This window comes from Rhodoferax sp., assembly GCF_028714215.1.
In the GTDB taxonomy this organism is placed as follows: domain Bacteria; phylum Pseudomonadota; class Gammaproteobacteria; order Burkholderiales; family Burkholderiaceae_C; genus Rhodoferax.
Window position 1 is genome coordinate 1 of the sequence record NZ_JAQTMS010000020.1, and the last position, 57,671, is coordinate 57,671.

Genomic DNA, 57,671 nt, shown 5'->3' on the forward strand with positions numbered 1-57,671 from the left:
CGTTCACATAGCCCAGTGGCAGCGTGCCGCCGGGGCCACTTTGGACAACCCGGTCGGCGCCGTCGTAGTAGCGGTAGTCGACCTGCACGCCATCGCGCTCGATGCTGCGCAGGCGGTTCAGGCCCCACCCCAGCACCCACAGCTTTAGCGGCTGGCTGAGGTTGTTGGTACTCTTTTATCGAGGTTTTCGAAATTCACGACACTGTTGCGCAGGAACGGATGCGGCGTTGTCATTGCGGGCCTGACCCGCAATCCATGGATGCCGGATCAAGTCCGGCATGACAGCGTGTTTCTTGTGCGTGCCATGATTTATGAAAATCTCAATAGTTGCTATTGGATTTGTAGCCCGCTGCGCATGCAATAACCTGAAACTCGCCCGGTCCGGCATCACTGACCACAGCAAGCCTTTGGTCTTGTCGAAACACAGCCAAGCGGCACAGGCCAGCGATTCTGGCCTGTGCCGCCAGCTTGGGATCAGGAAACAGGGTTGCCCAGCACCGCGTTCCAGAGCGCCAGCACGGCGTCGCGTTGTTCCTGCAAATCGGGCAACAAGACCTGCGTCGGTGCCTCATCGAGGCGCGCCCGGTGCTGCACCCGGCGCAGCTCACGGTAGGCGCCGGCGGCGGCGTGGCCTATGCCCTTGGGCAGCAGGGCGATCACCTCGGAATGCTCCAGCAGGGCGATGGTGCCGGTGTTGTCCATCAACTCGGGGTGCGCCGCCGCGTTCGAGAGCACCAGGTATTGCATGACGAATTCCACGTCCATCATGCCGCCGGCGCTGTGCTTGACGTCGAAGTACTGCTCCTTCACCGGGTGCGCCGCGCGTACCCGGTTGCGCATGCTGACGATCTCGTTTTTCAGCTCCCGGGCGTCGCGCGGTGCCGCAATGACGGCTTTGCGGATCGTATCGAAGCGCTGCCTCAAGGCCTCGTCGCCCAGCACGAAGCGGGCCCGCGTCATGGCCTGGTGCTCCCAGGTCCAGGCGGTGTTGGAGCCGCGCTGCTGCTGGTAGTTGGCGTAGGCGTCGAAGCTGGTGACCAGCAGGCCCGAGTTGCCGTTGGGGCGCAGCGCGGTGTCGATCTCGTACAGATCGCCTTCGCCGGTCTTCACCGTCAACCAGTTGATCAGCTTGCGCACCAGGCTGGGGTAGACCTCGCTGGCTCGTTCGTCCGCGTCCTGATAGACAAACACGATGTCCAGATCGCTGCCGTAGCCAAGCTCCTTGCCGCCCAGTTTGCCGTAGGCGATGATGGCAAGCTGCGGCTGCTCGCGGTGCTTGCTGCCCAGGCGGCTCCAGCACCAGCGGGTGGTCACGCGCAACACCGCGTCGGCCAGCGAACTCAGGTCGTCGGCCACCTGCTCCACCGTCAGGCGGCCTTCCAGGTCGCGCGCCAGGGTGCGAAAGACCTCGGCGTGATGGGCGCGGCGCAGCAGATTGAGCAGCGTCTCGTCGTCCTCGTCCTCGCCGGTGCCCACCAGCGCGGCGCGCCGGTGCTCCAGTTCATGCTCGAAGTCGGCGGCATTGAAGCGCTCATCGAGCATGGCCGCATTGGCCAGCTCGTCGATGACGCCCGGGTGCAACAGCAGGTAGCGCGCCGGCCAGCGCGCGGCGCCCAGCAACCGCAGCAGGCGCTCGTGCACCTTGGGCCGCTCCAGCAGCAAGGCCAGGTAGCTTTCGCGCCGCAGCAGCGGCTCCATCCAGTCGGCCAGCCGGACCGCGGCGGTTTCGCTGACCAGGCCCTCGCCGACCCACTGCGCGGTGCGTGATATCAGCCGCAGCAAGCGGGCGCGCGAGTCCTCGCGCAAGGCCAGCACCCGTGGATGCTCGCGCCAGCTGGCCACGCGGGCGCGAAATTGTTCCGGCAACTGCTTTAGCAATTCGTCGAAGCCGGGTGCGCTGGCGCCACCCTTGCCACCGTTGCAGCCCTTGCATTCCTTGTCCGCGCCGCCCCCCAGCAAGGCATCGAACTCCTGCGCCACCAATTCGCGGTGGCTGTCGAGCTGGTGCAGCAGTGGCGCTGAGCTGGCATAGCCCATGGTGCTGGCAATCCAGTCCAGGTCATGGTCCTGGGTGGGCAGCACATGCGTTTGCTGATCGTCCAGGTACTGGATGCGGTGCTCAACCCGGCGCAGGAATTCATAGGCCTCGGCCAGTGCCTGGGCGCTGGCCGCTGGCATCAGGCCGGCCTTCACCAGACGGGGCAGGGCGCTCAGGGTGGGGCGGGTTCGGAGTTCGGGAAATTGTCCGCCGCGCACCACTTGCAGCAGTTGCACGATGAATTCGATTTCGCGGATGCCGCCGCGCCCCAGCTTGACGTCGTTGGCGCGCTCCGGGTGGCCGCTGCTGCGTTTGCCGGCATGGTCGCGGATTTGCCGGTGCAGCACGCGCAGCGAGTCGAACACGCTGTAGTCCAGGTAGCGCCGGAAGACGAACGGCAGCACTACGCTGCGCAGGCTCTGGGCGGCGCTGCGGTCGGCACTACCCAACTGGGCCACGACGCGGCTTTTCAGCCAGGCAAAGCGCTCCCACTCGCGGCCCTGCACATGAAAATACTCTTCCAGCGCGCCCAGCGACACCGCCGGCGGGCCGGAGTTGCCGTTCGGCCGCAGCGCCAGATCGACCCGAAAGACAAAGCCGTACTCGGTCACATCGCCGATCAGGGCGTACAGGGCGCGCACCGCCTTGGCATAGTATTCCTGGTTCGAGATGCGCCCACGCCCCTGCGCGTCGCCGCTGCTTTCGCCGTCCTGGTCGTACACGTAGATCAGGTCGATGTCGCTGGAGACATTGAGCTCGCGGGCGCCCAGCTTGCCCATGCCGACGACCCACAGCTGCGCCGGCTCGCCGCTGGCGCTGCCGGGCAAGCCATGGTATTGCGCCAGCGTCTGCTGCACCTCGGCGCAGGCGCGTTCCAGGGCAAACTCGGCCAGCTCGGTCATCGCCTGGGTGATTTGCGCCAGGCTGGCCTGCTGCTCGCAGTCCAGACACAGCAGGCGCGCCAGCACCAGTTGCCGGACCACCCGCAAGGCGCTGCCGAGGCCCAGGCCGCTGGCGCCCAGGGCCGCCAGGGCCTGCGCCATGGCGGCCTTGTCGGGCACGCCGGGCGGCAATAAGTGCAGTTGATCGTCAAAGCGGCGCCGCACCCGCTGGTACCAGCGCGAGTGCGAAGACAAAGCGGGGCCGGTCATAATTCCTGTCATGTCCATGGGTTCCAAATGATTGACGCGACGCCTGCCCCTTCATCACGGCTGAAAGTAATGACGACCGTAGCACGTTGGTCGCTCTGGTTGACCGTGACGGCGTGGTTTCTTTGTGGGGCGACCTGGGGCGCGTTGCACTGGTTGATTGTGCCGCGAATCGGCGAGTTTCGCCCGTTGCTGGAAGCGCGGGCCACACATATCCTGCGGGTACCGGTGCGCATTGGGGCCATCGTGGCGCATTCGACCGGCATGATTCCGTCGTTTGAAATCAGCAATGTCCAGTTGTTCGATGCGCAGGGCCGCGAAGCCTTGCTGCTGCCGCGCGTGCTGGCTTCCTTGTCGCCGCGCTCGCTCTGGTACCTGGGTTTCGAGCAGCTCTATGTGGATCGGCCCGAGCTCAATATCCGGCGTGGCCTGGATGGAAAAATAAGCGTCGCCGGGCTCGATTTTTCGAAAGACGGCGGTCCCGACGATGCCGCCGCCGACTGGTTTTTTTCGCAGATCGAGTTTGCCATTCACGACGGCACCATCCGCTGGACCGATGAGTTGCGCGCGGCGCCGACGCTGGAACTCAAGCAGGTCGATCTGGTGCTGCGCAACCGCTTGCGTCGGCACGACCTGCGGCTGGACGCCACGCCGCCGGCCTTGTGGGGCGAGCGCTTCAGCCTGCGCGGCCTGTTCCAGCAGCCTTTGCTGTCGCGCAACAACGGCCGCTGGCAGGATTGGGAAGGCCAGCTGTACGCCGCTTTCAGCCGGGTCGACCTGTCCGAGTTGCGGCGCTATGCCGAACTGGGCATCGATCTGCGCCAGGGTGATGGCGCGCTGACGGCCTGGGTCGACGTCAAAAAGGGACAGGTGCAAGGCGGCGCGGCGGACGTGGCCCTGCGGCAGGTCAGCGTTACCCTGGGGCGGGAGTTGCAGGCGCTGGAGTTGCAATCGGTGCGCGGCCGGCTGGGCGGCAAGTTGCTGGCCTCGGGCTTTGAATTCTCGACCCAGGCGCTGCAATTCGACAGCGCCGACGGCTTGCACTGGCCGGGCGGCAATGTCAGCGTCAGCTACCTGGGTGCCGAGGGCAAGCTGGCGGCGCGCGGCGAGCTCAAGGCCGACAAGCTCGATCTGAGCGCCTTATCGCAGATTGCCAACCGCTTGCCGCTGGACGCCGCCGTGCGCACCGCCCTGCTGGCCTATGCGCCCAAGGGGCTGGTGGAGCGGATACAGGCCAGTTGGCAGGGGCCGCCGGAGGCCTTGAGCAAATATGAGATCAAGGGGCGGGTCAGTCAACTGGAACTCGACAGCGTGGCCGACAGCCCCGGCGTGCGCGGCGCCAGCATCGATTTTGACTTCAACCAGGCGGCCGGCAAGGCCAGCATCAGCCTGGCCAATGGCTCGGTCGCGTTGCCGCAAATATTCGATGAACCGGTGATTGCCGTGACCCAGGCCTCGGGCGAGGCCCGGTGGCAGCTCAGCGGAGAACGCATTGCGGTGCAGGTCGCCAACCTGAAGTTCAGCAACGCCGACGCACAGGGCGAGGCGCAGCTCAAATGGGAAACCAGCGACCCGGGCAAATCCAGCGGCCGCTCGCGCTTCCCCGGCGTGCTTGATCTGCAGGGCACGCTCAGTCGTGCCGACGGTACCCGGGTGCACCGCTATCTGCCCAGCATCATTCACCGGCCGGCGCGTGACTATGTGCGCGACGCGATTCAAGCCGGCAGCGCCAGCGCGGTCCGGTTCAAGGTCCGGGGCGACCTCAACGACATGCCTTTTGCCGACCCGAGGCAGGGCGAGTTCCGGATTGCGGCCGATGTGCAGAATGCCCGCTATGCCTATGTGCCGCGCAACCTGCAGCCGGCCGATGCCCTGCCCTGGCCGGCGCTGCTGCAACTCGGCGGCGAACTGGTGTTCGACCGCACCCAGTTGCAGGTCCGCGGCGCGCGGGCCAGGATCGGCCCCGGCGCCGGTCTGCAGGTCAACAAGGTCGATGCCCTGATCCCCGATTTGCGGCACGCCCAGGTGACTGTCACGGCCGACGTTCGGGGTGCCTTGGCGGACGGCCTGGCGCTGGTCAACGGCTCGCCGCTGGGCGCCATGACCGGGCAGGCCCTGGCCCGCGCCGTGGGCAGTGCCAGTGCCGATTACAAATTGAAATTGACCTTGCCGATTGCCAACCTTGAAAAATCCACGGTCCAGGGCAGCGTCACGCTGTCCGGCAACGACATCCAGATGACGCCCGACACGCCGCGCCTGAGCCGCTCCCGGGGCGTCGTGAATTTTTCCGAAAGCGGTTTTTCCATCGTTGGCGGCCAGGCCCGCATGCTGGGTGGCGAGATGCGGCTGGAGGGCGGCTCGCTGGCGGCCCTTGGTGCCAACGGCAATGCCGCCAGAGTAGCGCCTGCCATTACCTTGCGCGCCAGCGGCACGGCGTCCGCCGAGGGCTTGCGCCAAGCCCGGGAGTTGGGCTTTGTGGCGCGTCTGGCGCAGCAGGCCAGCGGCAGCGCCGCCTACACGGCTGTGCTGTCGTTTCGCCGCGGCGAGCCCGAGTTGCTGGTGTCCAGCAATTTGCAGGGGCTGGGCTTGAGCCTGCCGGCGCCGTTGACCAAGAGCGCCGAGAGCGCCTTGCCGTTTCGGCTGGAGACGGCACTGCTGCGCGAGTCGCTGCTGAGTTCGCCACTGCGGCTGCGCGACCAACTGACGCTGGACCTCGGGAAACTGGCGTCGCTGGTGTATTTCCGCGATTTGTCGGGACCGGAGCCGCGCGTCACGCGGGGCAGCCTGGCGGTTGGTCTGACGCCGGCCGAGTCGGCCCCACTGCCGGAAGAGGGGGTGGTTGCCAACATCAGCCTGAACGCCTTCGACCTGGATGCCTGGGGCGCTGTTTTGTCGCAGGCCACTGGCGCGACTTTGACCGGTGGCGGCGCCGGTGCGGCCGCGCTGGGCTATCTGCCCAGCAGCGTGGCGCTGCGGGCACGGGAACTGACCTTCGGCGGGCGCAAGCTCCACAACGTGGTGGTGGGCGGTTCGCGCGACGGACTGCTGTGGCGCGCCAACGCGGATGCCAGCGAATTCAATGGCTACCTGGAATACCGCCAGTCCTCGGACGCCGGTGCCGGTCGCCTCTATGCGCGGCTGGCCCGCTTGACCATCGCTCAAAGCGCGGCCAGCGAGGTCGAGGCGATCCTGAGCGAGCAGCCGGCCAGCATTCCGGCGCTGGACGTGGTGGTCGATGACTTCGAGCTGCGCGGCAAACGGCTGGGACGGCTGGAGGTGGAAGCGATCAACCGGGCGGCGGCGCGCGACGGCGGCGCGCGCGAATGGCGGCTCAACAAATTCAACGTCGTGACGCCCGAAGCGGTGCTGACCGCCAGCGGCAACTGGGCCAGCATCGCGGCCCAGGGCGGGGCCGCCCCGTCGCCGCGCTATGGGCCCGAGCGCCGCCGTACCGTGCTCAATTTCAAGCTCGAGATGGCAGACGGCGGTGAGTTGCTGGGGCGTTTCGGCATGCGTGACGTGGTGCGCAAGGGGCGCGGCCAGATGGAGGGCCAGATCGCCTGGCTGGGCTCGCCCTTCAACCTCGACTACCCGTCCCTGACGGGCGCCTTCACGGTCAACGTGGAGAGCGGCCAGTTCTTGAAGGCCGACCCCGGCATTGCCAAGTTGCTGGGGGTGCTCAGCCTGCAAGCCTTGCCGCGGCGCCTGACGCTGGACTTCCGGGATGTTTTCAGCGAGGGCTTCGCCTTCGATTTTCTGCGCGGCGATATCGCCATCGAACAAGGCATCGCCAAGACCAACAATCTGCAGATGAAGGGCGTCAATGCCGCCGTGCTGATGGAGGGGCGTGCCGACATCGCCCGGGAAACACAGGACATCAAGGTGGTGGTGGTGCCCGAGATCAATGCCGGTACCGCCTCCTTGATTGCCTCGGTGATCAATCCGGCGGTCGGCCTGGGCACTTTTCTGGCCCAGTTGTTTTTGCGCAAACCGCTGGCCGAGGCGGCGACCCAGGAGTTTCACATCGACGGCAGCTGGGCTGACCCGAAAATCAGCAAGGTGGCGCACAAGTCGGCCGCTGGTGACGGCAAGAGCGACGGCGCCAGCGGCACTTCGGGCGGGCCGGCACGTTGAATCCGGCACCGCTCGAGCAACGCCCGCCGGCAACCCTGCGCCGGAGAACGCTGTGGGTGGCGCTGCTGTTGCTGGTGGCGGCCTTGCTGACCATGCTGGTCTGGCTGGCCGGGGTCTATGAAGCCAGCCAGGTGCAGAGCCGGCTGGAGCGCGACACGGCGCAAGCGGTGGGCGACCTGCAGGCCGCGTTGGGGCGCAATGTGCAGGGCTTGCAGGCCTTGCAGTACAACGATCCGACGCCCAGCTCCTGGGCCATCGAGGCGGCCGGCCTGTTGCGCGAGCACCGCGAACTGGTGCGCGTCGAGTGGCGCGACAACGCCTTGCAGTTGCGCGCGTTTGCCGACACGCCGTTTCGACCTCCGGTGTTCGAACGCATCGGCCGCGACCATGCCCAGTCCGAGGTCGCCTTGGCCTGCGCCAACGCGCGCCGGATCAGTGGTCCGGCCTATGCCAGCAGCAACTTTGTGCCCATGATGGATGGCTTGGGCATGGAGGTGATGGAACTGTGCCTGCCCCTGGAGACCGGCGGCAAGATCGTGGGTTATCTGGTCGCCAGCTACGCCTTGCCGGAAGTGCTGGAAGGCTTGATCGGGCGCCAGAACATGCGCAGCCATGAAATATCCTTCACCGAGGGCGATGGCACGCGTCTGGCGGTGCGCGGACTGGGACACCGGGGCAATCGTGTTTTCACCGCCCAGCAACTGATGGATTTGCCGGGCACCACCCTGGTGTTTCGGGTCGACAGCTGGCGCGCCGCTCCCGATCTGTTTCCCAATGTGCTGACGGCGCTGGTGACGGCCATGTCGATCGCCCTGGTCTCGGTGCTGGCGCTGTTGGCCAAGGACATGAGGCGACGCCTGAAGGCGGAACACGATCTGGCCGATGCCCTGGCGTTTCGCAAGGCGATGGAGGACTCCCTGGTGACCGGCATGCGGGCGCGCGATCTGCAGGGCCGCATCACTTATGTCAACCCGGCTTTTTGCCAGATGGTGGGCTTCTCGGCCGCCGAGTTGTTGGGCCATGGCATGCCGCAGCCCTACTGGCCACCCGAGTTGGTGCAGGAATACCAGCGCACCCAGGTGATACGCCAGGCCGGCACCCTGCCGCCGCGCGAGGGCTTCGAGTCGCTCTTCATGCGCAAGGACGGCAGCCGCTTTCCGGTGCTGGTGATCGAGGCGCCGCTGATCGACGCGCAGGGCGTGCACAGCGGCTGGATGAGTGCCTTGATCGACATCAGCGAGCAGCGCCGGGTCGAGGAACTCTCGCGCACCAGCCAGGAACGGTTGCAGGCCAGCGCCCGGCTGGCGACGCTGGGCGAGATGGCTTCCCTGCTGAGTCACGAACTGAACCAGCCGCTGGCCGCCATTTCGGGCTACGCCGCCGGCTCCATCAACCTGCTGCGCAGATGGCCCGACGGGGCGCCGCAGCATGGCGCCGATCTGGCCACCGCCATGCAGCGCATTGCCGAGCAGGCGGAGCGGGCCGGCAAGGTGATTCGCAGTGTGCACGGCTTTGTGCGGCGGCGCGACCAGGTGCGTGAAGCGGTGACGCCGCAGGCTTTGCTGGACGACATCCTGCCGCTGGTCAATTTGCAGGCGCGCCAGCTTTCGGTGCGGGTCCAGACCGAGGTCGAGCCCGACCTGTCGCCGGTGCTGTGCGACCGGACCATGGTGGAGCAGGTGCTGCTCAACCTGACCCGCAACGCGATGCAGGCGATGGATTTTGCGCACATCGTGGAGCGCCTGCTGCTGTTGCGGGTGCGCCGGGCCAAGGGCGGCGACCGCAAGAAATGGATCGAGTTTGCGGTGGCCGACCTGGGTGAAGGTATCGCGCCCGAAGTGCGCCAGCAATTGTTCAATCCGTTCTTCACCACCAAGGTCGAGGGCATGGGTCTGGGTTTGAGTCTGTGCCGCACGGTGGTGGAACAGCATGGCGGTGCCCTGGCGTTCGAGCCCAACCTGCCGCGCGGCACGATTTTCATATTTACCCTGCCGGCCGACAGCGTGGCTTAACATTGTCTTATGCAGCCCGTGATTGATGCCCTGATTTTTGTCGTCGACGATGACGCCAGCGTGCGCGAGGCCTTTGCCTGGCTGTTGCGCTCACGCGGTTTGACCAGCGAGGTGTTCGACAGCGCCGAGGCGTTTCAGAGCCAGCTGGCCAGTGCCGTGGCGCGGGAGCGGCCCAGTTGCCTGCTGCTCGATGTTCGCATGCCCGGCATGAGCGGTCTGGCGCTGTTCGACTGGCTGATCGAGCGCCAGTTGCACCTGGCCATGCCGGTGATCTTCCTGACCGGTCACGCCGACGTGCCGACGGCGGTCGATGCGGTCAAGCGCGGCGCCTTCGATTTCTGTGAGAAACCGTTTTCCGACAACGCCCTGGTGGACCGGGTCGAGCAGGCGCTGGCGCAATCGCAGGCGTTCCTGCAGGCGCGCCGCGCGGCCGCCCTGGTGCGCCAGCGCCAGGCTGAACTGACCGAGCGCGAACGCGACGTCATGCGGCTGGTGGTGGACGGCCTGCCCAACAAGTTGATTGCCGACCGGCTCGCCATCAGCGTGCGGACGGTGGAAGTGCACCGGGCCCGCGTATTCGACAAAATGGAAGTCAAATCAGCGGTCGAGCTTGCCAATCTGCTGCGCAGCGCCGCCGGATGAAGCGGTGTTGGCGCTCTCGTCCGGCTGTGCCGGGGGCTGCGGCAATTCACCCCGCGGGCGTCCGGCAAACATGGTCCACCAGACAATCAGCAACAGCAGCAGCAAGGCTCCCAGTGCCTCAAGCAACAGCAAACTCATGAACCGACTCCTGTCTACCGTGGTGATGGGCCTGATTGTAGGGATGCTGGCCGCGTGCGGCAGTGCGCCGCGCCAGTTGCCCGCCGGCAGTCCGCCGGCTGCCGGCGTGGCGCCGGAGCGGCGCGACGCCGGCGCCGCCTTGCCGGCCCCCATCTTGCAGAGCAAAAGCCGCTGGACCGCGGTGCGCTGGGCCGAGTTGCCCGGTTTCGAGGAAGACGCCTTGCACGAGGCCTGGAACGCCTGGCTCAAGAGTTGCGAGCGGCCGGGACCGGTGTTTGCGCCCTTGTGTGCCGAGGTGCGGCGCCTGAGCATTGGCGAGCTTGCCGAGCAGCGGGCCTGGCTGATGGCGCGCCTGCAGCCCTACCAGGTGGAGGCCTTGGTGGGCGGCACCGAAGGTTTGCTGACGGCTTATTACGAGCCCTTGCTGGAGGCCTCGCGCAAGGCCACGGCCGAATTCTCCGTGCCCTTGTACCGCCCACCGCCCGGTCTGGCGCAACGCAAACCCTGGTTTACGCGCCAGGAGATCGATACCCTGGCGCCGGTGCAGGCGCTGCTGAAGGGGCGCGAGATCGCGTTTCTAGCGGACCCGGTGGACGCGCTGATTTTGCAGATCCAGGGCTCCGGGCGCTTGCGCATCACCGAGGACGATGGCACGCAGGTGCTGGTGCGGCTGGCCTATGCCGGCTCCAACGAGCAGCCGTACAAAAGCGTCGGTCGCTGGCTGCTCGACCAAGGCCAGGTGCGCGATGCCTCCTGGCCGGCCATCAAGGCCTGGCTGGCACGCAATCCGGGGCGCACCAACGAGTTGCTGTGGAGCAATCCGCGCACCGTGTTTTTCCGGGAAGAGCCGTTGTCGAAGCAGGATGCTGTCTGGGGCCCGAAAGGGGCGCAGGGCGTGGCGCTGACGCCGGGGCGCTCGATTGCGGTGGACCCCGGCAGCATTCCCTACGGCACACCGGTCTGGCTGGCCTCCAGCGGCGCTGCCGCGAACCTGCAAAAACTGGTGCTGGCGCAGGACACCGGCAGCGCCATCACGGGCGGCGTGCGAGCCGATTATTTTGCCGGCTGGGGTGCCTCCGCGGCGGAACTGGCGGCGCATCTGAAACAGCCGTTGCGGCTTTGGGTGCTGTGGCCGCGTCAGGGATTGTGAAGCCGGCCCGGTTACGAGCACGTTACCATTGACACCGGAGAGGCCGCAGGCCTCAAGCAGCATTGAACGGATGAACCCATGAGCACAGACTTGCGTGAAATCGACGAGCGGACCAATCTGGCCGGCAGCAGCATGTTCGAGTTGCTGTTGTTCCGTCTGGGGCAGGCGCCGGGCTCGGACCGGCATGAACTGTTTGGCATCAACGTGTTCAAGGTGCGCGAAATTCTGGTGATGCCCGAGATCACCATGCTGGCCAATGCGCCGCCCAACATCATGGGTGTGGCCAATATCCGGGGGCAAATGATCACGGTGATCAACCTGCCGCGCATCATGGGCTGCCAGCCCAACAAGGGCCCGGGTATTTTGATGGTCACCGAGTTTTCCCGCACGACCCAGGGTTTTGCGGTGGAAGAGGTCAACGAGATCGTGCGGCTGGAGTGGAAGCAGGTGCTGTCCGCCGCCGGCACCGGCGGCAGCCTGGTGACCAGCATTGCCCAGCTCGATGGCGATGTGGAGAACGCCCGTCTGGCGCAGGTGCTGGACGTGGAGCAGATCCTGCGCGATGTGCTGGGACAGGAGCCGCCAGCGGTGCAGGACCCCGAACTCGGCTCCAGGGTTCACTTGCCGCCCGGCACCGTGATTCTGGCGGCGGACGACTCGGCGCTGGCCAGAATGATGATCGAGGACGGACTGAAGGCCATGAATGTGACTTACATCATGACCCAGACCGGCCAGGAAGCCTGGGATCGCTTGCAGCTCATGGCTCAGCAGGCCGAGGCCGAAGGCAAGACCATCAAGGACAAGGTTGCCCTGGTTCTGACCGATCTGGAAATGCCCGAGATGGACGGCTTCACGCTGACGCGCAACATCAAGCAGGACCCGCGTTTCAGGAGCCTTCCGGTGATCATCCATTCGTCCCTGACCGGCACCACCAACGAGGCGCATGTGAAAAGCGTGGGCGCCGATGCCTACGTCGCCAAGTTCGTGGTGGAGGAACTGGCGGCCACCATTTACCGGGTGCTGGCGCGCTAGTACTCAGGAACAGAGGTATCGGAACAAAACACCGTTCCAGCCGAGCTTGCCTGATCTTTCGCAAGTCAAGAACTGAGGCTCAAGCGTGAGTGGCCCGAGGGCGCTGGGGTGAGTGACTCCGCGAATGTCACCCGGCCTGCGGCCTCCTTCTTTATTTGGCAAAACCCCAAGTCCACGCCGCGCCACCCACCCCAGCGCCCTCGGCAACGAGCGTCTGTGGTTCGCGCAGTCCGCACACCACCCTGCTTGAATGATCTGGCTGGCGGGGCGCTCAGCGCAGCGGCATAAAGGAGGAGTCCGAAGGTCGGGGGACAGCTGCGGAGCCGAGTGCCCCACCAGCCTGATCCTCCCACTATGCTGAACTGGGTTTGGCATGTCTTTATTTCGGGAAAAATCCAGTACTTGGAGCATAGGGGTCGATGGGGACCAGGCACGCCGAGCCGGGAAGGCCTACACTTCGCCAGCAAAAATGAGACTGCCGATGCGCTTTGGCGCTGGGCGGCATTATGGAGACTTGATCGATGAACGCACCGCTACCCGAACACCTGCGCCTGGCGCTGGAAACTGTGACGCTGGACGACAAATACGCGCTGGACTATGGACCGGCTTTCATGAGCGGCGTGCAGGCGCTGGTCAAGCTGCCCTTGTTGCAGCGTCTGCGCGATCAGCGCCAGGGCAAGAATACGGCCGGTTTCATCAGCGGCTACCGCGGCTCGCCGCTGGGCGGCTACGACCAGGCGCTGGTCAAGGCCAGCAAATACCTGAAGGCGCAGAACATTGTTTTTCAGCCGGGCGTCAACGAAGAACTGGCCGCCACCGCCTTGTGGGGCACCCAGCAACTGGGGTTTGCACCGCCCGGCAGCAATAAATTCGATGGTGTGTTCGGTATCTGGTACGGCAAGGGGCCGGGGGTGGACCGCTGCGGCGATGTCTTCAAGCACGCCAACATGGCCGGCACCACCCCGTGGGGCGGCGTGATCGCGGTGGCGGGCGACGACCACGTGTCGAAAAGCTCCACCGCGGCGCACCAGAGCGACCACATCTTCAAGGCCTGCGGCACGCCGGTCTTTTTTCCGGCCACGGTGCAGGAGATTCTGGACCTGGGGATTCATGCGTTTGCCATGAGCCGTTTCTCGGGGGTCTGGGCCGGCATGAAGACGATTCAGGAAATTGTCGAATCCAGCGCCAGCGCCATGATCGACCCGGAGCGGGTGCAGATCAAAATCCCGACCGACTTCGAGATGCCACCCGGCGGCGTGCATATTCGCTGGCCCGATCACGCTCTCGATCAGGAAGCCCGGCTGTTCCATTACAAGTGGTACGCCGCGCTGGCCTATGTGCGCGCCAATCGGCTCAACTACAACGTGATCGAAGGCCCGCACGACCGCTTCGGTCTGATGGCCAGCGGCAAGGCCTACAACGACACGCGCCAGGCGCTGCTGGATCTGGGGCTGGACGACGACAGTTGCCGGCAACTGGGCATCCGCCTGCACAAGGTGGGTGTGGTGTGGCCGCTGGAGGCGCAATTGACGCGCGAATTTGCCACCGGCTTGCAGGAAATCCTGGTGGTGGAGGAAAAGCGCCAGGTCATCGAGTACCAGCTCAAGGAGGAGCTCTACAACTGGCGCGCCGACGTGCGCCCCAATGTGCTGGGCAAGTTCGACGATCTGGGTGGTGATCACGCCGGCGGCGAATGGTCCATGTCGAACCCGACCGCCAATACCTTGCTGCGCGCCAATGCCGACCTGTCGCCGGCGATCATTGCGCGCGTCATCGCGCAGCGCCTGAAGAAGCTGGGCGTCGACGCCTCCGTTGCGGCTCGCATGGACGCGCAACTGGCCCTGCTGCAGGCCAAGGAGAACGCCATGCAGGCGATCGAGCTGGGCGCCGGCAAGACGGCGGAGCGCCAGCCCTGGTTCTGCTCCGGCTGCCCGCACAACACCTCGACCAAGGTGCCCGAAGGTTCGCGTGCCATGGCCGGCATCGGCTGTCACTTCATGAGCATCTGGATGGGCCGCGCCACGGTCGGCTTTACCCAGATGGGGGGCGAGGGCGTGCCCTGGGTCGGCCAGCAGCCGTTCAGCACCGACCAGCACATGTTCGCCAATCTGGGCGACGGCACCTACTTCCACAGCGGGCTGCTGGCGATTCGCCAGAGCATTGCGGCCGGCGTCAACATCACCTACAAGATTTTGTACAACGACGCGGTCGCCATGACCGGCGGCCAGCAGGTCGGCGAGCGGCCGGAAGGCCACGCGGTGACGCAAATCGCCCAGAGCATGCGGGCCGAGGGCGCGGTCAAGATCGTGGTCGTCACGGACGAACCCGAGAAGTACCAGGGCGTCAAGCTGGTGGAGGGGGTGGCGGTGCGCCAGCGCGACGAACTGGACCGCATCCAGCGCGAGTTCCGGGAGATCAAAGGCACCACGGTCATCATTTACGACCAGACCTGTGCCACCGAGAAGCGCCGGCGCAGGAAGCGCGGCAGCCTGGTCGACCCGGCCAAACGGGTGTTCATCAACGAGCTGGTGTGCGAAGGCTGTGGCGACTGCGGCGTGCAAAGCAACTGCCTGAGCGTGGAGCCGCTGGAGACCGAGTTCGGCCGCAAACGCAGGATCAACCAGAGCACCTGCAACAAGGACTATTCCTGTCTCAAGGGTTTTTGCCCCAGCTTTGTCACCGTGGAGGGCGGGCAACTGCGCAAGAAAGCCAAGGGCAAGGGGCTGTCGCCGTTCGAGCTGGGCGCTTTGCCGGAGCCGCTGCTGCCGACTGTGGAGGGCGCGAACGCCACGGTCTGGGGCATTGTGGTGGCCGGCGTCGGTGGCACCGGCGTCATCACCATCGGCCAGTTGCTGGGCGTGGCGGCGCACCTGGAGGGCAAGGGCATCGTGACCCAGGATGCCGGCGGTCTGGCGCAAAAAGGCGGCGCCACCTGGAGCCATGTGCTGATCGGGGCGACGCAGGAGGCCATTCGCACCAGTCGCGTCAGCATGGCGGCGGCCGACCTGGTCATCGGCTGCGATCCGATCGTGGCGGCGGCCAAGGACACCGTGCTGCGCATGCGCCAGGGGCGCACCCGGGTGGCGCTGAATTCGCACGCGGCGCCGACGGCGGCTTTTGTCGGCAACGCCAATTGGCAGAATCCGGCAGCCGCCTGCGTCAGCGCCATCGCCGGCAGCGTCGGAGCGGCGGCGCTGGGCGCCTTCAACGCCGATGCGGCGGCCACCGAATTGATGGGTGACAGCATTTACACCAACCCGATCATGCTGGGCTATGCCTGGCAGAGAGGCTGGATTCCGCTGCAACAGGCCTCGTTGCTGCGCGCCATCGAACTCAACGGCGTGGCGGTGGAGGCCAACAAGACCGCCTTCGAATGGGGCCGCCGGGCGGCGCACGATGCGGTCGCGTTCGAGCAACTGCTCAGTCCGGCCCAGGTCATGGTATTTGCCAAACGCAGCGCGCTCGATGAGCTGATTGCCAGGCGAGTCGAGTTCTTGACGGCTTACCAGAATGCCGCTTATGCCGAGAGCTACCAGCGGTTTGTGCAGCAGGTCAGAAGCGTCGATCAGTCGCTCGGCCAGAAGGGGTTGGCGCTGACCGAGGCGGTGGCGCGCTACCTGTTCAAGCTGATGGCCTACAAGGACGAGTTCGAGGTTGCGCGCCTGCATGCCGACCCGGCGTTCCTGGCCGGCATCAACGCGCTGTTCGAAGGCGACTTCAAGCTGCACTACCACCTGGCGCCGCCCCTCTTGGCCAGGAGAAATGAAAAAGGCGAATTGCAGAAGCAGCAGTTCGGCCCCGCCACGCTGGGCGTATTCAAGGTGCTGGCCCGGCTCAAGGGCTTGCGCGGCGGCTTGCTGGATATTTTCGGCAAGACCGCGGAGCGGCGCCAGGAACGCGCCCTGATCGGCGACTACCGGGCCGCGATCGAGGAAATTCTTGGCCTGCTGCGCAACCCGGGCGATGAAGCCGGCAACCGGGAGCGCTATGCCCTGGCGCTGGAGTTTGCCCGCATCCCCGAGCAAATCAAGGGTTTTGGCCATGTGAAGGAGCGCAACCTGAAGCTGGCCCGGCAAAATTGGGACGCTCAGCTGGCGCGCTTGCGGCAGCCGCAGGCCCAGCCGAAAGCGGCCTGAGGCCTTTCTTCGGGCTGGCGCCGCCCGCTTACAATGACGGGCTGCCCGTCTTTGGCACGGACCTGTGCGGGAAAGCACACGGCGTCTCGTTTTCCTGATTCAATATTCTGGAGTTTCTTGTGTTTATTTCTTCTGCTTTTGCTCAAACCGCCCCCGCTGCCGGCGGGGATATGCAATCTTCGCTCATGAGCATGCTGCCGCTGGTGCTGATGTTCGTGGTGCTCTATTTCGTGATGATCCGTCCGCAAATGAAAAAGCAGAAGGAACATCGCGCCATGATCGATGCCCTGGCCAAGGGCGACGAGATCGCCACCGCCGGCGGCGTGCTGGGCAAGGTGAGCAAGCTGGGCGACAGTTATCTGACGCTGGAGGTGGCGGCCGGCGTCGAGCTGCAAATCCAGCGCAGCGCCGTGGTGCAGGTGCTGCCCAAGGGAACCATCAAGTAATTCCGAAGCGTCACAGCAATCTACAAAGGCGCGATCATGAATCGTTACCCGGTATGGAAGTACGTGATCATTGTGATCGCGCTGCTGGTGGGGTTTTTCTACACCTTGCCCAATTTTTTTGGCGAGGCGCCGGCGGTCCAGGTGTCGTCGGCCAAAGTCACTTACAAGGTCGACGCCAGCACCAAGGCGCGGGTTGAGGAAGCCCTCAAGTCGGCCGGCCTGACGGCCGATCTGGTGAGCTTGGACAATGCCTCGGTGAAGGCGCGTTTCGGCAACACCGAGGATCAGCTCAAGGCCAAGGACGCGATTCAAAAAGCGCTGATCCCGGATACCGCCAACGCCCGCTACGTGGTGGCGCTCAATTTGCTGTCGCGCTCACCGGTCTGGCTCACCTCCTTGCGCGCCTTTCCCATGTACCTGGGGCTGGATTTGCGCGGCGGCGTGCATTTCATGCTGCAAGTCGACATGCAGGCGGCGCTGGCCAAGAAGGCGGAATCGCTGGCTGGTGACATCCGCACCAGTCTGCGCGAGAAGAATGTGCGGCACAGCGGCATCAACCGCAACGGCCAGACCATCGAAGTGCGGTTTCGGGATGCTCCGACACTGGCGGCTGCCAAGGCCCTGATCCTGGAGCAGTTCACCGACCTGCAAACGGTGGAGGGCGTCGACGGCACCGATTTGAAATTGACGGCCAGCATCAAACCCGAGGCGGCACGCCGGGTGCAGGACCAGTCGCTCAAGCAGAACATCACCACCTTGCACAACCGGATCAATGAACTGGGCGTGGCCGAGCCGGTCATTCAGCAGCAGGGGCTGGACCGCATTGTGGTGCAGTTGCCGGGTGTCCAGGACACCGCCAAGGCGAAGGACATTCTGGGCCGCACCGCGACGCTGGAAGTGCGCATGGTCGACGAAAGCAGTGAGGCGAGTGCCGCGGTGGGTGGAGCGGCGGCGGTGCCGTTTGGTTCCGAGCGCTATCTGGAACGCAACGGCCAGCCGGTGATTGTCAAGAAACAAGTCATTCTGACCGGTGAAAACCTGACCGATGCGCAGCCCGGTTTCGACAACCAGACGCAGGAAGCGGTGGTCAACCTGACCCTGGACGCCAAGGGTTCCCGGGTGTTCCGGGACGTGACGCGCGAGAACATCGGCAAGCGCATGGCCATTTTGCTGTTTGAAAAAGGCAAGGGTGAAGTGGTGACGGCACCAGTGATCCGCTCCGAGATCGGCGGCGGTCGGGTGCAGATCTCGGGCCGCATGACATCCATGGAAGCCAACGACACGGCCTTGCTGCTGCGCGCCGGCTCGCTGGCGGCGCCGATGGAAATCATCGAGGAAACCACCATTGGCCCGAGTCTGGGCGCCGAAAACATTGCCAAGGGCTTTCACAGCGTGACCTGGGGCTTTGCCGCGGTAGCGGTCTTCATGTGCCTGTACTACGTCTTGTTCGGGATGTTTTCCAGCATCTCGCTGGCGGTCAATCTGCTGCTGCTGGTGGCGGTGCTGTCGATGCTGCAGGCCACCCTGACCCTGCCCGGCATGGCCGCCATGGCGCTGGTGCTGGGCATGGCGATTGACTCCAACGTGCTGATCAATGAGCGGGTGCGTGAGGAACTGCGCAACGGCGCCTCGGCGCAGGCCGCCATCCACGCCGGTTATGACCGGGCCTGGGCCACCATCCTGGACTCCAATGTCACCACCTTGATTGCGGGGCTGGCGCTGCTGGCTTTTGGTTCCGGGCCGGTGCGCGGCTTTGCGGTGGTGCATTGCCTGGGCATTTTGACCAGCATGTTCTCCGGTGTCTTCTTTTCCAGAGGCCTGGTCAACCTGTGGTACGGCCGGCAAAACAAGCTCAAGAGCTTGTCCATTGGCACCGTGTGGCGCCCCGAGTCCGAGACCCCGGTGAAGTCCAACTAGAACGAGGCAGTCATGGAATTTTTCAAAATCAAGCGCGACATTCCGTTCATGCGGCATGCCATCGTTTTCAATCTGGTGTCCCTGGTGACTTTTTTGGCCGCCGTCTTCTTCCTGTTCAGCCGGGGTTTGCATCTGTCGGTGGAATTCACCGGCGGCACCTTGATGGAGGTGACCTACGCGCAACCGGCCGACTTGAATCTGGTTCGCGCCACCGTGGCCAAGCTGGGCCTGAATGACGTGCAGGTGCAAAACTTCGGCACCGCACGCGACGTGTTGATCCGCCTGCCGGCGCAAAAAGGCGTGAGTTCGGCGCAGCAAAGCGAGCAGGTGATGAACGCGCTCAAGGCTGCCGATGCGTCGGCTGCCATGCGCCGTACCGAGTTCGTCGGACCCCAGGTGGGGGACGAACTGGCGACCGACGGGCTGAAGGCGCTGGCCTCCGTGGTGATCGGCATCATGCTTTACCTGGCGCTGCGCTTCGAGTGGAAATTTGCCGTGGCCGCCATCATCGCCAATCTGCACGACGTCGTCATCATTCTGGGCTTCTTTGCTTTTTTCCAGTGGGAGTTTTCGCTGCCGGTGCTGGCCGCCGTGCTGGCGGTGCTGGGTTACTCGGTCAATGAGTCGGTGGTGATTTTCGACCGGATTCGGGAGAATTTCCGGCGCTACCGCAAGATGACCACGGTGCAGATCATCGACAGCTCGATCACCTCGACCATCAGTCGAACCATCATCACCCACGGTTGCACGCAATTGATGGTGCTGTCGATGTTGCTGTTCGGCGGCGCCACGCTGCATTACTTTGCCCTTGCGCTGACCATTGGTATTTTGTTTGGTATCTACTCCTCGGTCTTTGTCGCGGCCGCCATTGCCATGTGGCTGGGTATCAAGCGGGACGATCTGATCAAGGGTGGCGCCAAGAAAGAGGAAGACCCCAATGATCCCAATGCAGGTGCCACCGTCTGATTAGAATTTCAAGCATGGTCACTACCGCATCTGTTACGCAGCGCAGCCTGCTGTCGCAGGAAACGCGCAAGCGCTTTGTGACCGAGGTCGGGCGTGCCATGGTGGAACTCGGCAGCGCGGTGCAGGAGCGGCTCGGCACCTTGATGAACGAGGTTGCGCCGTCGCGTGAAATGCAAAGCCGGCGCGACGCCTGGACTTTGTACCAGCATAGCCAGACGGCTTGGGTGGAGGGTACCCTGAAGTCCTGGCAGGAGGCGTTGAAACCGGTGGCAAAACCGAAAAAGACGCCGGATGCTGCCTTTGCCTTTGAGTTGGTTGCCACCGATGTCGCGGAGAACAAGATCCTGGCCTCGCGCCTGGCCCTGGGTGTGATGGAAAAGGCGGCGGCCGAGGTCAATGACCTGCACTTGCGCATCCGGCATCTGGAAAACACGCAGGAGCTTGAAAACCAGGATATTCTGCGCCCCGAAATTCTGCTGCTCCCCATGGTCGAGCGCTGGGCCGGCGTCGGCTTGTCGCGCGAGGTGTGGCAGATGGTCAACGATTCGGCCGCCAAACTGCTGACCGAGCGTCTGCAACAGGCGTATGCCAATGGCAATGCGTTTTTGATCAAGCAAGGTGTGCTGCCCACCATTGAGCTGGCGGACCGCGTCACCCGCGTGCCGACCGCCACGGGGCGGCCGGTTCAGCCGGGAGCCAAAGCGCCGGCGGACGCCGTTCCCGCCGCGCCCACGGAAGCCGAAAAAAGGGGGGAGCCGCCGGGCTATGCCGGTGACGCCGGAGCGCGCTCCGCCCCGGGCCAGCCGATGCGGGGGCAGGAGTTTGCCGGGCGTCCGGGGGCGCCCGGTCAGCCGCGTTCCGGGGCGGCTTTTGGCGGACGCTTGGGATGGGATAACGGTGCCGCCACAGGGCAGCCAGACCAGCGCCCGGCCCAGCGCTACAGCTCCGACATGGCCAGCGCGGCCGAAGAAACCCGCATGATGACCGGCACCACGCCGCTGGCCCGGGCGCGCAGTCGCGCCATCGGCGTTGTCGGTCAGCTCAGGCGCTTGTTGGTGACTACGACGGGAACGAATTTCGAGACCACCGCGCACCAGGCGCCTTCGCCGGCGTTGGCGGCGGCCATCGCGGTGCCGCCGGCCGGACCGGCCGCGCCGGGGCCGGCCCATGCCGCGGTGGCGGAAGACTACAGCCAGGCCGGCGTGGCCCGGGTTTCGGCCGACTTGCGCCGCCGAACCACCGACCTCAAGAACAAAGCCGAAACCAAAAACGAAAAGGCGGTGATCGAAATTGTGGCGCTGATGTTTCAGGCTATTTTGCAGGAAGATCGGATACCGCCGGCGATCCGGGTCTGGTTTGCGCGCCTGCAAATGCCGGTGCTGCGCGTCGCCCTGATGGAACCGGATTTCTTTGGTACGCTGGATCATCCGGCGCGCCAGTTGATCGACCGCATGGGTTCTTGCGTCATGGGTTTCGATGCCAGCGGCATCAACGGCAGTGCGCTGGAGACTGAAATCAAACGGATAGTGCAGGTGATCGAGCAATACCCGGAGACCGGTAAACGGGTTTACCAACTGGTCTATGACGAGTTTCAGACCTTTCTGTCCCAATTTCTGACCGGTCGGGGTTCGACCCAGAAAGTGGTGGGTGTGGCGCAGCAGGTGGAGCTGAAGGAAACGCTGACGATCCAGTACACGATCGAAATGCGCAACATGCTCAAGGACATGCCGGTGCGCGAGTCGATTCGCCAGTTTCTGTTCAAGGTCTGGGCCGAGGTGCTGGCGGTGGCGGCGGTGCGCAAGGGTCCGCAGCACGCGGAGACCCTGGGCCTGAAAAAACTGGCGACCGATCTGATCTGGGCCGCCAGTGCCAAGCCCAATCGCAGCGATCGCACCCGCGTGATTCGGGACTTGCCGCTGATCCAGCAAAAACTGCGCGCCGGCATGACGCTGCTGGGCGTCACGCCGGCGGAGCAGGAGGCCCATATCAAAACCGTCAGCGACACCTTGGCCGATGCCTTCGTGTCCAAGACGCAGGCGATTCCGAACGAGCAGATCGCCGCCATGGCGGAACGCCTGACCCATCTGGAAGACTTTGTCACAGATGAGGGCATGGGCGATTTGCCGCTGGACGCTCAGGGTATCGAAATGATGCTGGGGCTTGACGCCTCGAATATTGATGTGGTGACCGATGGCGGCTCCAAGCCGACCGCGGCCATGCTGGCGTGGGCGCAGGAATTGCAGGTAGGGGCCTGGTTTACGCTGGACCATAACGGACGGGTGGCCCAGGTGCAGTTTGTCTGGCGCAGCGAGCGCAAGCATCTGAACCTGTTTGCTTCCAGCGATGGGCGCAGTTACCTGATACAGGCCAGGCGCCTGGCGGCCTACCTGCAGGCCGGTCTGCTGTTGCCGCAGGAACAGGAAACGCTGACCGTGCGCGCGACCCGTGACGCCTTGGGCAAGCTGAGCGCCAATCCTGAGCGTTTGCTCGGCTGAAACGCTACGCCGATCCTTTGATCGCTTGGGGACAGAGCTGAAGGTCTGTGCCGCAAGTCTTTAATCGGTTGAGGACAGAGCTAAAGGTCTGTCCCGCAAATTTCTAAGTGGGTGTCAGTCGCTGGAACAGTCCGCCGGGCAGGCGCGCCACCAGGCCGTCAAGTTCCAGTGCCATCAATTGGGCTTGCAGCTCCGCCGTCTCCAGGCTGGAACGGGCTTGCAGTGCTTCCAGTCCGACTGGATCAAAGCCGAGGACTTCCAGCAGCCTGTGTGCCGGGTCGGTTCGGTCCTGCGCCGCGCTGCCATCCGCCTTTAAATCATGGGTCATGGTCGGCGCGAACCGGATGTTCATCTCTTCGAGCACGTCCTGCGCCGATTCCACCAGCTTGGCACCTTGCTTGATCAGCGCGTGGCAGCCGCGCGCCTGGCTGGAGTGAATCGAACCGGGAATGGCAAAAACATCCTTGCCCTGCTCGGCCGTCAGCCGGGCGGTGATCAGCGAGCCCGACTGCACGGCCGCTTCCACCACCAAAGTGCCTTGTGCCAGACCGGCAATGAGGCGGTTGCGCTTCGGGAAATTGGCCGCCAATGGCGCTGTCCCCAGCGGGTACTCGCTGACCAGCAGCCCGTGTTGGGCAATCCGATGGGCCAGTGCAAGATGGCGTTTCGGATAGACCCGGTCCAGTCCGGTGCCGACCACGGCCACCGTCGCCAGCCGCACCGAGCCGGCTTCGACGCTCTCCAGGGCACCTTCATGGGCGGCGCCGTCCACCCCCAGGGCCAGGCCCGAAATCACGGTCAGACCGGCCTGTCCCAAGGCCTTGGCAAAATAGCGCGCGTTGGTCGCCCCCTGTGGGCTAGGGTTGCGACTGCCGACCACGGCAATGCTGTTGGCCAGGCTATTTGCTGGCAGATGGGTGGCAGGTGGCGTGCCGTTCTGGGTCGCCATCGAAGGGTCGCAGGAAAATTTTCCGGCACCCAGCAGGTACAGCAGCAGCGGTGGGTCCTCGATCGCCAAAAGCGAAGCCGGGTAGTCGGCGTCGCCCAACACCAGGATCCGGCGCTGGGCACTGCCCGGGCCGGACTGCTGCAGCCAGTTCCAGGTGGTCTCAAGCAGGGCGGCCAGTTCCGGCGGCTCGCTGCGCAATGCCGCCGCCAGTGGCGCACTGACGACCTGTCGCAGGGCCGTGGCCGACTGCTGGAACACTGCCTGCGGCAGCCCGAATGCCGCCAGCAATTTGCGCGCCGTCTGATTGCCGACGCCGGGTGTCAAGGTCAGGCGCAGCCAACTGCCCAGTTCAGCGTGCTCCATCGCCGGTTTTTGCGTCCGCTGTCAGCGCGGGTTGACCAGGCGGTCTCCCACCTTGACGCTGTCGGTGATTTCCAGCACCAAGCCGTAGGAGAGGCGCTCGAAGGTCCGGAACACCATCAGCAAGCCGTTGCGCTCATCCGGCAATTTCAATTCAGGTCGCGCTTCGTCAGTCTTGTCCAGCAGGCGGGCCCCGTCTTTCAGGATCGCCATGACATGCCCCCGCTGGACTCCGTCCCGGCTGCCACGATTGAGTACCACCACCTGGTTTTGTGCGGCATTGACGACCGCGTTGCCGTACACCGAAACGATGCGGGCTTCAAATTTCAGCGCTGCCGCATGCGGTACGTAACTCAGCAATTCGCGCTCGGATTCCGGCAGCAGCCGGTCACCCACGCGCATTTCCTCCTTGGCGGCAAGGATGTCAATGGTGGCCGGTACAAGGTCGGTGCGGAGCTGGCCGTCACTGTCGCTGGATTGCTGGGTCGACTCGCCGCGCACCAGCAAGGCCTTGCCAACGTACTGGGCCTCATAGCCCAGAACTTCACTGGTGAGCGGATCCTTCAGGGGCGTCGCATTGCGAAATACCCGGTACACCTTCTGTTTTTTGTCGGGTTCATCCTTCAGTACCGTGTTGCCCTGACCGCGCGCGTAGGCCCGGTCGCCACGGGTCAGCAAGACGCGGCCTTCCTGCGTCGCCACAATGCGCGCCGCCAACTGGAGCTCGTTCTCTTCGACGATCACCGGTTCAGACAAAAAAGGCTCGATCAAATGGTTTTTCAATGTCGGCAGCGCTGCATCGCCCAGGGTCTCGTAACGGGTGCGTGGCGACAGGCGCACGGTTGGCGGCAGCGCCGGCTCGTCGGTGGCCGACGCTGACGCCGTGGTGCGCAACAGGGCACGTCCGTTTTTCTTTTCCAGGTACAACTTTTGTCCCGGGTAGATCCGATGCGGATTCTTGATTTCGGCCAGGTTCATGCCCCACAGCTCGGGCCAGCGCCACGGGCTCTTGAGGAACAGACCAGCGATGCCCCACAGCGTGTTACCGCGCTCAATGGTGTAGCTGTCGGGTGCATTGGCGGCCAGCTCGCTCAGCGGCACACCGGCTTGCGCGACCTGCGTCGCTGTCGCCTTTTGTTCTGGTGTCACGGGAAAGTTCTGGGCCCAGATGGACGGCGCCGCCACCAGGGTGCTGCTCAGCACGGCGACGCTGAGCGCCTGGCGCGCCAGCCTGAATTCCGCTAGCGTCGTTTTTGTCATGTTTAGCTGCACTGGGTTGCCTTTTGAACTGTTCTGGAGGACGCGTTTCGGCCGTGCCAGGGCTCGAAAAATCTTGATAAATCAGGTGCGATTTTGCACTCAAGCCCTTGATAGGGCAACGCTTTTGGAGTTGAAGCGCTGCCGGACTCTTGAAAAGTGGCGAAAATAGCGACATTTCGAAACCCTGTCGGACAGACAATAGTTACACGCAGTAACAAGCGCTGTCCTGAACCGATTAAATGGCTTTACTTCCTCTTCTTTACTATCCCGACCCCAAACTGCACACGGTGGCCAAACCGGTGGCGGCGGTGGACGACCGCGTGCGCACGCTGATTGCCGACATGCTTGAAACCATGTACCAGGCCAAGGGCATTGGTCTGGCCGCCACGCAGGTCGATGTGCACCAGCGCTTGATTGTGATGGACGTTTCGGAAGAGCGCGATCAGCCGCTGGTGCTGATCAATCCGCAACTGGTCTGGACCAGCCCGGAGACCCATCTGAACGAAGAAGGTTGCCTGTCGGTGCCCGGCATCTATGACGGTGTCGAGCGCTTCGACGCGGTCAAGGTGAGCGCCCTGGACGGCGAGGGCAAGTCCCGCATCGTCGAAGCCGAGGATCTGCTGGCGGTGTGCATTCAGCACGAGATGGACCATTTGATGGGCAAAGTGTTCGTCGAATACCTGTCGCCGCTGAAACGCAACCGGATCAAGAAAAAGATGCTCAAGGCACAGCGTGAGGAGCAGCGGTGAGGCTGATTTTTGCCGGCACGCCCGAGTTTGCCCGTGTCGCGCTGGAGCAGTTGCACGCCGCCGGTCATGAGATTGCGCTGGTGTTGACACAGCCGGACCGGCCGGCCGGGCGCGGTCTGAAACTGCAGGCCTCCAGCGTCAAGCAATTCGCACTGCAGCACGCTCTGCCGATAGCGCAACCACGCAGCCTGCGGCTGGACGGCAAATACCCCGACGATGCGTTGGCGGCGCGCGTGGCGCTCCAGGCGGCGCACGCCGAGGCGATGGTGGTGGCCGCCTACGGCCTGATTCTGCCTCAGTGGGTGCTGGACATACCGGCGCGCGGCTGCTTCAATATTCACGCCTCGCTGCTGCCTCGCTGGCGCGGCGCGGCGCCGATTCACCGGGCCATCGAAGCGGGCGACCGCGAGACCGGTGTCACCATCATGCAAATGGACGCCGGGCTTGATACCGGCGCCATGCTGCTGGCGCACACGACCCCCATCATGGCCAGCGATAGCACCGGCAGCTTGCAGGAACGACTGGCGCTGCTGGGCGGGCGCTTGATGCTGCTGGCGCTGGAGCAGGCCGCTGCCGGCAAATTGAAGCCGCTGCCGCAAGCCTTGATGGGCGTCACGTACGCCCACAAAATTGAAAAACATGAAGCAGCCATCGACTGGGCGCAGCCGGCTGCCCGGATCGCGCAGCGGGTGCACGCCTTCAACCCGTTCCCTGGTGCCACGGCGACGCTGAACGGTGAAACCCTGAAGATCTGGATGGCGGCTCTGGTGCCGGGCGTGCCGCCGGCCGCAACAGAACCCGGCAGCGTGCTGCTGGTGGGACCGCAAGGCATCCTGGTGGCGGCCAAGGATTCGATGCTGGTGCTCACCGAACTGCAGCGTCCCGGTGCCAAGCGCATGCCAGTGGCCGATCTGCTGCATGGTTTCGATCTGCGTCCCGGCATGGTCTTTGAAACGCGCAGTGCACCGCCGGTGTCAGCCCGGACTTGAGCTGCCGGCGATCCGTGTTTTTCCTGCCCCGCAACTACCGGCACGCCGAATTTCGCCAGGGTCTGCTTGACTCGCTGGCGGTGGCGCCGGGCATCGCCGCCTGGGGTTTGATGACCGGTGTGGCGATGATGAAATCCGGCATGAGCAGCATCGAAGCGCTGCTCATGAGCGTGATCGTTTTTGCCGGCAGTTCGCAGCTGGCCGCGATTCCGCTGCTGACGGCAGGGGCTCCCATGTGGGTGATCCTGGCGACCGGCTTTTGTGTCAATCTGCGCTTTGTCGTGTTCAGTGCCCACTTGCGACCCTACCTCATGCACTTGCCGCGCTGGCAGCGATTGGTCTGCGGTTATCTGACGGCGGATTTGAGTTACGTGCTGTTCACCCAACGCTACCCCCATCACGGCGGTGACGGCGCGCAGCTGCAGGCCCAGCAGGCGTATCTGGCCGGCAACTGCGGCGTCAGCTGGTTGGGCTGGACCGGCAGCAGCGTGCTGGGGGTGGTGCTGGCCAATTTCATTCCGACAAACTGGGGTCTGGGTTTTGCTGGCATTCTGGCGCTGCTGGGTATCTTGTGCTCGCTGGCCGCAAGCCGCTTGCGACTGGTCGCGGTCGGGGTGGCGGGTGCGGCGGCAGTGGTCTCTTTTGCCTTGCCGTTCAAGCTCAATATCCTGGTCGCCATCGCGGCGGCGGTGGCCTGCTGCCTGCTGCTGGAGCAGACGCCCGCGGCCGGGCGGGAAGAAGCATGAGCGCCGCGCCGGGCCGCCCCAAGCAAGCTCGCGCCCCCTGGGGGGGCAGCGAGGACACGCAGTGCCGAGCGTGGGGGCAACCATGAGCGGCAGCACCGATCCCTGGACGCTGGTCACCATCATCGGTCTGGCCGCTGTGACGGTGTTGACGCGCTCTTTCTTTTTTATTTCCAGCAAGCCCTGGAAGTTGCCGCACTGGGCCCAGCGCGGTCTGCAATACGCGCCGATTGCCGCACTGGCCGCCGTCGTGGTGCCGGAAGTGGTGATGACGCAAGGCCACTTCATCGGCAGTTGGCAAGATGCCCGTCTGTTTGCCGTTGCCGCTGGCGCCCTCTGGTTTTTCTGGCGGCGCGGTGCCGGGCAAGCAGTACTGGGGACCATCCTCGCCGGCATGGCGGTGTATTTGCCCTTGCATTTGGGCCTGGGCTGGTAATTTGACGGCGCTGCGGGCTTCTACAATCCGGGCTGGTATTTTTCATTACTGACAGGGTAATTTCATGAACGTCATCCGCTTCTCCGACCTGTGCGCCCAGGGCCAGGTCACTGGCAAACGTGTATTCATACGGGCCGACCTCAACGTGCCGCAAGACGACGCCGGCCAGATCACGGAAGACACCCGGATTCGCGCCTCCCTGCCGTGTATCCGGATGGCGCTGGAGGCCGGTGCGGCGGTGATGGTGACCTCGCATCTGGGGCGTCCGACCGAAGGCCAGTTCAAGCCGGCTGACTCGCTGGCGCCGGTGGCCAAGCGGCTGGCGGAACTGTTGGACCGCGAGGTGCCGTTACGGTCCAATTGGGTCGATGGTGTCAGCGTGTTGCCGGGTCAGCTGGTGCTGCTGGAAAACTGCCGCCTCAACAAGGGTGAAAAGAAGAACAACGAAGAGCTGGCCAAAAAAATGGCCGCCTTGTGCGATATTTTTGTGCATGACGCGTTCGGCACGGCGCACCGTGCCGAAGCTTCCACCTACGGTATCGCGCAGTTCGCCAAGGTGGCCTGTGCCGGTCCGCTGCTGGCGGCCGAGATGGACGCCATCGGCAAAGCGCTGGCGAATCCGAAACGGCCGCTGGTCGCGATCGTGGCGGGTTCCAAGGTTTCGACCAAGCTGACCATCCTCAAGAGCCTGGCGGAGAAGGTGGACCAGCTGATTGTCGGTGGCGGCATCGCCAACACCTTCATGCTGGCGGCCGGGCTGAAGATCGGCAAGAGTCTGGCCGAACCGGATTTGCTGGCGGAAGCCAAAGCCGTGATCGAGGCCATGAAAGCCAGGGGCGCGGCGGTGCCGATTCCGACCGACGTGGTCACCGCCAAGACTTTCTCGGCCGAGGCGCCGGCCACTGTCAAGGCGGCCAGTGAGGTGGCCGATGACGACCTGATTCTGGACATCGGTCCGCAGACCGCGGCGGCGCTGGCCGCCCAACTGAAGCAGGCCGGCACCATCGTCTGGAACGGCCCGGTCGGGGTCTTCGAGTTCCCGGCCTTCGAGATGGGCACCAAGGTGATTGCGCAGGCGATTGCGCAGTCCAGCGCGTTTTCCATCGCCGGCGGTGGCGATACCTTGGCGGCCATTGCCAAGTACGGAATTGAAAAACAGATCAGTTACATCTCCACCGGCGGCGGGGCGTTTCTGGAGGTGCTGGAGGGCAAGACCTTGCCGGCCTTCGAGATCCTGGCGCGCCGCGCGGCTGGCTGACTGATCGGCGTCCCGGCACCGTCGGCACCAGGCCCACTACCGGTTCCTGAAAATAATCGATTGCAGCCGTTTCAGTTTGGGCGACACCACCGGCACCGTCAGCATGGTGCTGGCGATCGCCATCAGCAACAACGCGGTGAAGGTTTCGCTGCTGATGATGCGCTTGTCCAGCAGCACGTTGACGAAGATGATCATGATCAAGGCCTTGGTTTGCAGCAGCCAGCCGATCAGTGAGCCCTCGCCGGCTTCCCAGTGGAGGATTTTTCCGGCCAGATGGGTGCCCAGCAATTTCCCGCCAACCGAGGCCAGCAGCAGGACGCCGGCGGCGAGAAACACACTGGCGCCGCCCAGGTTCCAATTGGTGCGCAGGCCGGTGCTCAGGAAGAACACCGGCATTGCGATCAGCAGTACGTGGTGGCGCAAACTGTCCATCTGCTTCTGATCGAACCAGTGGCTGTCCAGCACGGCGCCGGCCAGGAAAGCGCCGACCATGAAGTGCAGGCCCGACCAGTCGGCGCCGAAGCCGCAAACGGCCAGCCAGATCAGCCCCACATACCAGCGGTCCCGTTCCGGCAGCCATTGCATGAGGCGGCGCAACAGGTAGGCCAAGACGGCAAAGGCCAGCAGAAATCCGAGCTGCCTGCCGATGCGTTCCCAATCCACCAGTATCACGGCCAGCACGGCCCAGATCGCGATGTCATCCAGGCTGGCATAGCGCAGGATGCGTTGGCCGATCGGCTGGCGCAGGATATCGAGCTTCTCCATCAGCAGGATCAGAATCGGCAGCGCGGTGACGGCGCAGGCCATGCCGACGCCCATGACAAATTGCCAGGTCATTGCTTTCGGACCGATCCAGCCCGGGTACGGCAACAGCGCCGCCGCGGCCAGGCAGCCCAGCAGCAGCGGTGTTCCCAGCGCCAGGCCGGCCGTGATGCCGCTTTCGCGGCGGTGTTCCCAGGCCTGCTGGAGATCGAGTTCGATGCCGGCGACCCAGACAAAAATCATCACCGCCCACCAGGCAATCCCGTTCAACAACTGGATCACTTGCGGATTGAAGACAAAGTTGTAGTAGTCGGGGAAGGCGGCGCCCAGCACACCGGGGCCCAGCAAGATGCCGGTGATGATCTGCACCACCACCAGGGGCGCGTAGTATTCCGTTCGCCCGACGCGCCAGATCAGGTACGGCAGCGTAAAAATGAGCGTCATCGCAATCAGGAATATTTCAGTGGAGCTCATCGAGATAGGTCTGGTGCCGGCCAGTGGAAGTGATTGGGAGTGCCGAAGTGTGCCATAGGCGTTGACCGTCCGGTGCTGGTGGGCCGTGGCCTGCCGGGCGGCCAAACCGGTGGTGCCGGGCACTCTGGTTTTGAAGGGTTGGGACGGTCGATGGTGCAAGCTGTTGCTGCCATGTAACCGCTTCCGTGTGAAAATGGAACGTTAACTACAAGGAGACCGCCTGATGCCCCGTCGTGCCACCAAAATTGTCGCCACCCTTGGCCCGGCCTGCAGCGACCCCGCGTTGCTGGAACAAATGATTCGCGCCGGCGTCAACGTGGTGCGTCTGAACTTCAGCCACGGCAAGGCGCAAGACCATATCGAGCGGGCTCGTCTGGTGCGTGAGGTGGCCCAGCGCGTGGGTCGCGAAGTGGCCATCATGGCGGATCTGCAAGGCCCCAAGATCCGGGTCGGCAAATTTGCCGAGGGCAAGATTTTTCTGACGCCGGGTCAGAAGTTCGTGCTGGATGCGGCGCGCACCGAGCTGGGCAACATCGATGCCGTGGGGCTGGACTACAAGGCCTTGCCGCGGGAAGTCAAGGCCGGCGATGTGCTGCTGCTCAACGATGGCCTGATCGTGATCACGGTCGACGCGGTGCTGGGCGATGCGGTTCACACCACGGTCAAGCTGGGCGGCGAATTGTCCAACAACAAGGGCATCAACAAACAGGGCGGCGGGCTGACGGCGCCGGCGCTCACCGCCAAGGACATGGACGACATCCGCACCGCCATGAGTTTCCAGGCCGATTACGTGGCAGTGAGTTTTCCGAAGAACGCCACCGACATGGAAATGGCGCGCCAACTGTGCAACGTGGCGGCCGAAGACGGACCCAAACCGGGCTTGATCGCCAAGATCGAGCGCGCCGAGGCGATTCCCAAGCTGGAAGAGATTTTGCTGGCCAGCGACGGCATCATGGTGGCGCGTGGCGACCTGGCGGTGGAGGTCGGCAATGCGGCCGTGCCGGCCCTGCAAAAACGCATGATCAAGCTGGCGCGCGAGCACGACAAGGTGGTGATTACCGCGACCCAGATGATGGAGTCCATGATCACCAACCCGGTGCCGACCCGGGCCGAGGTCAGCGACGTGGCCAACGCGGTGCTGGACGGCACCGACGCGGTGATGCTGTCGGCCGAGACAGCGGCCGGGAAATACCCCTTGGAAACAGTGGTCGAGATGGCCAAGATCTGCCACGCCGCCGAAGGTGGCGAGGATTTCAAACTGGAAGCCGATTTCACCGGCAAGACGTTCCAGCGCATCGACCAGTCGATCGCCATGGGAGCCTTGTTTACCGCCCACCACCTGGGTGCCAAGGCGATCGTGGCCATGACCGACAGCGGCTCCACCGCGCTGTGGATGAGCCGGCATCTGATTCAGGTGCCGATCTACGCCATCACCTCCAAGGTGGCGACGCAACGCCGGATGGCGCTGTACCGCAACGTGCGTCCGCTCTTCATAGACACCAGCACCGATCGCGACACGGCCCTGGCGGAGGCCGAGAACCATCTGAAAAGCCGTGGCATTGTGCAAAAAGGCGATGTCTATGCCATCACCTGCGGCGAACCCATGGGGGCACCGGGCGGTACCAATATGCTCAAGATTTGCCGGGTTTCCTGAAGTCTTGCGGGACAGACCGCAGTTACACGAAGTGAACAAGCTCTGTCCCCAACTGATACCTGGATGTCGGAAGTCCATCTTGCGGGACAGACCGCAGCCGCGGTCTCCCCAACCGATCAAACCGGATAACTGGCCGCCAGCACCGGCTGATTCTTTCCCTTGACGCGCAGGCTGATCTGCTCGCTGGCGGTCTCTGTCCAGCGGTCGACCGGACCCACCAGCAACTGACCGCCCCGAGCCTGGTCGCAGAGCCGTTTGGCGGTATTCACGGTGTCTCCGATGACGTCGTGGACTTGTGCTGATTCGGTGCCGAAAAAACCTTCCACCACCGGCCCCAGCCACAGCCCGGCGCCGGCCGACAATTGCAGTGGTTGTACCGCTGCCATGGCGGCGCGCAAGGCGTTCTGCATGATCGGCAGGGCTTGCTGGTCGGCGCGCAGCACCAGCAGCACTTCGTCACCGCTCAGCTTGGACTTGATCACCTCGGTGCCGCAGGATTCCAATACGGCGGCATAAAAACGGTTCAGCATGGCGATCACTTCTTCCGGCTGGTGCACCTCGCTCCAGGCGGTGAAGCCGCGCACATCGATGAAACCGACGGCACGTTCCACCCGGCTGGTGGCATGGGTGCCGCTGTCGCGCAGGACTTCCTCCACGACCTGACTGCCAAAGCCCCAGCGCGACAAGGTCTTGAGTTGATGGAGTAGATCGGCGATGACTGTTTTCTGGCGTCGGTTGACCAGTGCCAGTGAGGCCCATCCGCCGATTTGGGTGATCGCCAGGGCCAGCAAAAAGGCGTGAGGCGCTGAACTGAAGAAGCTGGAAATTCCCTCGAACCAGGGTTTCCCCTTGAGGTCCAGTGCGATATAGAAAAAAAGTGGACCCAGTCCCTGTGCCGCGCGGGACAGGAAGATGCCAGTCACGGCATGGTGGGGCTTGTGGTTACGTGTCTCCAGTGCCGCCCCCCAGGCGTAAATCAGCATCAGGATGATGAAAGTGAGGTGTTTGGGCTTGGTAAAAAACGAGCCGCCTTCGATCAGTGATTCGGCCAGAGCATAAAAAATCAGGCCCACCAGCCGGCTCCACCAGGGCAGCGCCAGTTCCTTGTAGCGGCGCCGTGCCAGCCAGGCGCTTTGCCCCAATGCCGTCACGATCAGCACATAGACGTCCGGTTTGCTGAACATGGCACCCCATTCCCAAACCGCCTCCAGCAGCAACAGCAGCAGCGCCAGTTGACCGACGCCTTCAAACAGTTCGGTCACGAACATGCCCAGGAAGGAGCCTTGCGAGGTGGTTTTTACCTGCTGATCAAGGGAGTCGGTCTTTTCCGTGTCCATGGTTGGCGCTGCGTCGAAACGTGTCTAACGACTCTTCTTGGCGCGATGCGGGTCGGCTGGCGCCGACGCGTCAGGGCTGGTAAACAGGGCGAATCTTGCGGGCATGATGGAACCGGTTCGGGACGATCCCCGGATTGTGCTCCCAGCGCTGGGCCTTGTCGTTAAAATTCAAGCCAGTTGCAGACCGTTTACCACTTACAAAGGATTTCATCATGGCTCTCGTTTCCATGCGCGAACTGCTCGATCACGCAGCCCTCAACGGCTACGGTATCCCGGCTTTCAACGTCAATAACCTGGAACAGGTGCAGGCCGTCATGGCGGCGGCCGACGAGGTTGGCGCGCCGGTCATTCTGCAGGCCAGCGCGGGAGCCCGCAAATATGCTGGCGAGGCTTTCATCAAACACCTGATCCTGGCGGCCATCGAGGCCTACCCCCACATTCCGCTGGTCATGCACCAGGACCATGGCCAAAGCCCGGATGTCTGCCAGGGCGCCATCAACCTGGGTTTCAGCTCGGTCATGATGGATGGCTCCTTGATGTCTGACGGCAAGACCATCTCCAGTTTTGAATACAACACGGAAGTCACGCGCAAAGTGGTGGCTATGGCCCACGCCGTGGGCGTCACGGTAGAGGGCGAACTGGGCTGTCTGGGTTCGCTCGAAACCATGAAGGGCGACAAGGAGGACGGCCACGGCACCGAAGCCACGATGACGCGCGACCAGCTGCTGACCGACCCCGAGCAGGCGGCCGATTTCGTCAAGCGGACCCAGCTCGACGCCTTGGCCATTGCCATCGGTACCAGCCACGGTGCTTACAAGTTCACGCGCAAGCCCACTGGCGACATTCTGGCCATCGAGCGCGTCAAGGAAATCAACCGCCGCATTCCCAATACCCATCTGGTGATGCACGGCTCCAGCAGCGTGCCGCAGGAGTTGCTGGCCATCATTCGGGAGTTCGGTGGCAACATGAAGGAAACTTACGGCGTGCCGGTGGAGGAAATTCAGAAAGCCATCAAGTTTGGCGTGCGCAAGATCAACATCGACACCGATATCCGCCTGGCCATGACCGGCGCGGTGCGCAAATACATGGTGCAAAACCCGGAAAAATTTGACGCTCGCGACTGGCTCAAGCCGGCCCGTGAAGCGGCCAAGCAGATTTGCAAGCAGCGCTATCTCGAGTTCGGCTGCGAGGGCCAGGCCGGCAAGATCAAGGGTAACAGCCTGTCGGTGGTGGCCGGACAATACGCGCGCGGCGAGTTGGCGCAAGTGGTGCAGTGAAGCCGATAATGGCACTGCCACCGATCCCTTGTTGCCTACTTTTCCACCGTCTGATTGCACTGCCATGACTGCTGCCCTGCACACTTCCATGCTCACCTCGCTGCCGCTGCTGGCGCGCGGCAAGGTGCGCGACAACTACGCCGTTGGTGACGATCGCATCCTGATGGTTGCCAGCGACCGCTTGAGCGCCTTTGACGTGATCATGGGCGAGCCGATCCCCGGCAAAGGCGCGCTGCTGACGCAGATGGCGCTGTTCTGGTTCGACCAGCTGGGACCCAAGGGCTTGAACATCTGCCCCATTCACCTCACCGGCGAAGCGCCCGAGAGCGTGGTGACGCCGGCCGAGGTGCCGCAAGTGGTGGGCCGCTCGATGCTGGTCAAGCGCCTGAAACCGCTGCCGGTGGAAGCCGTGGTGCGCGGTTATCTGGCCGGCAGCGGCTGGAAGGAATACCAGGCCAATCAGACCGTGTGCGGCGTCAAGTTGCCGGCCGGTTTGAAGAATGCGTCGAAACTGCCGGAGCCGATCTACACGCCGGCCGGCAAGGCGGCAGCCGGCGACCATGACGAGAACATCACGTTCGAGCAGACCGCCCTGCGCATCGGCCTCGACCTGGCCACGCGCATGCGCGACATCAGCATTGCGCTGTACAAAGCCGCCAGTGCGATCGCCGCAAAGAAGGGCATCATCATTGCCGACACCAAGTTCGAGTTCGGTCTGGACGCCGACGGCACACTGACCCTGATGGACGAGGTGCTGACGCCCGACTCCTCACGTTTCTGGCCGGCCGAGAGCTACCAGGAAGGCATCAATCCGCCCAGTTACGACAAGCAGTTTGTGCGGGATTGGCTGGAGCAGGTTCAGGTCGATGGCAAGCCCTGGAGCAAGACCCCGCCGGCACCCCGCGTGCCCAATGAAGTGATTGCCAGGACAGCGGCCAAGTACCAGGAAGCGATGACGCGCTTGCTGGCTTAATGCCTGACTGTCATTGCGGGCCTCAGATGTGTCATTGCGGGCCACGACCCGCAATCCAGTGCACGCCTACCATCGAGTTCCGGATCAAGTCCGGAACGACAAGCAGCAAGACCGTTCCGTAGGATATTGCGCCTTGCGGTCTTGCCGCCATCCATGTGCGAAGGCCTTGAAATTTGCGTCTGTATGTGTCACACTTGTACCACATTAGGAGTGTCGCCGTGTCCACCACCACTTTACGCATAGAAGAGTCCTTGCGAGAACGCATCGTCAGCTTGGCTGGCGCCTTGAACCAGACGCCGCACAGCTTTATGGTCGAGGCGCTGGCGCAAAAGGCGGACGAAGCCGAGTGGCTGCTTGGTGTGCAGCGCGAGGCACAGCAACGCGACGCGGCTTTGCAGGCCGGTGAGACTGGGGTGGAGTGGCACGAGATGAAAACTTACCTGCGTTCACGCGTTGCTGATGCTGCCAGGGCCAGGAAAGCGTGAGCCGGATTATTCTGTCGCCTGCACTCAGGGGCGATTTTGACCGGATATTTGATTTTCTCTTTGAGCGCGCACCGGAGTCCGCGGCAGCGCGAATCGAGGCCATCGTGGAGGCCCTGGATATTCTTGAAACCAGCCCTTTGATCGGGCGACCGGCGGCGTTTGGCCTGCGCGAGCTGATCATCTCCACCGGGGCCAGCGGCTACCTGGCGCTGTACCGCTACGACCCCGCACAAGACACGGCGTTTGTGCTGGCGCTGCGCAGCCAGCGCGAGCGCAACTACAAAAGCTCTTGATTCAACTCAGCACCACGCTGCTCAAGCGCCGCCGGTAGGTTGCAACGACCGGATCGACCGGCGGAATCTGGCCATCGGCGACCTTAACCTTGGGCGGTTCGATGATGTCCAGGATGGCGATGTAAGTCTTGCGCGCCAGCTCGTCGGACCAGCTCTTGTCGCGCATCAGGATTTCCAGCAACTCGTCCATGGCGGCGCTCCACTGCTGCGCTGCCATCAAGGTCTGGGCCTTGCCGAAGCGGGCGTCGAAGTCGCGCTTGTTGGCGGCAATCCTGGCGTCGAAGGCGGCTGTGGCCGCGCTCTGCTCGCTGCCAGTGGCGGCAAAATCGATGGCGTTGATCCAGCGTTGCAGCGAGTCAAAACGCCGCACCAGCGAGGTCTGGGCGATGACCGGCGCGAAGGCCACCTTGGCGTCATCGGTTTGCCCGCGTTGCAACAACAGCTTGACGTAATCGAAGCGGGCGTCCTCGTCGTCCGGTTTTTTCAACACCGCCTGCTGCCGCGCCTCCAGGACCGCCTGCGGATCGTTGGCGTCGGGCGCGTCGCCGACTTCGACGCTGGTGACCTCGGCTTCCAGCACCTCGCCCTCGGGCAAGTGCTTGTCCAGGAAGGCCTTGATCTCGCCTTCGGGCAGCGCGCCCATGAAGCCGTCCACCGGTTTGCCCTGGAACAGCAGGACGCAGGTGGGGATGCTGCGAATGCCGAAGGCCTGGCTCAGCTCCTGTTCCTGGTCGGAGTCGATCTTGACCAGTTTGAAGCGGCCGCCATAGGCGGTCTCGATTCTTTCCAGCAGCGGACCGATCACCTTGCAGGGACCGCACCAGGGTGCCCAGAAGTCGACCAGCACCGGGGTTTGCATCGAGGCGGCAATCACCTCGGCATCAAAATTTTCAACCGTAACATTTATCATTTGGGTCAGTTCGGGGTAGTTAAGTAAAATTCAACCTTATTAACTTGCGGGACAGATCGCAGGCAGTTAAGCGTAGCGTACTGGCAAGCTCTGTCCTCAACACTTTAAGCTGCGGGACAGGCCGCCGGTGACGTCTGGCGCACCGGCAAGCTTTGTCCTCAACACCATGAAAATTCAAATCGGCGTCGTCATGGGTTCCAGTTCCGACTGGGACACCATGCAACACGCAATCCACATTCTCCAACAGTTTGGCGTTGCGCATGAAGCGCGCGTGGTTTCGGCGCACCGCATGCCTGACGATATGTTTGCTTATGCCGAGGCTGCTGTCGGTCGCGGCCTCAAAGCCATCATCGCCGGCGCCGGCGGCGCGGCACACCTGCCGGGCATGTTGGCGGCCAAGACCACGCTGCCGGTGCTGGGCGTGCCGGTGCCCAGCCGGCATCTGTCGGGCGTCGATTCACTGCACAGCATTGTGCAAATGCCCAAGGGCGTGCCAGTGGCCACTTTTGCCATCGGCGCTGCCGGTGCCGCCAATGCCGCCCTGTTTGCCGTGGCCATGCTGGCCAACAACGACCCCACCCTGCGCGCCAAGCTGGAAGCCTTCCGTGCCGAGCAAACCGAAGTCGCCCGCGGCATGACGCTGCCGCCGGTGCTATGAGCAGTCCAGTGCTTCTACCTGGCGGGGTGACCAGCGGGCAACAGACTACGCTGGGCGTCATGGGGGGCGGCCAACTGGGCCGCATGTTTGTGCAGGCGGCGCAGGCCATGGGTTACTTCACAGCGGTGCTGGACCCCGATCCGGCCAGCCCGGCCGGGCTGGTCAGCCACTACCACATCCAGACCGCTTACCTCGACCAGCAGGGCCTGGCGCAACTGATGCAACGCTGCGCCGCGATCACCACCGAGTTTGAAAACGTACCGGCGCCAGCGCTGTTGACACTGGGCTCGGCCCGGTCCGTGGCGCCAGCGGCCGACGCGGTGGCCATTGCGCAGGACCGGGCTCGCGAGAAAGCGCATTTTGTCCGTTGCGGCGTGCCCTGCGCGCCTTATGCTGTGATAGCGACGGCGGCGCAACTGGCGGCCGTGCCCGATGATTTGCTGCCCGGCATCCTGAAAACAGCGCGTCTGGGTTACGACGGCAAGGGCCAGCTGCGCGTCACGACCCGCGCCGAGCTCGCCAGCGCCTGGGACTCTCTCAAGGGCGTACCCTGCGTGCTGGAAAAAATGCTGGCGCTCAAGGCCGAGTGCTCGGTGATTGTGGCGCGTGGCCGCGACGGCTGCATGGTCAACCTGCCGCTGCAACTCAATCTGCACCGCGACGGCATTCTGGCGGTGACTTCGGTCTATGAAGGAAATTTGCCTACGGCCCTGGTCGCGCAAGCGGTGGCGGCGGCCAGAGCGATCGCCGAGGAACTGCACTACGTGGGTGTGTTGTGCGTTGAATTCTTTGTTTTGCAGGACGACAGCTTGATCGTCAACGAGATGGCGCCGCGCCCGCACAACAGCGGGCATTACTCGCTGGATGCCTGCGACCTGTCGCAGTTCGACTTGCAGGTGCGTACGCTGGCCGGCCTGCCGCTGGTGCAGCCGCGTCAGCACAGTCCGGCCATCATGCTCAACCTGCTGGGCGATTTGTGGATCGATCAGTCCACTCCGCCCTGGGACCGGCTGTTGGCGCTGCCCGGTGCCCATCTGCACTTGTACGGCAAGCTCAAAGCCAGCAAGGGACGCAAGATGGGGCATCTGACCCTCACCGGCGCGACACCGGAGCAGGTCCGCGCCAGCGCGCTGGCGGCGGCCAGCATACTGGGTATCGAGGCCTTCTGAGTGTCGCAGCCAGCATGATTCTGGACGGTTCTGCCAGCGCAGCCATAGCCACCGCGGCCCAGGCGATCAGGGCCGGGGAGCTGTTGGGGCTGCCGACCGAGACGGTTTACGGCTTGGCCGCCGACGCTGAAAATGACGCCGCGGTGGCGAAAATTTTCAGTGCCAAGGGGCGACCCAGCGAACACCCGCTGATCGTGCACGTGGCCGACGCCGCCAGCGTGTCGCATTTTGCGGCGAGCGTGCCCGACTTTGCGCGCCAGCTGATGCGGGCCTTCTGGCCCGGGCCGCTGACCCTGATTCTACCGCGCCGCGCCGGCGTTGCCGCGGCCGCCGCTGGTGGCCAAAACACCATCGGGCTGCGCTGTCCGTCGCACCCAGTGGCACAGGCGCTGCTGAGAGCCTGCCGCGAGCCGGCTGCCGGCCCGACCGGCGGGCAACACCCGGTTTGGGGTCTGGCCGCTCCCAGTGCCAACCAGTTCGGTCGCGTCAGTCCGACCACCGCACAGCACGTGCAAAGCGAATTTGGCGCCGATCTGCTGATTCTCGATGGCGGTGCCTGTACTGTGGGCATCGAGTCCACCATCATCGACTGCACGCGCGGTGTGCCGGTGCTGCTGCGCCCCGGCGCGGTGACGCGCGAGCAGGCGCAGGCGCGCTGCGGCCAACGGGTGTTCTCCGAAGAGGAACTGGCGGTGGCGGCGGCCGCACCGCGTGTCTCCGGCTCGCTGGCATCGCACTATGCACCGCATGCCAAAGTGCGCCTGATGGACGCCCCGGCTTTGCAGACGGCACTGGATTTGCTGGGTCCGCAGGTCGCTGCCAGGGCCGCCGGCGCCGCTCCTCTGATCGCGGCTTATGCGCGCACCTTTCTGAAAACCCGTTCCAGCCAGGTGCTGCTCAAACGCATGCCCGACGATGCCGGCGCCACCGCGCAGCAGTTGTTTGCGGTGCTGCGCGAATTTGACAATCAGGGCGTGCAACTGATCTGGATCGAGACGCCGCCCGATGCCCCGGCCTGGGACGGCGTGCGGGACAGACTGCAACGCGCCGCGGCGCAATAAAGCTGCTCAGTCTTTCGTCTGCCCCTGCCTGGCGTCTTTGTGGCAGGCAGCGCAGTCGCTCAGCGTCTTGAGCTGGCCTTTTTGCCACAGCCGGATGGCACCGCGGTGCCGGTTCACAAAACGGTCGCTGTGCGTGATGCGGGGCAGTTCCGGCGACCGAGCGGTGCTCTGGCGCTCAGGGCCGGCGTTGCGTTGCAGGTAATCCGAAATTTCCTGTTGTCTGCCGCTCTCCGGGCTGGCATCGGCGCCAAAATGCCAGTCAAGGCGCGCCATGATCTGGCGCCAGTCGCTGGCCGACAACAGTGCCGGCGGGAACGCCAGGTGACAACTGCCGCATTCGGCACGCCAGGCCGCGTTTTCTTCATGGGGAGTCCAGACTTGCTCGCGCGCCAAGGCGGCACCGCACCATGAGAGCGCCAGCAGGATCGCCATCCGCGCGGCTGTCCGACGGCCGAATCCGCCGGGAAGGCGCTGGCCGGTCACTGCTTCTTCGGTGGCGCGAAGGCGGCCATGTAGTCGGCTACCGCTTCCAGCTCGCCCGAGCTGTAGGGTTTGATGACCCTGACCATGTCGGGATTGGCGTTGCGCCGGTCACCGTCGCGGATGAGTTGCACTTCCCGCAGCAGATAGCGGTAATGCTGGGCCGCCACCATCGGGTAGAACTTGGCCGCATCGCCTTCACCCTGGCCGCCATGGCAGCCGGCGCAGTCCCGCTCGTAGAGCTGCTTGCCCTTGGCCAGGCCCAGGCCTGGTCCCTTGCCGTTTTCCGCCGCGATCGGCAAGCCCTGCAGATAGACCGCGATATCGGCGATCTCGAACGGCGTCAGCACGTGATCGTCAATGAAGGGCTCCATCTTCGGGTTGCTGCGCCGGCCCGAGCGGATATCGGCCATCTGCTTCATCAGCACGGTGGCATGTTGACCGGAGAGTCGCGGATAGGCGCCGCTGACACGGCCCGACCCATCCTTGCGGTGGCAACCCTGGCAGGGTTCGAACGCAGCCGCGCCGCGCGCCATGTCGGCGTTGGCTTGCAAGGCGGTCTTGAGTTCGCCCTTGATCTCGTTCCAGGCCGGCACCTGGGCCGTGGCGCCGGCACACACTAGCGCTGCCAGCATCAGCATTGTCAGAAATTTTTTCATGGACTTCTTTTTCCTGTCTTGTCTTGCGGCTATTTGCTGTCGAGGTCGGCCAGGTAGGCGGCGACCGAGTCTATTTCTTCCTCGCTCATGCGTTTGGCGACCACCCGCATGAAGCGGCTGACGTCGTTGGAGCGCTCGCCGCTGGCGAAGTTTTTCAACTGCTGCGTCAAATACTGAACGTGCTGCCCGCTGATGCGCGGATAAACCAGATGGCCGGCGCCTTGCGGCTGATGGCAGCCGACGCAGGCCGGCACACCGGTCTCTTCGTTGCCTTCGAAATACACCATCTTGCCGAAGCTGGCCGCCTTCTTGTCGCCGGCTTCGCCCGGCTTGACCTTCTGGCCGCTGTAAAAGCTGGCCAGCGAGACAAAATCTTCCGGCTTCAAGGCCGCCACCACCGGCGCCATGATGTCGCTCTTGCGCCGGCCGTTCTGAAAGTCGCGCAACTGCTTGATGATGTAGCTCTCCGGCAGGCCGGCGATCTTGGGGAACATCGGGATCGCACTGTTGCCGTCCTCGCCGTGGCAGGCCACGCAGACCGTGGCGGCGATGGTCTTGGCATCCTGGGCGCAGGCCAGGCCGGCCAGGCCGCAGCCCAGTGTCAGCAGGGCGGTGATGGCGCGAGCCCGGTAGCCGGTGCGGAATTTTGGCTGCTTGTCTTGGTGAATCATTTTCTTCAGCTCCTGCGGCAGGTGTGTGGCTGTCACAGCTTGTACTGGACAAATAGCCCGATGACGTTGGCGCGGTAGTTTTGCGGTCCGGCGTCGAGCAGCAAAGTACTGTTGTCGTACGCTCCGACGGCCTTGGTGATGACGCCGTCGTAGTGCCAGTCCTTGACCTGTCCCAGCTCCAGACGGTCGTACAAGCGCACCGAGAGCTTCTTGCTGAGCGGAATCAGCAGGTTGAAGCTCAGGGTCTGCTGCACAAAAGTCATGTCCGGCAGCGCGCTGCCGGCCAGCAAGGCGGCGGCGGCCTGATTCGCGGCAACGCCGCTGAAGGCGGTGCTGCCATATTCGTAGGCGATCTTGCTGCTGCTGTTGGCATAGCTGTAGTCGATGCCGAACTGCAGGCTGCCGATGGCGCTCTGGAAGCCCAGCCCCAGCACATCGTTGCGGTCGTCGCTGCGGGAGGCCCAGGCATCCGAGGCCGGCCGCGAGCCGCCCACGCCATTGACGTTGTCGGAGCAGGCCGAATAACCGTAGCTGGCCAGATTGGCCAGGGTGCAGGTGTTGTAGACGGGACTCAGGGCGGCGCCCGAGTTCAGCTTCATGGAACGCTGACCTTGCTGGTACGAGTAGAAGCCGTAGAAGTTCTTGCCGGAGGCCGGCTGGTAGTTGAACTCCAGGCTCAGCGAGTTCTGTTTGTCCTTGTCCTGGCCGTAGAAGGAATCCGGGTATTTGATGTCCTTGGTCTGCCAGGTCAGGCCCAGGTCCAGGTCTTCGCGGGCCTGGTAGTTCAGGCGTGCATTGAAGATCTTCTGGTCGCGGTCGGCCTGGTCGTATTTGCGGAAGTAGTAGGAGTAGCGGTTGAACAGGTTGGCGTTGTTGGCCACCGTGCCGCCGGCCGGACTGAAGGCGGTATAGCCCAGCGTGCCGGCCAGCGCGATCTGGGTGGTGGGGTCCAGTCCCGGCAAGCCGGTGCCCAGATCGGCGAAGGTGCGGTAGTTGTAATCGCTGCCGCGTTTGCGGTCGGTCTCGAAAGAAGTGCGCAAGCTGGCATCGCCCAGCGCGCGATTGACGTAGCCGATCTTGAGCTTGTCCTCCCAGGTTTTATCGCGCTCCCGAAAATCGCGTTTGAACTCCTCGCGCTCCAGGGCCGCGTTCAGGCTGCTGGTGCGGCTCAGGTCCAAGTCGCCGGACAGGCCGTAGTTGATTTGTTTGGTCGAGCGGGCCTGGCCGAAGACCGGAATGTTGGCGCCGTTGGCCACCGCGCCGACGCCGGCGATGGCGCCGAAGGTGCAGGCTGGAACCGCCGCATAGCCCGGCAACACGTAGCAGCTTCCCGCTGTGCCGGGGGTCGCGCCGGGCTGCAGTCCGACCACCGCATCCATGTTGACGTTGTTGCCATCGGCGAAACCGCGGCCGAACTGGCCGGTCAGCGGGTTGTAGGCGGTGTAGCCGCCTTTGTTGGCCGTGTCGTAGTAGCGCAGCGCGCCTTTCAGGCTGAGCGCGTCGCTGGGTCGCACCGACAAGCCGAGGTCCAGCAGTGTGTTGTCGATGCGCTGCCTGGCGCTCTGCTGGCTCAAGGCGGCCGTGCTGTTCCAGTTGGCTACCAGCGAGCTGCCCGCCGCATAGCCGGCATTGGTGCTGGTGCCGCCGAATTTGGTGACGCCGGCAGCCGCCAACTGGGCGTTCTGGGCGGCCGAAATAGGCGCCAGCAGCGTGTCATTTTGCTGGCTGCTGGCCCACGACAGCGCCGCCGTGAAACGACCCTTGTAGAAGTCCGGCAGCGAGCGTGCAAACTCGCCTTTCAGGTTGAAGGCGTTGTTGTCGGGATAGAGGTCGTAGGTGGCGGTCTGTACGGCGCCAAAAGGCTGATTCGAGTTCAGCAGGGGATACTGGACGTTCAGCGTGCCGATGTTGTTGCGAAAGAGCGCCAGCGACGTGCGCAAATTGGCCTGGGTCAGCGCGTCGGCGTACTGCAAGCCGCCCAGAAATTCGTGGCTGGTGTAGTCGATCGGTTCCGCGATTTCAGTCGAGATGTTGCCCGTGTTCAAGGCAAACGGGCGCGCGCCGGTACGCCGCTCCTGGCTGTAGCTGGCATAGCCCTTCCAGTTGTCGGTGAAGACCTTGTCGAAGCGGGCGCCGCCTTTTTTGCGCACCAGGCTCAACTCGCTCTCAGGCAGGCTCGCCAGCTTGTCGCTGATGGCTTTGGCCATGTTGGACTGGAGCGCGCCGCTGGCGCCGGCACCGGTTGCCGCGGCAATGGCACCGGTGGTGGCGTTGGGCGTGCCGGTGGTGCCATTGATGGCGGCCAGCGCCGACAGGTTGGAATAGATCTTGCCGGCGTAGCTCCAGCAGGGCGCGGCAGCGCTGCACGCCACCCGCGGGCTGGCGCCAACGCTGGGGCTGCCGCTGGTGACCATGGTCGGCGCCGCCAGCCCGGTGCTCAGTTCGCCGCTACCCTCGCCGGCGTAGAGCGACTTCCAGCTGTCGGTGAAGACGTGCAGCGTTTCGTTGTAGAACAGCTTCAATTTCCAGTCGTTGTAGCGGCCTTGCTGGAGCGCGTAGAACTGGTCGTTCTGGCCGCTGCCGCCGCCAAAGGACTGGATGTAGCGGGCGCTGTCGGCCTGGTTGGCTTCGACTTCGAAGTAGTTGAGATAAGCCCCGTTCTTCAGATCCTTGTACTTGCGGAACAGCGAGTTTTTGCTGTCCGCGCCAGCCCCCAGCAGACCGGCCTCGATACCACCGGAATACTCCCAACCGCCTTCGGTCTTGCTGCTGGCGCCGTTGGCGCTGTCGTAAGGCAGGCCGTACAGCTGGCCGGAGGGCGAGTGCCGCACGGTATCGAAGCCGTCGTCGGCCAGCGGGCGCGGCACCGCCGAGCGGCCCGGTGGATTGAGGGCGTTGCCAAGGGCCATGTCGACGCCGACAGCGGAATCGGCCAGGGCCGGACCGGCACCCCATTGGGCCAGGGCGACGCCGATGCCGGCGGCAAGGATTTTCATGCGGGGACTAGCGGTCATGCGAAATGTTCCTGATGGATTGAGCGAGGTCATTGCCATATTTCCTTTCCCGATCAGCGCTGGAAGCGCGCGCCCGAAGGACTGTTGCTGCCGTGGATCGCCGAGTGGCAGTTCTGGCAGGAACGACCGGTCATGCGTTTGCTGGCGAGTCCGGCGGTGGCGCCGGCGGCGCTGTTGGCTTGCCGACCGGCATTGTTTTGACCGAACGAGGTGGGATCGCCATTGACCACCGTACCCAGGGTGTTGTTGCCCCAGACGGCGTGACCCATGGTGCCGGTGGTGCTGTGGCAAGCGGAACACAGGAACGGGCGGGTCTGGATCAGCAGTTTGTCGGCGTTGGAGCCGTGCGCACTGTGGCAGTTCATGCAGTTTTCCCGCACCGGGGCATGTTCCCACAGGAAGGGGCCGCGCTTTTCCGCATGGCAGGTGTAGCAAAGGTCGTTGATGCTGTCGGCCTTGAGCAGGCGCTTGGCGCTGGAGCCGTGCGGGTTATGACAGTCGACGCAAGTCATCTTGCCTTCGGGCACCGGCATGTGCGACTTCTTGCGGAATTCGGCGCGCTGTTGCTGGTGGCAGGTCTGGCAGGTCTCGGTGATGCCGGCCTTTTTCATCAAACCGTTGGCGGAGAAGCGGGCCATCGGGTTGTGGCAGTCGGAGCAGGCCAGTTTGTTGGTGGCATGGATGGAGCCGGGCCAATGCAGGCGCTGGCCGCCCGCGTGGCAACTCAGGCATTGACCATTCTGGCGCTCGATCGGCGTATTCCATTCCTTGGAGAAACCGATGATCTTGCCCTTGTCCTTGGTGTCGGTAAGGTGCAGCGAGCCATTGCCGTGGCAGGCCTCGCAGACCGATTTTTCGGTGTCGTTGCGCGGATTTTCCCGGAACACCCGGGCATGCTGGGTATGGCCGAAAAGACTCTTCTCGGTGTCATGGCACTCGCCGCAGCGTTTTTCGCCGACGAGTCTGGCGTTCGCCTGGGGATCGCTGTCGGCCAGCGCCGGACCGGCCGGCCACAGGACGCACAACAGTGCCGCCGCCAAGGCGCGCCAGCCGGGAAACGGGAGTGAATTGTTCTTTGCCATGGGTCAGATACCTCTTGCCAGATTCAGGTCGCAAATTGCTACATTTGCAAGCAAGCGTAAGAAGTTAAACTGAGAATTAGCTTAAGGAACTTTGGCCAGATTAAGAGGCGCTAAGCTGGGGTCCAAAACCTGCCATTTCATCCGTACAAACCCTTGCGCTTTGATCGTTTCTCGGGGTAACTACTGTGTTTCATTTTTGTAACGGTTACGAGAATTGAAGTGAGTGAAGAACCATGCGACTTTTAATTGTTGAGGACGACGCGCTGCTCGGTGCCGGTTTGCGCGCGGCGCTCAGTAAATGGGGTTTCACGGTCACCTGGGTGCGCCACGGCGCGGCGGCGCTGGACGTGCTGGCGAACGAGGAATTCGTTGCCATGGTGCTCGATATCGGCCTGCCCGATGTGAACGGTCTGGAGGTGCTGCGCAAGCTGCGCGCCGGTGGCAACAAGCTGCCGGTCATGATTCTGACGGCGCGCGACACGACGCGCGACAAGGTCGCCAGTCTCGACCTTGGTGCCGACGACTACCTGGTCAAGACCACCGACATGGAGGAACTGGTGGCGCGTTTGCGCGCCCTGGTGCGGCGCTCCGGCCGCGGCGGCGGTGTGATCAGCGTCGGCGATCTGGTGCTCAACCTCGATTCCCGCGTGCTGACACTGAAGGGTGAAGCGGTCAATGTTTCCAGACGCGAATTCGATGTGCTGCGCGTCTTGATGGAGGGCGCCGGGCGCGTCCTCACGCGGGCCCAACTGGAGCAGTCGCTGTACGGCTGGAACCGTAACGTCGATAGCAACGCGGTCGAAGTCCACATCCATAACCTGCGCCTGAAGATTGGTGCGACGACGCTTAAAACTGTGCGCGGTGTCGGTTACACCATCGCCAGGAACGAGGCGTGATCGCACGGCAACGCCAGTCCCTGAGTCGGCGCTTGATGGTGGGGCTGGTGATCGTCAGCTTCGCCTACTGGGCGGTGATCGCCTGGCTGACGATCAGCGACAGCATCGACGAGGTTTATCAGCTGTTCGATGTGCACCTGGCCCAGACCGCGCTGGCTGTGCTGCATGTGGCCAATCCCGGCGGAACCGATCCGGTGGTGCTGCCGAGCCGGGTTCCGGCGCCCAAGTTCCGGGAAATCTTCAACCAATGGCCGGAAATCCCGGAACGCTTTGCAACCGATCCGGCGCCGGCAAGCGCCCCCAGTGGAGCTGGTTCGGCAACTGCGCCCACGGTCACCGGATCGATTCCTTCGATGCATCAGGAATATGAGAAGAATCTGCGCTACCAGATCTGGAACGGCGACGGCATTCTGTTATTGCGATCCGCCAACGCCCCCACTGTGGCGATGACCGATCAGGATGGCTATTCCGAGACCGTGGATGCGGAAGGCCGGACCTGGCGCCACTATGGTGTCTGGGACATGCAGCGCCACTTTCGGGTGGTTGTGTCGGAAGCCTACGATCTGCGCAATCACCTGGTGCGCAGCATTGCCTTGCACGTGGCCAGTCCGCTGGCGCTGGGGCTGCCGGTGCTGATTGTGCTGCTGTGGTTTTCCATCAACCGGGGTCTCAACCCCCTGGGTGTGCTGACGCGCGAAATCCAGATCAGAAAGCCCGACAACCTGCTGCCCATCGATGCCAGCAGCGCGCCGGGCGAGGTGCGGCCCATGGTTTTGGCCTTGAACGAGTTGTTGCAACGGGTGGCGCAGACGCTGGAGGGCGAGCGCCGCTTCACCTCCAACGCGGCACATGAATTGCGCACCCCGCTGGCCGCGATTCAGGCCCAGTTGCACGTGGCGCGCTATGCCGACAATGAAGCCGAGCGCGAGCAGAGCATGGAGCAGTTGCAGCGCGGCGTCGAGCGGGGCATTCGGCTGGTCGGTCAATTGCTGACGCTGGCGCGGCTCGATCCGGACCGGCCCTTGCCGGATCCGCAACTGGTGAATTTCGGCGACATCGCGGAGGCCGTCTGTGCCGAGCTGGCGCCGCTGGCGCTGCAACGCGATCAGACGCTGGAACTGCAGGTCGAGCCTAATCTGGCGAAGCTGTCCGGCAATGCCGACATGCTGTCGATGCTGCTGTCCAACCTGATTGACAACGCCATCCGCTACACGCCGCGTGGCGGTCACATCAATGTGGCGGTCAGCCATTACCTGTTCGGCCTGATGTTCGAAGTCAGCGACGATGGTCCTGGCATTCCGAAAGCGCAACGCGAGCGCGTCTTCGAGCGCTTCTACCGGATTGCCAGTCAGGATCAGGCCGGCACCGGCCTTGGCCTGGCGATTTGCCGACGCATTGCGGACCTGCACAATGCCCGCATGACGCTGACCGAGGGACCCAACAGCCGCGGCGTCAGCGTCAGCGTATTCTTTTCCGGATAAAAAAAGCCCCGCCGGAGCGGGGCTTCAGGCTGCGCTGGCAGTTCAGAAACTGTAGCCCAGGGCGACGGTGAAGACCGAAGGATGGAACACGATGTCGGCGGTGCGCTCTATGCCCAGCGTGTTGGTGGTCATCTTGGTCTTGACGCGCGCTGTCGACCAGACGCCAGTGATCGACCACGGACCGCCCAGCTTGGCGCTGATGCCCAGTTGTGCCGCCGGACCCACCGAGTCGGTCAGCTTGATGGTGGTCGGCCCGCCGTTGACCGCGTCGTTGACACTGGTCGACTCCGTCTTGTCGAACCGGGTGTAGTTGATGCCGAAGCCGACAAAGGGCCGAATCTGGCTGTTGCCGTCGCCGAATTTGTAGTTGGCGAACAGGGTCGGCGCCACTTGGCGAACCTTGGCAGCCAGAGCACCGTTCATGGCCGCGACGCTGCCCGGTACGGCGGCCGGGTTCAGGACCACCAACGACACGTCGTGCGTCGGCGGAACGCCCAGCGCCAACTCCGCTTCCCATTGGGCGTTGATCGGAGTTGCGGCGCTAAAGAAAAGCGTGGACTTGCTCTGCACCTTCAGGCTGAGCGCATCGGCCGGTGTGAAGGGGCCGCTGACGGCGCTGGCGGACGATTGCGGGTCGATATTGACCAGCCCAAGCTTGAGCGTTACCGACTGCGCCTGGGCGTTGCCCGCTGCGGCCAAGGCCAGTGCAGCCACGACGGAGGCTGAAATAAATGCATTGTTCATTGTGTTTGCTCCGGCGATTTAGAACTGCGAAAAGAAGCCACGCGCGGCCGCGTTGCAGAAGGGAGGGACCAGTCCGCCATGGTAGGCGGCGGTGACGGCGACCGCGGCATTGGGTCCGGCGGCGGCAATGGTGGCAGCCTTGGCGTTGGCAAAGCCCACTTTGGCGGCGGCAAACGGATCGCTGGGACCGGTGACGGCAGAGTCAACGTCCAGCACCGTAACCAGGTGGGCGGCCACTTGCGGTGCCCACAAAGCGCCCATCAAGCCGGTGTTCAGGCTGTAGAAAACGGTCGGGTCGCCATTGCCGGCGCACAGCAGCACAGGTGCCGCGGGAGACCAGCCGCGCAAATCGTTTTTGGTGACCGCCAGACGCATCTTGTTTTGCGGATTGGCCGCCGGTGCACCGGTTGTGAAGGCCGGAACCACGCCGTCCGGATTGGCCATCGCATCCATCAGATAGCTCAAGCGGGCACTGTTCTTGATCAGGTTGTTGGTGCCAAAACCCATCGCGAACAAGGCGTCGGTGGCGCCGGTGCCGGTGGGCGGCGTGATGGCCGCAAACGCGGGTGCCGGTGGCGTGCTGCTGAAGAGTGCCAACTGCGGCAGCTTGCCGCTGCTGACAACCGTCGTGAAGTCGTAGTCGCCCGGCAGCAGGGTCTCGATGCCGGTGGCATAGGCCGCTTCATAGATGTCCGATGGGGCACTGTACAGATTGCCGTAGGCCTTCTGGTAGCTGGTGAAGATCATCGGCGTGAAGATGGTGCCGCCGGCATTCACGTTGCCATAGAAGGTGGCATCCGACTGCGCCGCCAGCGCGTAGGGGCCGGACATGGGGGCCGAGGCCGTGACCGGAATACCGGCGGCCTGCATGGCGCGGTGCGTCGCCATGGCAACGTGGCCGCCCTGGGAGTAGCCGGTGATGAACAGCTTGGTGCTGGCACTGGTGGGCGACATCAGTGTCGGCAGCGCCTTCTTGGCGGCGGCCAGTATGTCCATCATTTCCTTGGACTGCTGGTCGGCATTCAGATACGGGTGGTAACTCAGTGTCGAGCTGTCGTAACCGGCGTAATTGGGGGCCACCACGATGTAGCCCTGGGCCGTGTACAAAGCGGCCAGCAGCGAAGCCTCGGAGTAAGCCGGATTGGTGCTGTCGCTGAAGTCGGCCAGGTTGTAGCGCTTGGTGATGTTGGTGCCGTGGGCATACAACACGATCGGGCGCGCACCGGTGCACCTGGCGTCGCTGCCGGTGGGCACCATCAAGGCGCCCGAGGCGGTGGTGGCCTCATTGGCGCCACCGACGGTGCCGTACCGCAGGTATTGCACATCGACGCCGCAGACCGGCGTGCCGGCAAGCTGCTGCAAGCCTTGCCCGGATGCGCTGGCCTGCAATTTGGCGGTGAAGTCGGCGGCCGTCATCGAAGTGATACGTGGCGGCGGAGTCTGCATCAGCGCGCCACGCGCCGGGTTCGCGTCCTGGGTACCCAGGGGCCCACCGTCTCCGCCACCGCAAGCCGCGACCAGAAGCGTCGCGCTCAGTGCCGCCCATGAAGCCTTGAAATAAGCCATCCGAGTTCTCCAATAGAGTTGAAATTGCAAAAAATAGAACGGGTGTGCTATTTTTGATTTAAATCATATAACCCATTGAAAGCCGGAAAAATCGGTGTAAACCCTCTGGCATTTCGGATCAATCCGGCGCTGATGACCGGTGGGGTTGGCCAACCTGTCCTGCGCTCTCACCGATAGCGCAGCTTCATCAGCAAAATGGCGGCCGCCAGCAACAGCGTGATGGTATTGGCGATGACCACGGGCCAGGCGCCCAGCAGCAAGCCATAGACCAGCCAGCACGCGACGCCAAGCGTGAAGACGCTGTACATGCCCAGCGAGATGCCACTGACGTCGCGCGTGCTGAAGGTGTGCCAGGCTTGCGGCACAAAACTGCCAGTGGTCAGGACGGCGGCGCAATAGCCGATGATTTCAGTGGCGGGCATGTGTTCCTTATCAGCTCATTCTTCGTTTGGTCGCCGGTGGCTGTGAGCAGTCCACCACCAGAACCGCAATTTTGTGTCGCAGTTCCTCCGGCACGGTGGCTGACAATCGTTGCTCCAACTCTTGCGGTGTTTTGGGCTTGGCGCCGCCGTCACGGGCGCCGGGCTTCAGCTTTCCAGAAAACCAGAAGACCAGGTAGATGCCAAAACCATCGCTGGCGGATTCACGTCCGTATTTGGCGATCAATTGTTCTTGGATGGCCTTCCACAAGTGCGCATGCCACTCGCACTTGATTTCAATGGCCAAGTGAAGCGACCCAGCGATGATCTTGATGTCGGCCCGCTTTGCATCGGCATAGTGACCCTCTCGCTCAGCCGCAACACCCAAAGTTGCAAGGCGCGTCTTTAAATCTGATAGCAGCGCGTCGCGGCAATCATCTTCCAGTTTTGGTTTTTTGTTGGCCCAATACTGCCTGTAGTCATTGGTGCTGCCAAGGCGAATTTCGCTCGCCAGTTGTGTCAGATGATCTACCGTCAAGGCCCACAGGTCAGCCACATTGGCGGGCTGTAGATTCGCCAGCGTGGCGCAAACCTGCGTGACAGAGGGCTGTTGGAATAGCGCTTTGCGCCGCACGATGCGCTGCTCGTAAATGGCGCGGTCAAAGGACTCTTTCCATTGTTTCAAGTCTTGCCGCTGCTGTAGGGAGGTCAGCGCCTGCAATGCGGTTTCGTCCGGGTTGCCTGCCAGCGTTGCGATGAGGCTTTCAACGTAGCGGCCCATCTCCATCTCCGGCGTTACCCGATACACGCCGGACTGTGTTGCCCTTGGGCTTACTCGTGGCCCCAACAGCCCAATCAGGAAAGCCTGTGCGGCGGTGCTCAGATTGACTTGGACGCCGCCAAATTCACGCTGTTCGTGGATCAAGTCAAACAGATGGCCGGCGCGTGCCTGGGTTTTTCCGATGTACTGGATGGCTGCATGCAGATAAAGGTCGGGGGCCAGTTGCACACCCGCTGTCAGCCAGTAAACGCGCTGCGCCACATCCATGCCGTTGGCCCGCAGTTTGCTGGCAATCAGTCGGAGCTGGGTGTTCCTGTCCAGCTGGCGCACCACGGATGAGACCAGGTTTCGCAGCGTTTGAAGGTGTTTCCTGCTGGCTTTCAAAGGGAAATCTGCAATGAGTTGGGGCACAATTTTCCTGGCCACTTCGGCATAGGTGGCGTCGTGCGCCAGCGCGGATGCGCCGTTCACATGCTCTTTTTTCCGGACAATCTGTGCGCTCATCATCTGTTGCATCACGCCTGCCAAAACAGTCGGTTGTTGTGCCAGCAACTGCTTGAACCAGGCCGGTGATTCGTTGTAGTCGTGGGTCAGCCGGAAGGCGATGATTGTTTCAAGTGTGGCAGGAGGCAGATCAAGCGCCGACAGTGGGTCTTCTGCGTAGCGCATTTCCATGGCGGCAAGGCAGGGCAGTGCCAAGTTGTGGCGTTGACCCTTTGCTTCGAGGTCAATGATGTCGGCGGCAGACGGCAGGTCAAAGCGAAACAATGTTTGCCGCAAGCCGTGAAGGGCCAGCTCTACCCATGCTTCGTTGGCATTGAGCAAGCTTCGCAAACGTTCATCAGGGGTTTCGCCCGTTGAATCACTGTAGATATCGAGGTAAGCATTCGCTACCTCGACCAACGCACCCAAGTGAGCCGGGCCTTTGACAAAACTCGGCAAGGTTTCGCGAAAGAATGTGATCGTCTGGCGAGTCTCTTCTGCCTCCCGCGCGTTGTGCGCAATCTCAAAGTCAATGTCTTGTTGCACGGACTCTGACGGTGGATAGGGACATTGCAATTCATCTGCTACCCAAGCTGCGTCGACGGGGTGGTCTGTTGACCATTTCTCGAGCAGCTCAATCGCCGCGTCGGGTCCGCATCTGTGGCTGGTTAGCTGAGACGATTCGCGAATCAGATGCCGCTGCAAGTCAACATCTGCACAAGATTCGGCCAGCGACAAATACCACGAGCTGGCGTCCTCAGGCGGCGAAGCGCTATAGAGACGCGCGCGAATTCCCCAGAGATTGCGCCCACTTCGGTCGCCCATACTGGCTTGCGCACGGAGTTCGTACTCAAACACCGCCCGGTATTGAGCTGGGTTCGTCTCAAACCATTGCCTCAAAGCGGCCTTGTTTTCATGGTTTAGCCTACAGTGCAGGTGAGAGTCCAGACCAAGGGAGAGCCAGTTGTAGAGGCGTGGAACGTCAACTTGCGTCCCGTCCTGTGTCACGCCTCGCACAAGCAATTCGCCCACAATCTCCGATGAACGCAAGCGATCACGTTGGTTGGGCAGTCGGTAGCCTGTGGCATGCAGGGCATCCAACAAGGCCGACACGTCTGCTTCAGGTATATTTCCCTTAGCGAGCTGGCGCCAAAAACGCCTGTATGAACCCGATAGAAATTCAGCCCTCGGTTGTCTGAAATGACGGAGGAGTTCGGTTGGCGAAATATGGGTCGGATACAGCGCTTGCAGCAGTGTGCCTAGAAGCTCGTCTTCCTGGTCTTCGACGACATTGGCATGAACATCCACCAGTAGCGTCTTGAGCGTGACCTTGTCGTCTTTCACCTGTGCATAGGTGACGACGACGCGCAAAGCTGCGATGCGTAATGGAGGCCAATAGGTTTTGTCCCGTACCACCTGTTCCAACTCCGGAGCCAGCGCCGGCATGTGCTGCCCATGCGCCAAGGCGTCCAGCATGCAATGGATCAAGGACTGGTGCGCAGGGCTGCGGTCCGTGGACTTGAGCAGGGCCTTGAAGTCTCCTTCCATGTCTGCCGTGGCCAAGGCACCAAAGGGGTAACCGGTCCAGTTTCCGCGGCGAAAGGATGGGTCTTGTTCGGCCTCGTGTTGCAAGGCGCTCAGCACGGCCAGCTTGTCCGTGCGATGGAAGGCGCGCACATCGCCGTTCAGGACCACACCCAAGGGGTCGTGCGCTATCAACTCCCTGCGCAAGTTCGCTGGCGCTACCGCAGCCAGCCAGGCATGCAGGCCGCGCAGCTCGGGGACTATGCCAGCGTCCTGACCCAGCATCAGGGCCAGAACGCGGCTGGCGGGCAGACCCAGATGGATGCGTTGGGCCAGATAGCGTGCGCCCAGGTACTCGGCAACGGTTCGGTGAACCGGGCTGAAATCGCTCGGACCCCGGAAAAGCCGGGAGTGAAGGGCGAACCGGCAAGTTGACAGTCCAGGGGCAGAGGCTGCACTGAGTAGTTCGGGAAGGCTCATCACGCCCGCGCGCGGCTCGCTCCGCCGTTGCAGGGCAATGGCCCCGCTGCCGGACAGCAGCATGACGGCGCTGAGATAGCCCGCCGCCAACAGCACTTGGTCGTCGGACGGCGTGCTGTCGCGGGTGTTGGCCAGGTGCTCGGGGTTGGGCTCGCGCACCAGTTGCGCGCAGGCCCTCTCATAGGTTTCCGTCTTGTTGTCGGGCCACCGCTTGCCCGCAGCCCCCATGGCCTTGACCAGCAGGCGCAGGGTTTGCGGGTTGTCCAGCAAGCCCCTGAGGTCCCGTCTTTCGGCCTCTTGCATAAACACTTCGGCCTGGGCCTCGGTGCAGGGTTGCCAATGTGCGATCAGGGTCACCGATTGCGCGTGAGTCAATGGGGCCAGATGCAGTTCTACAAACTTGCCACTGCCGACCAGGCGCTGAAGTGCCTCTCCGTCGGCATTGCCGCGCCAATCCGCCTCGCGGCAGGAGATGCGGAATTTGGGTGTGTCGAGTTGTCGTAGTTTTTGGCGTATTTGGTCAAACAGGGAGGCACCTTGTGAGCTGCCAGCGGTGATTTCATCAAGCCCGTCAATGAACAGCGGTTGCTGCCAATCGACTGGCAAGCCGCCCCCAACAAATTCGCGCGCGCTGACGCAGGTGCCGCCTTCTACCAGGCTGAGGGTGTTAAATACATCCGATTTCCCCGCGCCGGGGTCCGCCAGCAACACCCAGGCGGGTACGTCCCGGTAGTGGCTCAGGGGCCGCGGGGCTGTCAGGCTGTCGTCGTTTTCCCGCGCTCGGGCCACGCGCTCCAGCGGCAGGCGTTCCTCTTGAGGATGGGGCGCAAGGGTGTTCAAGGCGGGAGTCACGCCAGCTCAAGCCAATGCGCCAGCGGATACGACAGAAATTCCGTCAGATCAACGCCACCCGTGCCCACCAGCAAGGGCTTGCAGGCTGGATGCTGTTTCACAAATTCATCGAGCCCGCTGAGCTTGCCGGTTGAGGCGCCGCTCTTCACCTCAATGGCAGTAATCCGCAAGGCATCGGAAATGACGAAGTCCACCTCATGCGGGCTCTCGCGCCAGTAACTAATTTCCTCGTTGCTGGTCGCGGTGTTGCAGAGATGCGCTCCCACCGTGCTTTCAACCAGACGCCCCCAGTAGCTGCGATCAGCCTGTGCCTGGGCAAATGTGTAAGGTGTGGCGCTGGACATCAGCGCGCTATTGAGTACGTTGAATTTCGGGGCCGAGGCACGTCGGCGCGCTGCGCCGACGTGGTATTTTTGCAGTCCCGTCAACAGGCCGGCGTTGCGAAGCAGATCGAGGTAGCCGGCCAGGGTGGTCTCGTTACCGGCATCCTGCAATTGCCCTTTGATTTTGCCCAGCGCCAGGATCTGACCTGAATAGCTGGCTCCCAATTCAAAAAGTTGCTTGAGCAAAGCGGGCTTGTCAACACGGGTCATCTGAAGAATGTCGGTATCTATGCTGGGTTGCACCAAGCTTGCCAGGACATAGTTGCGCCAGCGCTCTTCGTCGCGTATCAATCGGGCGCTGCCCGGGTAGCCACCGAAATAGATGTATTCGTTGAGCGTGAAATCAAAAGCCTGGTGCATCTCGATGAATGACCAATGCGTTGCACGCATCAGCTCGTAGCGCCCCGCCAGGCTTTCCGTCAGGCCTTTTTGCATCAGCAGAGGAGAGCTTCCCAGCAAGATTACATGCATCTCCAGGCCTTGAGCCCGGTCTGCATCCCACAAGCCTTTGACAGTGTCTGACCAGCGTGGGATTTTCTGAATCTCGTCCAGCACAAAGGCGAAAGGCTGCGTCGGGTGGTTGAGTTTGAAGGCTTTCAATTGACGCCTGGCGTTCTGCCAACTGCGTATCAGCCATGCGGCATCCCGAGGCGCGCCGTCCATCTCGCTGGTCTGCGAAGTGAAGTCTTCGAACGCCGTGGCAAGAGGTTCGGCGGGCTGGTCGACGGCGATAAACAGATGTGCGCATTTCTCCAGGGCTTGACGCACCAGGGTGGTTTTGCCGACTTGCCTTGGCCCGGCCACAATCGTGATGAATTGAGGCGCTTCTTGCAACCGGTCGCGCAGGGCTTGAACTTGATCTCTGTGAAACACCATAAATCATACTGAGTAAATTTACTCAATATGATTGCAAAAATCTTGGAATGTGTCAAATGCGGTGCCGGTAGCTCCTTGATTTGTTGCACCTTTTCCCACGAAAGCCTCGGTTTTGTGCTACCAAAAGAGTAGCTAATTGCGCATTTCCCTCGGGAGGAGATACCTGCTTGCTGGGTAAAATGGCGATCTAATCTATGAACCTGCTCGCCTTTGACACCAGTACCGAGCTCATGTCCGTGGCGGTGCGGCGTGGCGGGACGGGGGCTGGCCAGGTTTGGCAGCACAGCGGCCCCGGCGGGGCGCAGACCTCGACTCACCTGATTCCCGTGATTCAAGAGCTGATGGGGCAGGCCGATCTCGAATTCGAGCAGCTCGATGCCATCGTTTTTGGCATGGGGCCGGGCTCCTTCACCGGCTTGCGCACGGCCTGTTCGGTGGCCCAGGGGCTGGCTTTTGGCGCGCACGTCAAGGTGCTACCGATCAATACCTTGCTGGCGGTGGCGGAGGAGGCGCGTTTTCGACACGCCGCCGCTCTGGAGCGCTGCCAGGTGACGGCGCTGCTGGATGCGCGCATGGACCAGATGTATGCCGGCCGCTATGAGTTTCAGGACCGGCAATGGCGCCAGAGTGGGGAGCACCGCCTGCTGCGCCCGGAAGACCTTATTTGCGAGGCCGGCGACCTGCTGGCCGGCAATGTGTTTGCCGCCTATGGCGCGCGCTTGCCGGCGTCAATGGCGCTGCGCGTCGATGCCCAGCCCAGCGCCACCGCCTTGCTGCGCCTAGCCCCGAGCTTGCTGGCCGCCGGTGCCGCACTGCCGGCGCAGCAGGCCTTGCCGCTCTACATTCGCGACAAGGTGGCACAAACCACCCTGGAGCGCGCGGCGCACAAGGCGGTGTTGTGAGTGCCGTGCTGAAACCAGTCGAGGCGCGCTTCGAACCGCTGACGGAGCGGTGTCTGGACACCGTCTTGAGGGTCGAACAGCGGGCTTATGCACATCCCTGGTTGCGCGCCAACTTCACCGATTCGCTGCAAGCGGGTTACCAAGCCCAGTTGCTGCTGGCCGATGACACCTTGCTGGGCTATTTCGTGGCCATGAAAGGCGTCGACGAAGTTCATCTGCTCAACATCACGGTGGCGCCCGAGTACCAGCGCCAGGGCTGGGCCCACGTGATGCTCGACGCCCTTTCGATCTGGGCCCGGGGGCAGGGCGCGGACTGGCTGTGGCTTG

At 63.3% G+C, this 57,671-nt stretch carries 45 protein-coding genes (1 of these 45 running past the window's edge); 27 read left to right on the plus strand and 18 right to left on the minus strand.

What is annotated here, in order from left to right:
- Positions 1-474: 474 nt before the first annotated feature.
- Positions 475-3,201: a bifunctional [glutamate--ammonia ligase]-adenylyl-L-tyrosine phosphorylase/[glutamate--ammonia-ligase] adenylyltransferase gene (gene glnE / locus PHS32_RS10820; protein ID WP_301078966.1), complete on the minus strand. Its 2,727-nt coding sequence runs from the start codon at positions 3,199-3,201 to the stop codon at positions 475-477.
- Between the two features lie 57 nt (positions 3,202-3,258).
- On the opposite strand from glnE, the gene PHS32_RS10825 reads away from it, so the two are divergent.
- Genes PHS32_RS10825 through PHS32_RS10835 form a run of 3 tightly spaced genes read left to right on the plus strand, consistent with a single transcriptional unit; the run spans position 3,259 to position 9,974 of the window.
- On the plus strand, positions 3,259-7,320 hold the full coding sequence (locus tag PHS32_RS10825) for a YhdP family protein (protein ID WP_301078967.1): 4,062 nt from the start codon (positions 3,259-3,261) through the stop codon (positions 7,318-7,320).
- A complete protein-coding gene (locus tag PHS32_RS10830) occupies positions 7,317-9,332 on the plus strand; it encodes a PAS domain S-box protein (protein WP_301078968.1) in 2,016 nt (671 codons plus the stop codon). The genes PHS32_RS10825 and PHS32_RS10830 overlap by 4 nt, the downstream gene beginning before the upstream one ends.
- Positions 9,333-9,341: 9 nt before the next feature.
- Positions 9,342-9,974 (plus strand): response regulator, encoded by a 633-nt coding sequence (locus PHS32_RS10835; RefSeq protein ID WP_301078969.1) that lies wholly within the window; start codon positions 9,342-9,344, stop codon positions 9,972-9,974.
- On the opposite strand, the gene PHS32_RS10840 is transcribed toward PHS32_RS10835, so the two are convergent.
- Entirely contained in the window at positions 9,930-10,112 is a 183-nt protein-coding gene (locus PHS32_RS10840; RefSeq protein WP_301078970.1) for a hypothetical protein, read from the minus strand. The two genes, PHS32_RS10835 and PHS32_RS10840, sit on opposite strands and share 45 nt — an antisense overlap.
- Here PHS32_RS10840 and PHS32_RS10845 point away from each other — a divergent pair.
- From PHS32_RS10845 to PHS32_RS10875, 7 genes are all read left to right on the plus strand, one after another.
- Complete coding sequence (locus PHS32_RS10845) at positions 10,045-11,262, plus strand: MltA domain-containing protein (protein ID WP_301078971.1); 1,218 nt, start codon at positions 10,045-10,047, stop codon at positions 11,260-11,262. The genes PHS32_RS10840 and PHS32_RS10845 overlap by 68 nt on opposite strands.
- Before the next feature lie 78 nt (positions 11,263-11,340).
- Complete coding sequence (locus PHS32_RS10850; protein WP_301078972.1) at positions 11,341-12,294, plus strand: chemotaxis protein; 954 nt, start codon at positions 11,341-11,343, stop codon at positions 12,292-12,294.
- A gap of 521 nt (positions 12,295-12,815) precedes the next feature.
- Entirely contained in the window at positions 12,816-16,430 is a 3,615-nt protein-coding gene (locus PHS32_RS10855) for an indolepyruvate ferredoxin oxidoreductase family protein (RefSeq protein WP_301078973.1), read from the plus strand.
- A 119-nt stretch (positions 16,431-16,549) separates the two neighbouring features.
- Complete coding sequence (yajC, locus tag PHS32_RS10860) at positions 16,550-16,876, plus strand: preprotein translocase subunit YajC (RefSeq protein ID WP_301078974.1); 327 nt, start codon at positions 16,550-16,552, stop codon at positions 16,874-16,876.
- Between the two features lie 36 nt (positions 16,877-16,912).
- A complete protein-coding gene (gene secD / locus PHS32_RS10865; RefSeq protein ID WP_301078975.1) occupies positions 16,913-18,793 on the plus strand; it encodes a protein translocase subunit SecD in 1,881 nt (626 codons plus the stop codon).
- 12 nt (positions 18,794-18,805) lie between these two features.
- Positions 18,806-19,759 carry a protein translocase subunit SecF gene (gene secF, locus PHS32_RS10870; protein WP_301078976.1) on the plus strand — a complete coding sequence of 318 codons (954 nt, stop codon included), beginning with the start codon at positions 18,806-18,808 and terminating at the stop codon, positions 19,757-19,759.
- 14 nt (positions 19,760-19,773) lie between these two features.
- Complete coding sequence (locus PHS32_RS10875) at positions 19,774-22,254, plus strand: DUF1631 family protein (RefSeq protein WP_301078977.1); 2,481 nt, start codon at positions 19,774-19,776, stop codon at positions 22,252-22,254.
- A gap of 103 nt (positions 22,255-22,357) precedes the next feature.
- Here the strand turns inward: PHS32_RS10875 and dprA are convergent, their stop codons facing one another.
- Together dprA and PHS32_RS10885 are read right to left on the minus strand one after the other, a co-directional pair.
- A complete protein-coding gene (dprA, locus tag PHS32_RS10880; protein ID WP_301078978.1) occupies positions 22,358-23,566 on the minus strand; it encodes a DNA-processing protein DprA in 1,209 nt (402 codons plus the stop codon).
- A 21-nt stretch (positions 23,567-23,587) separates the two neighbouring features.
- Complete coding sequence (locus PHS32_RS10885; RefSeq protein WP_301078979.1) at positions 23,588-24,823, minus strand: LysM domain-containing protein; 1,236 nt, start codon at positions 24,821-24,823, stop codon at positions 23,588-23,590.
- A gap of 239 nt (positions 24,824-25,062) precedes the next feature.
- On the opposite strand from PHS32_RS10885, the gene def reads away from it, so the two are divergent.
- The 5 genes from def (at position 25,063) to PHS32_RS10910 (ending at position 28,998) form a co-directional block, all read left to right on the plus strand.
- Positions 25,063-25,572 (plus strand): peptide deformylase, encoded by a 510-nt coding sequence (gene def, locus PHS32_RS10890; protein WP_301078980.1) that lies wholly within the window; start codon positions 25,063-25,065, stop codon positions 25,570-25,572.
- The gene (gene fmt, locus PHS32_RS10895; protein ID WP_301078981.1) at positions 25,569-26,561 is read left to right on the plus strand and encodes a methionyl-tRNA formyltransferase; all 993 of its coding nucleotides are present in this window, start codon (positions 25,569-25,571) and stop codon (positions 26,559-26,561) included. Before def ends, fmt begins: the two co-directional genes overlap by 4 nt.
- Before the next feature lie 14 nt (positions 26,562-26,575).
- The gene (locus PHS32_RS10900) at positions 26,576-27,307 is read left to right on the plus strand and encodes an AzlC family ABC transporter permease (RefSeq protein WP_301078982.1); all 732 of its coding nucleotides are present in this window, start codon (positions 26,576-26,578) and stop codon (positions 27,305-27,307) included.
- Between the two features lie 82 nt (positions 27,308-27,389).
- The gene (locus tag PHS32_RS10905; RefSeq protein ID WP_301078983.1) at positions 27,390-27,740 is read left to right on the plus strand and encodes an AzlD domain-containing protein; all 351 of its coding nucleotides are present in this window, start codon (positions 27,390-27,392) and stop codon (positions 27,738-27,740) included.
- Between the two features lie 64 nt (positions 27,741-27,804).
- Complete coding sequence (locus tag PHS32_RS10910) at positions 27,805-28,998, plus strand: phosphoglycerate kinase (protein ID WP_301078984.1); 1,194 nt, start codon at positions 27,805-27,807, stop codon at positions 28,996-28,998.
- Between the two features lie 36 nt (positions 28,999-29,034).
- Here the strand turns inward: PHS32_RS10910 and PHS32_RS10915 are convergent, their stop codons facing one another.
- Positions 29,035-30,234: a cation:proton antiporter gene (locus tag PHS32_RS10915; RefSeq protein ID WP_301078985.1), complete on the minus strand. Its 1,200-nt coding sequence runs from the start codon at positions 30,232-30,234 to the stop codon at positions 29,035-29,037.
- Between the two features lie 223 nt (positions 30,235-30,457).
- Here PHS32_RS10915 and pyk point away from each other — a divergent pair, with 223 nt between their 5' ends.
- On the plus strand, positions 30,458-31,888 hold the full coding sequence (gene pyk / locus PHS32_RS10920; protein WP_301078986.1) for a pyruvate kinase: 1,431 nt from the start codon (positions 30,458-30,460) through the stop codon (positions 31,886-31,888).
- Positions 31,889-32,004: 116 nt separating this feature from the next.
- On the opposite strand, the gene PHS32_RS10925 is transcribed toward pyk, so the two are convergent.
- Together PHS32_RS10925 and PHS32_RS10930 are read right to left on the minus strand one after the other, a co-directional pair.
- Complete coding sequence (locus PHS32_RS10925; protein ID WP_301078987.1) at positions 32,005-33,225, minus strand: adenylate/guanylate cyclase domain-containing protein; 1,221 nt, start codon at positions 33,223-33,225, stop codon at positions 32,005-32,007.
- A 70-nt stretch (positions 33,226-33,295) separates the two neighbouring features.
- Positions 33,296-33,439, minus strand: a complete 144-nt coding sequence (locus PHS32_RS10930) for a hypothetical protein (RefSeq protein ID WP_301078988.1) — start codon at positions 33,437-33,439, stop codon at positions 33,296-33,298.
- Here PHS32_RS10930 and fba point away from each other — a divergent pair.
- The 4 genes from fba to PHS32_RS10950 all read left to right on the plus strand — a co-directional run bounded on the left by fba (position 33,438) and on the right by PHS32_RS10950 (position 36,253).
- Complete coding sequence (gene fba, locus PHS32_RS10935) at positions 33,438-34,502, plus strand: class II fructose-bisphosphate aldolase (RefSeq protein WP_301078989.1); 1,065 nt, start codon at positions 33,438-33,440, stop codon at positions 34,500-34,502. The two genes, PHS32_RS10930 and fba, sit on opposite strands and share 2 nt — an antisense overlap.
- Before the next feature lie 64 nt (positions 34,503-34,566).
- The gene (locus PHS32_RS10940; RefSeq protein WP_301078990.1) at positions 34,567-35,475 is read left to right on the plus strand and encodes a phosphoribosylaminoimidazolesuccinocarboxamide synthase; all 909 of its coding nucleotides are present in this window, start codon (positions 34,567-34,569) and stop codon (positions 35,473-35,475) included.
- Between the two features lie 218 nt (positions 35,476-35,693).
- Entirely contained in the window at positions 35,694-35,960 is a 267-nt protein-coding gene (locus PHS32_RS10945) for a CopG family transcriptional regulator (RefSeq protein ID WP_301078991.1), read from the plus strand.
- On the plus strand, positions 35,957-36,253 hold the full coding sequence (locus PHS32_RS10950; RefSeq protein ID WP_301078992.1) for a type II toxin-antitoxin system RelE/ParE family toxin: 297 nt from the start codon (positions 35,957-35,959) through the stop codon (positions 36,251-36,253). The genes PHS32_RS10945 and PHS32_RS10950 overlap by 4 nt, the downstream gene beginning before the upstream one ends.
- 1 nt (position 36,254) lies before the next feature.
- Here the strand turns inward: PHS32_RS10950 and trxA are convergent, their stop codons facing one another.
- Positions 36,255-37,163 (minus strand): thioredoxin, encoded by a 909-nt coding sequence (gene trxA, locus PHS32_RS10955; RefSeq protein WP_301078994.1) that lies wholly within the window; start codon positions 37,161-37,163, stop codon positions 36,255-36,257.
- Between the two features lie 166 nt (positions 37,164-37,329).
- On the opposite strand from trxA, the gene purE reads away from it, so the two are divergent.
- The 3 genes from purE to PHS32_RS10970 are packed head-to-tail and all read left to right on the plus strand — an operon-like array spanning position 37,330 to position 40,051.
- Positions 37,330-37,821, plus strand: a complete 492-nt coding sequence (gene purE, locus PHS32_RS10960; protein ID WP_301078995.1) for a 5-(carboxyamino)imidazole ribonucleotide mutase — start codon at positions 37,330-37,332, stop codon at positions 37,819-37,821.
- Complete coding sequence (locus tag PHS32_RS10965) at positions 37,818-38,990, plus strand: 5-(carboxyamino)imidazole ribonucleotide synthase (protein ID WP_301078996.1); 1,173 nt, start codon at positions 37,818-37,820, stop codon at positions 38,988-38,990. Before purE ends, PHS32_RS10965 begins: the two co-directional genes overlap by 4 nt.
- Positions 38,991-39,004: 14 nt before the next feature.
- The gene (locus PHS32_RS10970; protein ID WP_301078997.1) at positions 39,005-40,051 is read left to right on the plus strand and encodes an L-threonylcarbamoyladenylate synthase; all 1,047 of its coding nucleotides are present in this window, start codon (positions 39,005-39,007) and stop codon (positions 40,049-40,051) included.
- A 6-nt stretch (positions 40,052-40,057) separates the two neighbouring features.
- Here the strand turns inward: PHS32_RS10970 and PHS32_RS10975 are convergent, their stop codons facing one another.
- Genes PHS32_RS10975 through PHS32_RS10995 form a run of 5 tightly spaced genes read right to left on the minus strand, consistent with a single transcriptional unit; the run spans position 40,058 to position 45,957 of the window.
- Positions 40,058-40,483 (minus strand): cytochrome C, encoded by a 426-nt coding sequence (locus PHS32_RS10975; RefSeq protein WP_301078998.1) that lies wholly within the window; start codon positions 40,481-40,483, stop codon positions 40,058-40,060.
- A 47-nt stretch (positions 40,484-40,530) separates the two neighbouring features.
- Positions 40,531-41,190 (minus strand): c-type cytochrome, encoded by a 660-nt coding sequence (locus PHS32_RS10980; protein ID WP_301078999.1) that lies wholly within the window; start codon positions 41,188-41,190, stop codon positions 40,531-40,533.
- A 29-nt stretch (positions 41,191-41,219) separates the two neighbouring features.
- On the minus strand, positions 41,220-41,861 hold the full coding sequence (locus PHS32_RS10985) for a c-type cytochrome (RefSeq protein ID WP_301079000.1): 642 nt from the start codon (positions 41,859-41,861) through the stop codon (positions 41,220-41,222).
- A 32-nt stretch (positions 41,862-41,893) separates the two neighbouring features.
- Positions 41,894-44,875, minus strand: a complete 2,982-nt coding sequence (locus tag PHS32_RS10990) for an MtrB/PioB family outer membrane beta-barrel protein (RefSeq protein WP_301079001.1) — start codon at positions 44,873-44,875, stop codon at positions 41,894-41,896.
- A 53-nt stretch (positions 44,876-44,928) separates the two neighbouring features.
- Positions 44,929-45,957 carry a DmsE family decaheme c-type cytochrome gene (locus PHS32_RS10995; RefSeq protein WP_301079002.1) on the minus strand — a complete coding sequence of 343 codons (1,029 nt, stop codon included), beginning with the start codon at positions 45,955-45,957 and terminating at the stop codon, positions 44,929-44,931.
- Between the two features lie 233 nt (positions 45,958-46,190).
- On the opposite strand from PHS32_RS10995, the gene PHS32_RS11000 reads away from it, so the two are divergent.
- Both PHS32_RS11000 and PHS32_RS11005 read left to right on the plus strand, forming a co-directional pair.
- The gene (locus PHS32_RS11000) at positions 46,191-46,853 is read left to right on the plus strand and encodes a response regulator transcription factor (RefSeq protein ID WP_301079003.1); all 663 of its coding nucleotides are present in this window, start codon (positions 46,191-46,193) and stop codon (positions 46,851-46,853) included.
- Positions 46,850-48,334, plus strand: a complete 1,485-nt coding sequence (locus tag PHS32_RS11005) for an ATP-binding protein (protein WP_301079004.1) — start codon at positions 46,850-46,852, stop codon at positions 48,332-48,334. Before PHS32_RS11000 ends, PHS32_RS11005 begins: the two co-directional genes overlap by 4 nt.
- 42 nt (positions 48,335-48,376) lie before the next feature.
- On the opposite strand, the gene PHS32_RS11010 is transcribed toward PHS32_RS11005, so the two are convergent.
- The 5 genes from PHS32_RS11010 to PHS32_RS11030 form a co-directional block, all read right to left on the minus strand.
- Entirely contained in the window at positions 48,377-49,078 is a 702-nt protein-coding gene (locus PHS32_RS11010; RefSeq protein ID WP_301079005.1) for an OmpW family outer membrane protein, read from the minus strand.
- An 18-nt stretch (positions 49,079-49,096) separates the two neighbouring features.
- Positions 49,097-50,644 carry a prolyl oligopeptidase family serine peptidase gene (locus tag PHS32_RS11015; RefSeq protein WP_301079006.1) on the minus strand — a complete coding sequence of 516 codons (1,548 nt, stop codon included), beginning with the start codon at positions 50,642-50,644 and terminating at the stop codon, positions 49,097-49,099.
- Between the two features lie 167 nt (positions 50,645-50,811).
- On the minus strand, positions 50,812-51,066 hold the full coding sequence (locus PHS32_RS11020; protein ID WP_301079007.1) for a SemiSWEET transporter: 255 nt from the start codon (positions 51,064-51,066) through the stop codon (positions 50,812-50,814).
- 10 nt (positions 51,067-51,076) lie between these two features.
- Positions 51,077-55,171 (minus strand): hypothetical protein, encoded by a 4,095-nt coding sequence (locus PHS32_RS11025; RefSeq protein WP_301079008.1) that lies wholly within the window; start codon positions 55,169-55,171, stop codon positions 51,077-51,079.
- 8 nt (positions 55,172-55,179) lie between these two features.
- Positions 55,180-56,442: an AAA family ATPase gene (locus PHS32_RS11030; RefSeq protein ID WP_301079009.1), complete on the minus strand. Its 1,263-nt coding sequence runs from the start codon at positions 56,440-56,442 to the stop codon at positions 55,180-55,182.
- 194 nt (positions 56,443-56,636) lie between these two features.
- Between PHS32_RS11030 and tsaB the strand changes: the two genes are divergently transcribed.
- Positions 56,637-57,344, plus strand: coding sequence for a tRNA (adenosine(37)-N6)-threonylcarbamoyltransferase complex dimerization subunit type 1 TsaB (gene tsaB, locus PHS32_RS11035; protein WP_301079010.1), 708 nt, complete (start codon positions 56,637-56,639; stop codon positions 57,342-57,344).
- Positions 57,341-57,671: the 5' portion of a ribosomal protein S18-alanine N-acetyltransferase gene (rimI, locus tag PHS32_RS11040; RefSeq protein ID WP_301079011.1), read on the plus strand. It continues 137 nt past the right edge of the window; only the first 331 of its 468 coding nucleotides appear in the window; its start codon is at positions 57,341-57,343; its stop codon lies beyond the right edge, outside the window. Before tsaB ends, rimI begins: the two co-directional genes overlap by 4 nt.

Coding starts and splice junctions, on each gene's coding strand:
- secD (WP_301078975.1), top strand. CDS start 16,913: ATGAATCGTTACCCGGTATGGAAGTACGTGATCATTGTGATCGCGCTG.
- PHS32_RS10970 (WP_301078997.1), top strand. CDS start 39,005: ATGATTCTGGACGGTTCTGCCAGCGCAGCCATAGCCACCGCGGCCCAG.
- secF (WP_301078976.1), top strand. CDS start 18,806: ATGGAATTTTTCAAAATCAAGCGCGACATTCCGTTCATGCGGCATGCC.
- PHS32_RS11010 (WP_301079005.1), bottom strand. CDS start 49,078: ATGAACAATGCATTTATTTCAGCCTCCGTCGTGGCTGCACTGGCCTTG.
- PHS32_RS11030 (WP_301079009.1), bottom strand. CDS start 56,442: ATGGTGTTTCACAGAGATCAAGTTCAAGCCCTGCGCGACCGGTTGCAA.
- PHS32_RS10835 (WP_301078969.1), top strand. CDS start 9,342: ATGCAGCCCGTGATTGATGCCCTGATTTTTGTCGTCGACGATGACGCC.
- PHS32_RS10975 (WP_301078998.1), bottom strand. CDS start 40,483: ATGGCGATCCTGCTGGCGCTCTCATGGTGCGGTGCCGCCTTGGCGCGC.
- PHS32_RS10915 (WP_301078985.1), bottom strand. CDS start 30,234: ATGAGCTCCACTGAAATATTCCTGATTGCGATGACGCTCATTTTTACG.
- trxA (WP_301078994.1), bottom strand. CDS start 37,163: ATGATAAATGTTACGGTTGAAAATTTTGATGCCGAGGTGATTGCCGCC.
- PHS32_RS10850 (WP_301078972.1), top strand. CDS start 11,341: ATGAGCACAGACTTGCGTGAAATCGACGAGCGGACCAATCTGGCCGGC.
- PHS32_RS10840 (WP_301078970.1), bottom strand. CDS start 10,112: ATGAGTTTGCTGTTGCTTGAGGCACTGGGAGCCTTGCTGCTGCTGTTG.
- def (WP_301078980.1), top strand. CDS start 25,063: ATGGCTTTACTTCCTCTTCTTTACTATCCCGACCCCAAACTGCACACG.
- PHS32_RS10985 (WP_301079000.1), bottom strand. CDS start 41,861: ATGATTCACCAAGACAAGCAGCCAAAATTCCGCACCGGCTACCGGGCT.
- PHS32_RS10910 (WP_301078984.1), top strand. CDS start 27,805: ATGAACGTCATCCGCTTCTCCGACCTGTGCGCCCAGGGCCAGGTCACT.
- PHS32_RS10905 (WP_301078983.1), top strand. CDS start 27,390: ATGAGCGGCAGCACCGATCCCTGGACGCTGGTCACCATCATCGGTCTG.
- tsaB (WP_301079010.1), top strand. CDS start 56,637: ATGAACCTGCTCGCCTTTGACACCAGTACCGAGCTCATGTCCGTGGCG.
- PHS32_RS10990 (WP_301079001.1), bottom strand. CDS start 44,875: ATGACCGCTAGTCCCCGCATGAAAATCCTTGCCGCCGGCATCGGCGTC.
- PHS32_RS10855 (WP_301078973.1), top strand. CDS start 12,816: ATGAACGCACCGCTACCCGAACACCTGCGCCTGGCGCTGGAAACTGTG.
- PHS32_RS10940 (WP_301078990.1), top strand. CDS start 34,567: ATGACTGCTGCCCTGCACACTTCCATGCTCACCTCGCTGCCGCTGCTG.
- PHS32_RS10825 (WP_301078967.1), top strand. CDS start 3,259: ATGACGACCGTAGCACGTTGGTCGCTCTGGTTGACCGTGACGGCGTGG.
- PHS32_RS10930 (WP_301078988.1), bottom strand. CDS start 33,439: ATGATGAAATCCTTTGTAAGTGGTAAACGGTCTGCAACTGGCTTGAAT.
- PHS32_RS10845 (WP_301078971.1), top strand. CDS start 10,045: ATGGTCCACCAGACAATCAGCAACAGCAGCAGCAAGGCTCCCAGTGCC.
- PHS32_RS10875 (WP_301078977.1), top strand. CDS start 19,774: ATGGTCACTACCGCATCTGTTACGCAGCGCAGCCTGCTGTCGCAGGAA.
- fba (WP_301078989.1), top strand. CDS start 33,438: ATGGCTCTCGTTTCCATGCGCGAACTGCTCGATCACGCAGCCCTCAAC.
- PHS32_RS11020 (WP_301079007.1), bottom strand. CDS start 51,066: ATGCCCGCCACTGAAATCATCGGCTATTGCGCCGCCGTCCTGACCACT.
- PHS32_RS10995 (WP_301079002.1), bottom strand. CDS start 45,957: ATGGCAAAGAACAATTCACTCCCGTTTCCCGGCTGGCGCGCCTTGGCG.
- glnE (WP_301078966.1), bottom strand. CDS start 3,201: ATGACAGGAATTATGACCGGCCCCGCTTTGTCTTCGCACTCGCGCTGG.
- PHS32_RS11000 (WP_301079003.1), top strand. CDS start 46,191: ATGCGACTTTTAATTGTTGAGGACGACGCGCTGCTCGGTGCCGGTTTG.
- PHS32_RS10925 (WP_301078987.1), bottom strand. CDS start 33,225: ATGGACACGGAAAAGACCGACTCCCTTGATCAGCAGGTAAAAACCACC.
- PHS32_RS10980 (WP_301078999.1), bottom strand. CDS start 41,190: ATGAAAAAATTTCTGACAATGCTGATGCTGGCAGCGCTAGTGTGTGCC.
- PHS32_RS11015 (WP_301079006.1), bottom strand. CDS start 50,644: ATGGCTTATTTCAAGGCTTCATGGGCGGCACTGAGCGCGACGCTTCTG.
- PHS32_RS10885 (WP_301078979.1), bottom strand. CDS start 24,823: ATGACAAAAACGACGCTAGCGGAATTCAGGCTGGCGCGCCAGGCGCTC.
- purE (WP_301078995.1), top strand. CDS start 37,330: ATGAAAATTCAAATCGGCGTCGTCATGGGTTCCAGTTCCGACTGGGAC.
- pyk (WP_301078986.1), top strand. CDS start 30,458: ATGCCCCGTCGTGCCACCAAAATTGTCGCCACCCTTGGCCCGGCCTGC.
- PHS32_RS10965 (WP_301078996.1), top strand. CDS start 37,818: ATGAGCAGTCCAGTGCTTCTACCTGGCGGGGTGACCAGCGGGCAACAG.
- dprA (WP_301078978.1), bottom strand. CDS start 23,566: ATGGAGCACGCTGAACTGGGCAGTTGGCTGCGCCTGACCTTGACACCC.